This is a genomic window from Comamonas aquatilis, from assembly GCF_965139575.1.
Taxonomy (GTDB): domain Bacteria; phylum Pseudomonadota; class Gammaproteobacteria; order Burkholderiales; family Burkholderiaceae_C; genus Comamonas; species Comamonas aquatilis.
Window position 1 is genome coordinate 398,148 of record NZ_CBCSIW010000002.1, and the last position, 55,847, is coordinate 453,994.

Here is a 55,847-nt window from a genome sequence, read left to right on the forward strand (position 1 = left end):
CTCAACCCCTTGCCGGTAATACGCAATCCGCTATTAAAAAAGAGAATGCCACGCATATTGCAAGCCAGACGCTGGCCTGGCTTGGCCCTTGCATAGGCCCCACGGCATTTGAAGTGAGCGAAGACGTCAGGCAGGTGTTTATTCAGCACGACGCGCAGGCTGCTGAATATTTTGTCGCGCTGGCTGGAAGCAAGGGTAAATACCTGGCGAATCTGCCGCTGCTGGCGCGCCAGCGCCTCAACGCTCTGGGTATTCAGGCGATTTACGGTAATGACGGCGGTACGCCCTGGTGCACGGTCAGCAATGCATCACGGTTTTTCTCGCACCGGCGCGATGCGCTCCGGCTCGGCAGCAGCGGGCGGCTGGCCGCCTGCATCTGGCGTGAGGAGGGGCTCTGAGGCATTAACGGCCTGGCCTTCCTGTGCTCGCTCGCGCTCGAACTGCTCACGCAGGCGGCGCTTGCGGCCGGGAGTGCCCAGGATATAGAGCACGATGGACAGAGGCAACAGTCCATAAAGCAGCAGCGTGAAGAAGGCGCCCAACAAGCTGCCATTGGGGCTGGCAGCCTCGGCCACAGCCATCATGACGACGACATAAATCCAGGCGATGGCAACAAGATACATGCAATAAAACAGTAAGGCAACGCATTAAAGCGTCGATTGTTGAACAATAAAAAATAAGGTTTAAGTTATTTTGTCGTCATAGTTTGTCTAAAACGACAAATAGCTGGTGATAATGTGGGCAAGTGTTAGCCGAATTGCAGATTCCGCATGATTCCTGCGTGGGAGAGTGCCTTGATTAGGATGTAAGCATGAATTTTGACCCACTCTGGGGCCAGACCGGCCAGTCAGTGCAGGCATTCTGGAGCGAACAATGGACGCGCGGGCTGCAGAGCATGCAGCAAATGGGGCAGCAAGTTCCCAGCGCTTTGAATGTGATGCCGGGCGCACCGGAATCCGCCAATCCCTGGGCTGCCATTACCGAGGCACTGCAATCGGCGATGGGACAGGCGGGAGCCACCCACGGCGCTCAGCCTGCAGTTCAATTCGACGCACAAAAGCTACAAAACCTCCAGCAAGCCTATCTGCACGATGTGCAGGCATTGTCCGACAAGGATCAGACCCAGAGCTGGCTGGCCAAGGACAAGCGCTTCAATACAGCGGACTGGTCCCAAAACCCGGTGGCGGGTGCAGCAGCTGCAGCGTATTTGCTCAACAGCCGCATGCTGACCGGCCTGGCCGATGCAGTGCAAGGCGATGACAAGACCCGCAACCGCGTACGCTTTGCGGTGGAGCAGTGGGTGGCAGCCATGGCCCCCAGCAATTTTCTGGCTTTCAATGCCGATGCTCTGAAGAAAGTGGTGGAGACCAAGGGCGGCAGTCTGGCCCAGGGTATCTCCAACCTGCTGGCCGACATGCGCCAAGGCCATGTCTCCATGACGGACGAGAGCCTGTTCACCGTGGGCAAGAACGTGGCGACCACCGAAGGCGCGGTGGTGTTCGAGAACGAGCTGTTCCAGCTCATCGAATACAAGCCGCTGACAGCCAAGGTGCACGAAAAGCCGTTTCTGATGGTGCCGCCATGCATCAACAAGTTCTACATCCTGGACTTGCAGCCCGACAACTCGGTGATTCGCCATGCGGTTGCCCAAGGGCATCGCACTTTTGTCGTCAGCTGGCGCAACCCCGATGAAAGCCAGGCCCACAAGACCTGGGACAACTACATCGAAGACGGCGTCATCAAGGCCATCAGCGTAACGCAAGATATTTGCGAGGCGCCGCAAATCAATGTGCTGGGCTTTTGCGTGGGCGGCACCATGCTGTCTACCGCCATGGCCGTGCTCACGGCCCGCCATGCCAGAGAGAATGGCGATGTGACGGCAGAGCCTGTCAAGACCACGGCGCGCAGCCGCTCGGCAGCGGCCAAAACAGCCGCCAAGTCCAGCAGCAAGACGGCCGCCAAGCCTTTCCCGGTGGCCAGCATGACGCTGCTGACCACCTTGCTCAATTTCAGCGATACCGGCATTTTGGACATCTTCATCGACGAAAACATGGTGCGTTTTCGCGAGATGCAAATGGGCAAGGGCGGCTTGATGAAGGGCCAGGACATGGCCTCCACCTTCAGCTTTCTGCGCCCCAACGATCTGGTGTGGAACTATGTGGTGGGCAACTACCTCAAGGGCGAGACGCCGCCGCCGTTCGATCTGCTGTACTGGAACAGCGATTCGACCAACCTGCCCGGTCCGTTCTATGCCTGGTATCTGCGCAATCTGTACCTGGAAAACAGCCTGATCAAGCCCGGTGTGCTCACTGTCTGCGGCGAAACCATAGACATGAGCCGCGTGACCGTGCCCACATATCTCTATGGCTCGCGCGACGACCATATCGTGCCCATTGATGCGGCTTATGCCTCCACCAAGGTATTGGGCGGCGAGCTGCGCTTTGTGATGGGAGCCTCGGGTCACATCGCCGGCGTGATCAATCCCCCGGCCAAGAAAAAGCGCAGCCATTGGCTGCGTGAAGATGGCACGTTTCCTGCTAGCTTTACCGACTGGACCACAGGTGCTACCGAGTATCCCGGCAGCTGGTGGACGGACTGGAGCGAGTGGCTGGCATCACATGCGGGCAAGCAGGTGGCTGCGCCCGCCAGCTATGGCAAAGGCCAGGAATATCCCGCTATTGAAGCCGCGCCCGGACGCTATGTTCTGGCCAAGGCCTGAGTTGGATCCGGCTAAGGCCTGAGGCACAATCGCTTTGATATTGCGGTGCAGCAGTGCACCGTAATGCGCCTGTGGCCAGGCGTATGGTGAATATGCGCCGGCCTTTATTCATGCATCAATCGAGAGAGACCTAGAAAGGTTCGTCATCATGGAAGACATCGTTATCGTTTCGGCCGTTCGTACCGCTGTGGGCAAGTTTGGCGGTTCCCTGGCCAAGGTGCCTGCCCCCCAGCTGGGCGCCATTGTGATTAGTGAAGCGCTGGCACGAGCCAAGGTGGGTAAGGATCAGGTTGGTGAAGTGATCATGGGCCAGGTGCTCACGGCTGCCAGTGGCCAGAATCCCGCCCGTCAGGCCATGATGGCGGCCGGCGTTTCCAAGGAAACTCCCGCACTGACGATCAACGCGGTGTGTGGCTCGGGTCTGAAGGCCGTGATGCTGGCAGCTCAGGCAGTTGCTACCGGTGACAGCGAGATTGTGGTGGCTGGCGGCCAGGAAAACATGAGCGCCTCGCCCCATGCCGTGCCCAACTCCCGCGACGGCCAGCGCATGGGCGACTGGAAGATGGTGGACACCATGATCGTGGATGGTCTGTGGGACGTCTACAACCAGTACCACATGGGTATTACTGCCGAGAACGTGGCCAAGGAAAAAAGCGTGAGCCGCGAACAGCAGGATGCACTGGCATTGGCCAGCCAGCAAAAGGCGACGGCTGCTCAGGATGCCGGCAAGTTCAAGGACGAAATCGTTCCAGTGAGCATTCCTCAGCGCAAGGGCGAGCCCGTGGTGTTTGCCGCTGACGAATACATCAACCGCAAGACCAATGCGGAAGCGCTGGCAGGTCTGCGCCCCGCGTTTGACAAGGCGGGCTCCGTCACCGCGGGCAATGCCTCGGGTCTGAACGACGGCGCTGCCGCGGTGGTGGTGATGAGCGCCTCCAAGGCCAAGGCTCTGGGGCTGAAGCCTCTGGCCAAGATCGTCTCCTACGCCACCAGCGGCCTGGCTCCTGAAGTCATGGGTCTGGGTCCGGTGTTTGCTACACGCAAGGCACTGGAGCGTGCAGGCTGGACGGCGGCTGATGTGGATCTGTTCGAACTCAACGAGGCCTTTGCTGCACAAGCTTGCGCCGTCAACCAGGACCTGGGCATTGATACCGCCAAGGTCAATGTCAACGGTGGCGCCATTGCCATCGGCCACCCTATCGGCGCCTCCGGCTGCCGCATTCTGGTGACGCTGCTGCACGAAATGCAGCGCAGCGGTGCCAAAAAGGGCCTGGCAGGCCTGTGTATCGGCGGCGGCATGGGTGTTGCCATGGCCCTCGAAGCCTGCTGATCGCAGTTCTTTCCCCCCATTTGAATACCAGCCCATAAAGTTGGTCCCAATGCGGTCTGTACCGGTGCTCCTGAAGACCGGTGCAGTCCCGGACTCGCTCCTGGCGGCCAGTTTGCAGAGCTCGACCCTAGGGAAGACCTGTAAACAATCAAGGGCCGGTGAGAGCGTTTTCCCTTCGCAAGGCATGCATACTGGCTATGCCGTATGCAAGGCGCTTGGCGTTCTGGTCAATAAGTAAAATCTATTGAAGCTTATTGGCAATAGTGTGATCGTGAAAAACCATTGATTGACAGGAGAGATGAATGGGCCAGAAAGTAGCGTACGTCACGGGCGGCATGGGCGGTATCGGTACCGCAATTTGCCAGCGTTTACATAAGGATGGCTTCAAAGTGATCGCGGGTTGCGGACCATCGCGCGATTACAAGAAGTGGCTCGACGAGCAAAAAGCTCTGGGCTATACCTTCCATGCTTCGGTCGGTAACGTGGGGGACTGGGACTCCACCGTCGAAGCATTCAACAAAACCAAGGCAGAACACGGCGCGATTGATGTGCTGGTCAACAATGCGGGCATCACAGCTGACCGCATGTTCATCAAGATGACACCGGCGGACTGGCACTCCGTCATCGAAACCAACCTCAACTCCATGTTCAACGTCACCAAGCAGGTGGTGGGCGATATGGTGGAAAAAGGCTGGGGCCGTGTGATCAACATCAGCTCGGTCAACGGTGCCAAGGGCCAGGCCGGTCAGACCAACTACTCGGCAGCCAAGGCCGGCATGCATGGATTTACCATGGCGCTGGCCCAGGAAATGGCCACCAAGGGCGTGACGGTCAACACCGTGAGCCCTGGCTATATCGGCACCGACATGGTCAAGGCCATTCGTCCCGATGTGCTGGAAAAAATCGTAGCCGGTGTGCCGGTCAAGCGTCTGGGCGAGCCCAGCGAGATTGCTTCCATCATTTCTTGGCTGGCTTCGGAAGAAGGCGGTTACTCCACCGGTGCGGATTTCCCCGTCAACGGCGGCCTGCACATGCACTAAGCTTTAGTGCCAATCACAAAAGGAGTCTTTCGGGACTCCTTTTTTGTTTGGAATGCACACTCAGGCCTGGAGCAATCAACCGGCGTTCCTGCCAAGTGAGCCGGGCCCTGGCGTCTGCAGACCCGTGAAAAAGCCCGCTGAGCGGGCTTTTTGTTTGGGCTATTTCCGGTTGCCACCTTGTTCATCACCGGTGGCTGCTGCAAGACATCTGCTTTGAAGAGTGACTTGCAACGTTGGGCAGGTTTGTCAAAAAGCTGCCGGGCATCTGGTCTGCGCTTCATTCAAGCGCAGCGATCAGCGTTTGCGATCGCGCTCGTCGTCGGGCCAGATGTTCATGATGAGGGTGGTTTGCATGGGAAATTTCTCCTGTTTGCAGGTTCAACGCTTGAGCTTTTCAGCTCGTTGACAGCTTTTTGAAATTATTTTTGCTGTTCTTGTATCCAGTGGTTTGAGGATCAGGCCGTGCGGGTCGGTGCACGCTTGCGGTCACGCTCGTCCCAGGGCCAGGACATCTGTGACAGGGCAGCAGCCAGTTGCTGGGCGGTTGCGGTGTCGAAAACAGTGTGGGTCATTACAGATCACTCCTTTGTGCCTGTTTAACGCCTAGAAATGGTTAGGGGTTGACCCAGGGACGACAGGAAAACGCAAGAAAATGCAAGCAGGCTGTTCTGGTGGCGTAAGTTCACTGAAAGTTCAGATAAAACAATAGCGGCCAGTGCCCATGGAATATGGGTGCTGGCCGCTATTGCTGTTTGGTGCGCGGTTTACGCTTCGTTGCCTACCAAGCCGCTCAGCTGCTCGATTTGGTCGTTCAGCTCTAACCAGCGCTCTTCGAGCTGATCGATTTCGTCGTTGCAGGCCTTGAGGCGACGGCCGGCGTCGGCGATCTCGGCAGCGGCCATGGGTTCGGCCATGAGGGTTTCGAGTGCGCTGCGTTCGGCTTGCAGGGCTGGCAGTTTTTTGTCGATCTGCTCGATTTCCTTGCGGAAGGGACGCAGCGAGTCGGCCATTTGCTGGCGTGCCAAGGCGGCCAGACGGCGCTGTTCCTTTTGGTCCACGGCAGAAGCGGGAGCTGCGGTCGCCGCAGGTTTGGCTGTAAGCACTGGCGCTGCAACGGCTGGCGCAAGAGCCACGGCTGCGGGTATGGCAGCGGCTGCCTTGGCGGCGTTGAGTTCTGCGTTCTTGGCTTCTTCGCGCAGGCGCTTGGATTCTTCCAGCAGGTAGCGCTGGTAGTCGTCCAGGTCTCCGTCGAAGGGGCCGACCACGCCGCGGCCGACCATCCAGAAGTCTTCGCAAACCGAGCGCAGCAGCGAACGATCGTGGGAGACCAGCATGACGGTGCCGTCGAAGTCGTTGAGCGCCATGGCCAGCGCTTCGCGGGTGGCCAAGTCCAGGTGGTTGGTAGGCTCGTCCAGCAGCAGCAGGTTAGGGCGTTGCCACACAATCATGCACAGCACCAGGCGGGCTTTTTCGCCGCCGCTCATGGTGCCCACGGCCTGCTTGACCATGTCACCCGTGAAGTTGAACGTGCCCAGGTAGCTGCGCAGGTCTTGCTCGCGGCTCGGTTGCTTGGCATCGGCACCCATTTCGCGGGCCAGGCGGATCATGTGCTCCAGCGGATTGTCTTCGGGGCGCAGCACGTCCAGCTCTTGCTGAGCAAAGTAGCCGATGTTCAGACCCTTGCCTTCAGTGACGTCGCCGCCCAGAGCCTTCATGTCGCGGGCAATGGTCTTGACCAGCGTCGATTTACCTTGGCCGTTGGCACCCAGGATACCAATGCGCTGACCTGCCAGCACCGAGCGGTTAACACCGCTGAGGATGGTCGTAGTGTTGCCTTCCTCGTCCGTATAGCCGAACGAGGCTCCGCTGATGGACAGCATGGGGTTGGGCAGATTGGCGGGTTCTTTGAATTCGAAGGTGAAATCGGCTTCGGCCAGCACCGGCCCGATTTTTTCCATGCGCTCCAGCTGCTTGACCCGGCTTTGGGCCTGTTTGGCCTTGCTGGCCTTGGCCTTGAAGCGGTCAATGAACTTCTGCAGGTGGGCCATCTTCTCTTGTTGCTTGGAGAAGCTGGCGGCTTGCAGTTCGAGCTGCTGGGCACGCAGCTCTTCAAACTTGCTGTAGTTGCCGCCGTAGCGGTTCAACTCGCCGCTTTGAATTTGCAGCGTGACGTTGGTGATGGCATCCAAAAACTCGCGGTCGTGGCTGATGACGATCATCGTGCCTGCGTAGCGCTTGAGCCAGGCTTCCAGCCAGACCAGGGCATCCAAGTCCAAGTGGTTGGTGGGCTCGTCCAGCAGCAGCAGGTCGGAAGGGCACATCAGTGCGCGCGCCAGTTGCAGGCGCATGCGCCAGCCGCCGGAGAAGCTGTCGACAGGGTTGTTGAGCTCGCTGGCGCGAAATCCCAGACCCAGAATCAGCGCCTGGGCACGGGCTTCGGAGTCGTGCGCCCCGGCGTCGTGCAGGTCGGAATAGGCTTGGGCAATGGCCATGCCATCGTCCGCCGCTTCGGCTTCTGCCAGCTGGCGCTGCACTTCGGCCAGGCGCGTGTCGCCCTCGAGCACGAAGTCTGTCGCGCCTTGGTCGGTTTCGGGCATGTTCTGGGCCACTTCGGCCATACGCCAGCTCGAAGGGATGTGAAATTCACCACCGTCTTCAGTCAGCTTGCGACTGAGCAGGGCAAACAGACTGGACTTGCCTGCACCGTTGCGGCCGACAAGACCGACGTTTTCGCCAGGGTTGATGGTGGCGGAGACGCTGTCGAGCACGACTTTGGTGCCACGGCGCAGGGTGACGTTTTTGAGGGTAATCATTGGGGCAAGATTATCCCAGCGATTGGGTGAGCCCGTTTCTGCAGGGTTCTTGTCGTTCTGTGGCAGGCAGCGCAGGTACTTTAAAAAAGTGACTAAAAAATGCCTGAGATGCTTGCCAGAGTTTCATTGATAGCTATCAAATTTGCTTATTCAGAGTGCCTGATCGCAAGGGTGCTGCCTGGAATGCCCGGCCTGGGCGGACCTAGTGCTGCAGTCTTGGACTAAATGTCAGCCAGTGGTAATGTCGGCCTGGACTGACACGGAGCCGCGGGTCAGGTCAGCAAGATGGAAACGCCTTTTAGTTATCAAGGCGAACAATGTCTGCTCCCAGCACAGCCAAGTGAGGGAGGTGGCATTGGGCGCCTCACACCATTCCTAGATGCATTCCAAATCACCGATGTCCTCTGATCCTGCCGACTCCACCCGCCATCACTGGCGGGTGGAAGATATTGCGCTGAGCGGCATAGAGCGCAACGAAGACCTGTTTTTCATGCTGCTCAGTGCGTCTTTTGTCGAGACAGGTTCGGATACCTACGCCAGCAATCTGGCCGAGCATTACGGCGAGCACCCTGAAATCAGTGCCTGGCTCAAACGGCGCTGGGAGACCGAGGAGCTGCAACACGGCCATGCCTTGCGCGCTTACGTGGAGGCGGTGTGGCCGCTGTTTCCCTGGCAGCAGGCCTATGACGGCTTTTTTGCCGAGTATTCCCAGCTGTGCACCATGGAAGAGCTCTACCCCGATGCACGCCTGGAGCTGGTGGCGCGCTGCGTGGTGGAAACAGGCACCACAGCCTACTACCAGACGCTGGGTGGACTGACCGAGGAGCCGGTACTCAAGGCGCTGCTGGGCCATATCCGCAACGATGAAGTCATCCACTTCAAGCATTTTCTGCAATATTTCAAGCAGCTGCAGCAAACCCGGCCCGTGGGCCGGCTGCAGATTGCACGCATTCTTTATCAGCGACTCAAGGAGATGCGCGAGAGCGACTCCGATGTGGCGCTGCGTCATGTCTGGGCGCATAGGCAAGGCGTGGGCGGAGCATATGGCGGTGCGTTTTTTGCGCAGCCTAGCGCCCAGTTCGAGCTGATGGCCCAGCGCATTTATCGCTTAGTCAGCAGCCGGCTGCCTGCCGATATGGCGGTGCGCATGCTGCTCAAGCCTCTGCTGCTGCCCCGCAAGGTTGAAGGCCTGCTGCATGCGCCCATAGCCAAGTTTGCGACGCGGCTGATGTCTGCCTGAACGGTGCAGCCCGCAAGCAGTGGTGGTGACTAATATTCGCGGTGATTAATAAAACCATAGCGGCTGGCGCTGGTTATTTCTAGGTTCTGGGTATGAATAACGCCACAACCAAGAGATAGCAAACGCCAGCCGCTTTGTTTTTGATAGCCGCTGCGATGATTGCTTAAAGGCTGAGCGCTGCCGTATTGCCCTGGCTCCAGTGGCGCAGCGCTTCCTCGGTGATCAACAGCACCTGCTCGTCGCCCGAGCTGGTGTCCAGCCAGAACACTGGCAGATCGGGGAAGGCGGCTTCAAAGAACGGCTTTTCGTTGCCGATTTCCAGAATCACCACCGCGTTCTTGTTCAGGTGCGCCGGCAGATCCAGCAAGAGCTGGCGGATGAAGTCCATGCCGTCATCGCCGCCGGCCAGGGCCAGCTCAGGCTCGGCCTGGTATTCGGCCGGCAGCTTGCGCATGCTGTCGGCGTTCACATAAGGCGGGTTGCACAGCACCAGATCCCAGGGGCCGGGCACGGCAGCCAGGCCGTTGCTCTCCACCAACTGCACGCGGTCTTGCAGCGCGTGCTTGTCCACATTGATGCGGGCCACGGCCAGAGCATCGGGCGAGATATCGGCGCCGGTGACCTGCACTTCGGGCCAGGCCATGGCGGCTAGGCAGGCCAGCGAGCCGTTGCCGGTGCACAAATCCAGCACCTGGGTGGTCTTGTCCGAGAGCCAGCCGTCAATGCTGCCGTCAGCCAGCAGCTCGGCAATAAAGCTGCGCGGCACGATGGAGCGCTCGTCGATGTAAAACGGCACGCCTTGCAGCCAGGCTTCGCGCGTGAGATAGGCCGCAGGTTTGCGGCTGCGGATGCGTTCTTCGAAAAGTGCAGCAACCAGCGCTTGTTCTTCCTGGGTTACAGGCCGATCGGCCAGGGATTCTGGCGCGCCGGGCGTGAGTTCGCTGTCCAGGGGCAGGCCCAGCTTCCAGAGGGCGAGCCAGGCCGCTTCGTCTTCGGCAGTTGCCGTGCCGTGGCCAAAGGCAACGCCTGCGGCCGTCAGGGCCTGGGCGCCGCTGGCGACGAGTTCGGCGAGGGTGTCACCGTGGATGGCGGGGGAGGGGGTCGAGGTCATGCGGCATTTTAGTTTCATGCCGCATGACAGGCGGGCACGACCCGCTATTTACCGGTGCATCTGGTGCAACTGCTCCAGCGTCTTGCGATAAATGTTCTTGAGCGGCTCGATATCGGCCACGGCAATGTATTCATCGATCTTGTGGATGCTGGCGTTGGGCGGCCCCATCTCGATGACTTGCGAGCAGATCTGGGCGATGAAACGCCCGTCGCTGGTACCGCCGGTGGTCGAGAGTTCGGTCGTGAGCCCGGTCTCGTCCTGGATGGCAGCCTGTACGGCCTGCACCAGGGTGCCGGGCTCGGTCAGAAACGGTTGGCCGCCAATGGTCCAGACCAGGGAATACTCCAGGCCGTGGCGGTCCAGCACCTCGTGCACGCGCTTTTGCAGCGAGTCGGCCGTGGATTCGGTGGAGAAGCGGAAGTTGAAGTCGATCACCACATGGCCGGGGATGACGTTGCTCGCGCCCGTGCCGCCGTGGATGTTGCTGATCTGCCAACTGGTGGGCGGGAAGAAGTCGTTGCCGCGGTCCCAGACGGTGGTGGCCAGCTCGGTCAGCGCAGGCAGGGCCTCGTGAATAGGGTTGCGTGCCAGCTGCGGGTAGGCGATATGGCCTTGAATGCCGTTGACGGTGAGCTTGCCGCTCATGGTGCCGCGGCGGCCGTTCTTGATCATGTCGCCGGTGCGCTTGACGGAGGTGGGCTCGCCCACAATGCACCAGTCTAGGCGCTCGCCGCGCTTTTTCAGCATCTCGACCACGACCTTGGTGCCGTCGATCGAAGGGCCTTCTTCATCGCTGGTCAGCAAGAGAGCGATGTCGAAAGACGGCTCGGGTGTGGCTTGCAAGAACTCTTCCAGCGCCACCACGAAGGCGGCGATGGAGGTTTTCATGTCGCTGGCGCCACGGCCGTAGAGGCGGCCGTTGCGGTGCATGGGCACAAACGGCGGGCTGCTCCATTCCTTGAGCGGGCCGGGCGGCACCACGTCGGTATGTCCTGCAAACACCAGCACGGGCTTGTCAGGTGTAGCTCCTGAACTGATAGCTTCTGACGCAGATGCGGCGCTAGCTGTCGTGCGTTTTGCCCACAGATTGCAGACACGGAAATCCTGGGGGCCGCTGTCCAGCCGCTCGCAGGCAAAGCCCATGGGGTTCAGTGCGTCGGCCAGCAGCTCAAGGCAGCCGGCATCTTCAGGGGTGACGGAAGGCAGGCTGATCAGCTGCTCGGTCAGTTGCAGAGTACGGGACATGGGGGAGGGTTCTGGGCAATCCGGGGCGACACGGCAGTCGCAAGCGCTGCAGGCCGACCCCAATCAAGTTGACAAGGTGTAAGCAGCCCGTATTGTGACGTCTGTAGGCGTGGCGTGGGGCGCGCAAAGGCGCGCGCTGTGGCCAAATTACAGCGGTTTGATGTCCAAAGTGATTTCTGTAAACGATGGCATATCGTCATCGCCGGGCAGCAGCACATCGGTCTCTTCGTTGGCTTTGTCCTTCTTGGCCTGGAACAGCTCATTGTCCATGCGCCACATCAGATTGGTGGGCGAGTCTGCATAGGACAGAGCTTCTTCGCGCGTCACCAGTCCATCGACCACCAGCTTGGCCAACGCCTGCTCGAAGGTCTGTGAGCCTTCGGCCATGGACTTTTCCATGGCTTCCTTGACGCCGCCGAAGTCGCCTCTAAGAATCAGGTCGGAAATCAGCTTGGTGTTGAGCATGGCCTCCACGGCCGGCATGCGCTGGCCATCGATGGTGCGCACCAGGCGCTGGGAGATGATGGCCTTGAGCGCGGCCGACAACTCGCCCAGCATGGTGGGGCGGATCTCTTCGGGGTAGAAGGACAGAATGCGGTTGAGTGCCTGATAGCTGTTGTTGGCGTGCAGCGTGGCCAGGCACAGATGGCCGGACTGGGCATAGCTCACGGCGGCCGACATGGTCTCGCGGTCGCGGATTTCGCCGATCAGGATCACATCGGGTGCCTGACGCAAAGCGTTCTTGAGCGCCGTGTGCAGCGACTCGGTATCGGTGCCGACTTCGCGCTGATTGACGATGGATTTCTTGTTGCGAAACTGGTATTCGATGGGATCTTCCACCGTCAGAATGTGACCGGTGACTTTCTCATTGCGCTCCTCGATCATGGAGGCCAGGGTGGTGCTCTTGCCCGAACCCGTGGCTCCGACCAGCAGGACCAGACCGCGTTTTTCCATGATCAGCTCGCTGAGCACGGGCGGAAGATTCAAGGATTCGCGGGTGGGTACGCGCTGGGAGATGAAGCGGACCACCACCGCATAGGTGCCGCGCTGGCGCATGGCGCTGATACGAAAGCGCCCCACGCCGGACAGGGGCACGGCCGTATTGAGCTCGCCCGTGGCCTTGAGCTCCTCAATCGCTTCGGGCGAAGCGACTTCGGCCAGCAGCGCCAGAGGGGCTTCGGGCGGCAGCAACTGGGCGTTGATGGGAACGCATTCACCATTGATCTTGATGAGCGCCGGGGCGCGGGCAGACAAATACACGTCGGAGGCTTTTTTCTCGGCCATCAGACGCAGGATTTTTTCCATGGTGCTCATACATTCCTCATCTTGTTCTGGGTCCTGCTGTCCAGACCCTCTCGGTGCGAGCATGTTAGCGCCTTGCAGGCGGGGTGCCGGCATGCAAGGCGCAGGCAGCTGATCCTGTGCAAACAAAAAAGCCTGCACGCAAAAATGCGGGCAGGCTTTGCCGGGGTCGCGTCAGGCGCTCAAACCCCTTGGGGGCTGGCGCCTTCACGCCAGCCTATCAGTCGCGCAGCAGATCGTTGATGCTGGTCTTGGAGCGGGTCTGGGCATCCACGCGCTTGACGATGATGGCGGCATACATGCTGTAGTCCTTGCCGTCCTTGGTCTGCTTGGGGATGTTGCCGCTGACGACCACCGAGCCGCTGGGCACGCGACCGTAGCTGATTTCGCCGGTTTCGCGGTTGAACAAAGGGGTGGACTGGCCGATGTACACGCCCATGCCCAGCACGGAGTTTTCTTCCACGATCACGCCTTCGACCACTTCGGAGCGTGCGCCGATGAAGCAGTTGTCTTCAATGATGGTGGGGTTGGCTTGCAGGGGTTCGAGCACGCCGCCCAGGCCCACGCCGCCGGACAGGTGAACGTTCTTGCCCACTTGAGCGCAGGAGCCCACAGTGGCCCAGGTGTCGACCATGGTGCCTTCGTCCACATAGGCGCCGATGTTCACATAGGAAGGCATCAGGATGGCGCCCTTGGCGATGAAGGAGCCGCGGCGGGCCACGGCGGGAGGCACGACGCGCACGCCGGTGGCGGCGATCTGGGCTTCGCTCATGCCTTCGAACTTGGTGGGCACCTTGTCGAAGAAGTTCAGTGCGCCACCGTTGATCAGGGCGTTGTCCTTCAGACGGAAGGACAGCAGCACGGCCTTCTTGAGCCATTGGTGCACGGTCCACTGGCCCACGCCTTCACGGGTGGCCACGCGCATGCGACCGGCGTCCAGCTCGGCGATCACGTGTTCCACGGCATCGGCCACTTCCTTGGAGGCGGCAGCAGGCGAGATGGAAGCACGGTTGTCCCAGGCGGTGTCGATGATGGATTGCAGTTGTTGCGTCATGATGTTTTCGGTCAGAGATCGAAAGTTGAGGTGAATCGGTGAAGTGCAAAGGCCTGCGGTAGCAGACCGTGCTGGTTTTTATAGGCTACTCACATTGGTGCCGATGCCTGGGCTAGCACCTGGGCATCAACGCCTGAATATCAGCGCGTGCGGGCTTCAATGAAGGCAGCAATGCGCTGTGCGGCTTCCAGGCATTCCGCCGTTTCAGCCACCAGCGCCATGCGTATGCGCTTGGCACCGGGGTTGAAGCCCTGGGCCTCGCGTGCCAGATAGCTGCCGGGCAAAACGGTAACACCTGTGCAAGCATACAGCTGTTTGGCAAATTCGGCGTCATCCATGCCCAGGCTATCGGGAATGCCGGCCCACAGATAAAAGCTGGCATCGGGCAGCTTCACATCCATGACCTTGGACAGCACGGGCGTGACCTGCTCGAACTTTTCCTTGTACAGGCGGCGGTTTTCCACCACATGGGCTTCGTCGCCCCAGGCGGCCACCGAGGCGGTCTGCACCACGGGGCTCATGGCGCCGCCGTGGTAGGTGCGATAGAGCAGAAAGGCCTTGACCAGCTTGGCATCGCCGGCCACAAAACCGCTGCGCAAACCGGGCACGTTGCTGCGCTTGGACAGGCTGGTGAACATCACCAGATTCTTGAAATCGCTGCGGCCCAGCTTCAGCGCCGCTTCCAGACCGCCCAGCGGAGGCTGGTCGCCAAAATAGATCTCGCTGTAGCATTCGTCGCTGACGATGACGAAACCATAGCGGTCCGACAGGGCAAACAGCTTTTCCCACTCGCTCAGCGGCATTACCGCGCCCGTGGGGTTGCCGGGCGAGCAGACAAAGATCATCTGCGTGTTCTGCCACACGTCATCGGGCACGGCATCCCAGTTCACCGCAAAGTTGCGGCTGGCGTCGCTGGCGGCGTAATAGGGCGTGGCCCCGGCCAGCAGGGTTGCGCCTTCGTAGATTTGATAGAAGGGGTTGGGGCAGATGACGCGGGCGCCGGCCTGGCTGCTGTCCACCACCACCTGGGTAAAGGAGAACAAGGCTTCGCGCGAGCCGTTGACGGGCAGCACCTGGGTGGCGGCGTCCAGCGCAATGCCGTAGCGCTGATTGGCCCAGGCGGCGCAGGCCTCGCGCAAGGCCGGCGTACCTGCGGTGGCCGGGTAGACGGACAGGCCCTTGAGGTCGGCGCTCAGGGCTTTTTCAATGAAGGCCGGCGTGGCGTGGCGCGGCTCGCCAATGCCCAGGCTGATGGGTCGAATGTCTGCGGGCGGCTGAACCGAGGCGAACAGTTGGCGAAGGCGTTCGAATGGATAAGGCTGAAGGCGCGAGAGCAAGGGATTCATGGGTGTCTATTATGGGCTGATGCCATTTCAGCATGAGAGAGGGGCGCGAAATTGCGGGTAATCCGCGCTCGAAATATTTCAATTTGTTACGTAAGCTTGCGACCTGGGAAGTGACTGGGCCATGGTGGCTCAAAGGCGTATCAATGGCGGGGAAGGGGTGACGGCGACCCATCCCTGCCATGTTCGTCCTGGCGCTCGTGGCGAGAAATGTGGGCAGTAACTTGCGGCATGCCGCAGTGTGCCGCAAGCCGTGGCAGATGCAGGCCAGCTTGCAGTTTTTCAGTCAGAACTGACGAAATAACAGGTGATGCAAGGGAGATTGGCGATGGGGCAACTGCGGGATATGGGGTCAGGTGTGAAGGCTGTGGAAGCGGCTGGGGCTAACAACGCCGCAGCCGCGAGCCGCATTCCCGGTGCGGGTACCGTCAAGGCGGCGCGAATCGCAGGGGGCACAGGCGCTGCAGGCAAGCATGCAGCCCTGCTGCTGGTGGGCGGCCTGTGGCTGCTGGCCGGTCCGCTGCTGCCCGGCACGGACGTGGCTGCTCGTGTGCCAGGCATGTACTGGATATGGCTGCCGCTGTGGCTTGCTGGCATGGCCGCTTGGGGATACCTGTGGAACGGTCAGCGCAAGACGCAGTGGCTGACGGTGCAGGATGCCATGCGCAATGTGGCCCATGGGGATTTGCGGCTGGCGCAGCGAGCGTCGGCGACGAATTCAGGCTCCGAGCAGCTGATGACGGAAATGGTCAGATCGCTGTCGGGCATGGTGGCCGATGTACGCAGCAATGCCGCTCTGGTGGCACAGGCGGGGCGGCAGATGGTCAATGAACATGAGGCCCTGGAGTCCCGCACCCAGACCCAGGCCGGTAATCTGGCGCAGACTGTGGTCAGTGTGGAGCAACTGAGCAGTACCGTGCAAAACAATGTGGAGGTGGCACGCGCCGCCCATGCCCAGGCCAATGGCGTGAGCGCTGCCGCTGATGGGGGTGTGGCAGCCATGGCGCATGCCGTGCAATCGGTGGAGGCCATAGAGCAAAACGCAGGCCGCATGCGCGAGATCATTGGCGTGATCGATTCCATCGCATTTCAAACCAATATCCTGGCGCTGAATGCTGCCGTGGAGGCGGCGCGCGCCGGAGAACAAGGCCGCGGCTTTGCCGTGGTGGCCAGCGAAGTGCGTACGCTGGCTCAGCGCAGCGCCGAGGCGGCCAAGGAAATCCGCCAATTGATTGGGGAGACCGTGCAGCAGGTGACGCAAAGCACCAAGCTGTTGCGCCAGGCGGGCAGCGAGATTGAGGGCGTGACGCAAGGCATACACGAGGTGGTGGCGCATATGGGCCAGTTGTCCGAATCGGCCAGCAGTCAGAGCCAGGGCCTGGTCGAGATCAGCAATGCCGTGCGGGCCATAGACCAGATCACCCAGCACAATGCGCAAATGGTGGGCCATGCCCTTGATCAGGCCCAGGCGCTGCAGCAGCGCGCCCAGGTGTTGTCAGGGACGGTATCGCGCTTTCGCTTGCAGCAAGGTACGGCAGAAGAAGCGGTTGCCCTGGTGGACGCCGCCTTGCAACTGGCCCAAAGACTGCCCAGTACGAGGGCCTTGCTGACGGCCGTGAGTGACCCCCAGCAGGCTTACTACGACCGCGATATGTATGTGTTTGCGCTGTCTGCTCAGGGCGAATACCTGGCGTTTGGCGGCAATCCGTCCAAGGTGGGGGTACGGGTGCAGGACGTACCGGGCATCCGGGGCGAGCAGTTGATTGCCGACATCATTGCCCAGGCCGAATCCTGCCCGGGCTGGGTGGAGTACGACTACATCAACCCCAGCACCCAGCAGGTACAGACCAAGATGTCCTACGTCTGCAAGCACCGCGATCTGTATTGGGGTTGTGGCGTGTACAAAAGCCTGACAGCGGCCTGATCCGGCGTCTTGAAATCCTGATTTGATAGCTGATAGCCCTTGTGATTACTGGGCTATCGGCTTGTATCATGAAGATTTCTGCATTTCAGCTTGCGCTGGGAGGGCGCTGCGCACGGGCCTTGGCCAGGATGGCGGCAATCGTGGCTTTTTTGCTGGCGCTGGCATCGCTGTCCGGCGCTGCTGTCTCGGGTGTCGGGACATGGGCTGGCACCTTGGGCGCCGAAGCTTCTGCTGAAGGGGCAGTTGGCGCTGAGGTGGCGGATGCTTGCGCCTGCGCAGTCTGGCTGAGAGCCGTTGCCAGCTTGGCTGCCGGTTTGTCTGCTGCCAAGCGTTGCTGGCGGCGGGCATAGCGCGTGCGGGCGTGCTCGGCCTGGCTGGGGCTCCAGGCGTTCCAGCCCGTGGCCTGGCCGCTCACATTGATCAGCTCTATGCAGTCCACCGGGCACACGGGTATGCACAGCTCGCAGCCGGTGCAGTGCGTGGCAATCACGACGTGCATGCGTTTGTTGGCACCCAGAATGGCATCGGTGGGACAGGCCTTGATGCACAGCGTGCAGCCTATGCACCAGGCTTCGTCGATGACCGCCACGGTGCGTGGCGCTTCCAGGCCGTGCTCGGCGCTCAAAGGCAGGATGGGCCGACCGGTGATCGCCGCCAGGCGTGCCACGCCTTCGGCTCCGCCGGGCGGACATTGGTTGATGGGAGCTTCCTCGCGGGCAATGGCATCCGCGTATGCGGCGCAATCAGGGTAGCCGCAGCGCGTGCACTGGGTCTGGGGCAAGACTGCATCAATGTTCGCAGCCAGTGCTTGAAGCGAGGAGGCTGCGAACATGGATGGGTTCATTGTCTAGCCTCTATGCCCTGAAACGGCGCGAATTGCGTGCGTTTCTGGGCGCAGCGCCATTTTTACCTGTTTGGGCCTGGGTTTCGGGCTTGGCAAGCGAAATCTCCGAAGTATTTTCCGCTGCGGAAATTACAGCCTCCTCACCGGTGTCGACGGATGCATCCGCTTCATCGGGGCGCGGCACATCGTCGCTGACGCTGGGTGCATGGCCGGCGGCGCTGGCGCTGGTGGCGCTGGCAGGCTGATGGGCCAGAATGAACTCGCAGACCTGGGGATACACCACTTTGCGCCAGCGGCTGCCGCTGAAAATGCCGTAGTGGCCTGCGCCTTCCACCTCAATGTGTTTTTGTGCGTCGGCATCAATGCCGGTGCACAAATCATGGGCGGCACGGGTCTGGCCGGAGCCGGAGATGTCGTCCAACTGGCCTTCAATGGTCAGCAGAGCCGTGTGCTGGATGTCCTGAGGGCGCACGCGCTCAAGCTGACCTTGGGGCGAGCGAACATCCCAGGTGCCCTTGACCAGCTTGAACTCCTGGAACACCGTGGCAATGGTCTCCAGATAGTAGTCGGCATCCATGTCCAGCACGGCGTTGTACTCATCGTAGAACTTGCGATGATGCTCGGCGCTGGCGCCGTCACCCTTGATCAAGTCCTTGAAGTAGTCGTAGTGGCTGTTGGCGTGGCGATCGGGATTCATGGCCACAAAGCCCGAATACTGCAAAAAGCCCGGATACACGCGACGGCCGGCGCCCGGGTAGTTGTCGGGCACTTCGTAGATCACATTGTTTTCAAACCAGTCGTAGCTGCGGGTCTGGGCCAGATTGTTCACGGCCGTGGGCGAACGACGGGCATCGATGGGGCCGCCCATCATGGTCATGGACAGCGGCGTGGTTTCGCCACGGCTGGCCATCAGCGAGACGGCAGCCAGCACCGGCACCGTGGGCTGGCAGACGCTGACCACGTGGCACTGACCATAACGGCCTTGCAGATAGCGGATGAACTCCTGCACATAGTTCACATAGTCGTCGAGGTGGAATTCACCTTCGGACAAAGGCACGGTGCGGGCATTCTTCCAGTCGGTGATGTAGACCTTGTGATCGCTGAGCATGCTTTGCACGGTGTCGCGCAGCAAGGTCGCATAGTGGCCGGACAGGGGGGCCACAATCAGCACCACGGGCTGGCTGAGCATGGCGTCCAGTGTCTCCGGGTCATCGGAGAAGCGCTTGAAGCGACGCAGCTCGCAAAACGGCTTGTCCACTTCCACGCGCTCGCGAATGGTGACGTCCACGCCGTTCACATCCACGCTCAGCAGATTGAACTCGGGCTTCTCGTAATCTTTGCCCAGTCTGTACACCAGATTGAAACCAGCGGCCAGGCGTTGGGCCATTGGAATCTTGCTCAGTGGCGAATGAGGCGTGCTGTAGAGCTTGGAGGCAGCCTGGGCAAAGTCAGCAAAAGGCTCGACCATTGCGCGTTGCATTTCATAGAACTGATAGAGCATGGGGCAAGGGTTTCAGGGTTATGTTGCAGTGCAATATAACAGTTGTATTTGACTTGCGAAGTAGTGGAAGCCCTTTGGTATTTTCTATTGTCTTGCTTGGTATATGGGTTGTTTGCTATGGCTCAGAGCACGCCTCCAGTGGTACGGCCATGCAGCCGGCGGCAAGCACCCCAAAAACCGATTGTCAAAAATATTGACTGCCTGTGCACAAAGTCCAACAACGCATCAATAGGCCAACAGCTTGGCTGAAGGGTGTGAGGTGCTGGCGCTGATCAGGCCAGTGGCTTAAAAGCGCAGGCCTGCGGGATTGTCCGCCGTAGGTGTACCTGGCGGCGTGACGCTGGGCGCTGCTGCGGGGCGTGTGGTCTGGCCGTTTGCGGTCTCGGGTTTGCCCGCCTTGGGTTGGACGACCGGTGTTGTCAGCGGTCTGGGGGCTGGAGCTTTGTACTGCGCCGGCAACTGGGGCTGTGCCGGATAGCCGGCGGCGCTCAGGTACTGGTTCCAGCTGTCGGCGTTAAAGCCTTTCAGATGCTGGTTGCCGACGGTGGCAAACGGCAGGCCGTCCTGGCCGCTGAGCTTTTTGAGGGCATCAACATCGCTTGCGGTTTCTATGCTGCGCTCTGCAAACGGAATGCCGCGGTTTTGCAGATGGTTGCGGGCTTCGTCGCAGGGGCTGCAGTCTTTGGCTGCGTATAGCGTGACTGGGTAGCGTTTGGCGGTTTCACGCAGCTGATAAGGCAGTTGCGCATTGCTGTTGCTGCTGCTGGCGTTGCCTGAGTCAGCTTCTGCCGACTTGAGTTCGCTGCTTTTTTTTGCGCCATCCACAGGCGGGCGATCCGAGAAGCTCACGCGCCCATCGGGCCCTACGATGCGGTAAACCCCTTGGGCCTGCACAGATAGCGGAAGCGCGCTAGCCAAGGCCATGCAGGCCAGCACCATCAAGCCTGCGGTTTTCTCTGTAGTCTTTTGCCGCCACTGGCCTGCGAGTGGGCGGTGCTGGCTGCTGTCAGGGCTCTGTCGGTGCATTGTGGGCGCTATGGGTTGTGGAAATGGCTCGAGCATAACGCCGCGCCACGCGCTTGGCCCTTCGATGAAAGCCTGATGTGCCCGGGCTTGACTTGCCTGCATGAAAAAAGCGCCCTGGCGGGCGCTTTTGATAGTGACGGTGTGCGGCACGCTCAGGCGGCTTGTGCCATGCCCTGGTGGCGCAGCAAGGCGTCGAGCTGGGGCTCGCGGCCGCGGAAGGCCTTGAAGGACTCCATGGCCGGGCGGCTGCCGCCGACTTCCAGAATGGCCTGGCGGTATTTGCGGCCGGTTTCCGGATTGGGCGAGCCATCGGGCAAAGCGGTTTCTTCAAAGGCCGCGTAGGCATCGGCGCTCAGGACCTCGGCCCATTTGTAGCTGTAGTAGCCCGCCGCATAGCCGCCGGCAAAGATATGGCTGAAGGTGTGGGACATGCGGTTGTAAGCCGTGGTGGGCAGCACCGCCACTTCGGCGCGCACCTTGGCCAGCAGCGGCATGAAGTCGTCTGCGGGGTTGTGCTCTGTGTGCAGCAGCATGTCGAACAGGGCGAACTCGATCTGGCGCAGCGTCTGCATGCCAGACTGGAAGTTCTTGGCCGCAATCATCTTGTCGTACAGCGCGCGTGGCAGAGCCTCGCCGCTATCGACATGGGCCGTCATGTGCTTGAGCACATCCCATTCCCAGCAGAAGTTTTCCATGAACTGGCTGGGCAGCTCCACGGCGTCCCATTCCACGCCGGAGATGCCGGCCACATCACGCTCGCTGACCTGGGTGAGCATGTGGTGCAGGCCATGGCCGGTTTCGTGGAACAAGGTGATCACATCGTCATGCGTCAGCAGCGCGGGCTTGCCATCCACGCCGGCGGCAAAATTGCACACCAAATGGGCGACCGGGGTTTGCAACTGGTGGGTGTCGGGGCGAAGCCAGCGGGTGCGCACATCGTCCATCCAGGCGCCGCCGCGCTTGCCCTTGCGGGCCTGGGGGTCCAGATAGAACTGGCCTACCAGTTGCGGGCCTTGTGGCGTGTTGCGCTCAATGCGGTAGAACTCCACGCAGGGGTGCCACACGGGAGCTTCATCACGGCGGATGGAAACTTCAAACAGCGTCTCCACGATCTTGAACAGACCAGCCAGCACCTTGGGTGCCGGAAAGTATTGCTTGAGCTCCTGCTCGCTGAAGGAGTAGCGAGCTTCCTTGAGCTTTTCGCCGATGAAAGCCCAGTCCCAGGGCTGAGGATCGGCAATGCCCAGCTCGGCCTTGGCAAAGGCGCGCAGATCGGCCACGTCTTTTTCGGCATAGGGGCGGGCGCGCTGACCCAGATCGCGCAGAAAGTCGATCACTTCCTTGGGCGAGTCGGCCATCTTGGGCACGACGGAGACTTCACCGAAATTTTGGTAGCCCAGCAGCTGAGATTCTTCTAGGCGCAAGGCCAGGATTTCCTTCATCACGGCGGTGTTGTCAAAGCGCTTGGCATCGCCTTCGGCCTGATCGGAGGCGCGGGTCACATAGGCCTGGTAGAGCTTCTCGCGCAGGGCGCTGCTCCTGGCAAACTGCATCACGGGCAGATAGCTGGGCATCTTGAGCGTGAGCTTGTAGCCCTCTTTGCCATCGGCCTCGGCAGCCGCCTTGGCGGCGGCAATCACATCTCCGGGCACGCCTTCGAGCTCGTCGGCAGTGGCGTAGTAGGCAAAGGCATCGGTGGCGTCCAGCGCGTTTTCGCTGAACTTCTGTGTCAGCTCGGCCGAACGGGCCTGGATTTGCGCAAAGCGCTCCTTGGCCGCGCCCTGCAGCTCGGCACCCGAGAGCACAAAGCCGCGCATGGCGTGATCCCAGGCAGCGCGCTGCTCTTGGTTGAGGCTGGCGGGATCAATGGCCTTGTACTTGGCATACAGGCGCTCGTCGGCACCCAGGTTGGTCCAGAACTCTGTGACTTTTGGCAGAGCCTCGTTGTAGGCGGCGCGCAGCTCAGGGGTATCGGCCACGCTGTTGAGGTGATTGACAACACCCCAGGCGGTACCCAGTTTCTCGGTAGCCACATCGAGCACGGCCGAGATGGCTTCCCATCGGGCGGGAAAGTCGGGTGCGACGACGGTCTCCAAAGCCTCGCTGGCGCGGGTCAGCAAGATATCGATGGCAGGGCCCACATCGGCGGGCTGAATGCGATCAAACAAGGGCAGGGCAGAGGATTCGAGAAGTGGATTGCTCATGCTGTATTAGGTGCCGGCAAGGTCGTGAAAATCAAGCGCTGCTATGGCAATATTTGCTATGGCAGTCATAGCGTCAGCCGTTGGTCAGAAGCGCGCTAACGGCATTTAAGCCAGAGACAATGAGGAAGGGTCGCCCCGCACCGAATTGTCGTCCCCCTCCCGCGAAGCGAGAGAGGGAGGCGCGGCAGCGCCTCAGGGGGTTATCCCGCTGCGCGCTCGGCCGATTCCATGGTGTTGACCAGCAGCATGGTAATCGTCATGGGGCCGACACCACCGGGCACAGGGGTGATGTAGCCGGCTACTTCCTTGACGCCGTCAAACTGAACGTCGCCGCAGAGCTTACCTTCGGCATTGCGGTTCATGCCCACGTCGATCACCACGGCGCCGGGCTTGACCATGTCGGCCGTCAGCACATCGACCTTGCCCACGGCGGCTACGATCACGTCGGCCTGGCGCGTCATGGCTGCCAGATCGGCGGTGCCGCTGTGGGTGACGGTGACGGTGGCATTGGCTGCCAGCAGCATCATGGCCATGGGCTTGCCCACGATGTTGGAGCGGCCGATCACCACGGCGTGCTTGCCGCGCAAATCCTTCATGCCGATGGATTCCAGCATCTTCATGCAGCCATAGGGCGTGCAGGCCTTGAAGCCGACTTCACCCACCATCAGCGCGCCGGCACTGGCCACGTGGAAACCGTCCACATCCTTGGCGGGCGAGATGGTTTCGATGACCTTGTGGTCGTCGATGTGCTTGGGCAGGGGCAGCTGCACCAGGATGCCGTGGATGCTGGGGTCGTTGTTCAGCGCTTCCACGCGGGCCAGCAGTTCGGCCTCGGTCATGCTGGCGTCGTACTTTTCCAGCACGGAATGAAAGCCCACATCTTCGCAAGCCTTGACCTTGTTGCGCACATAGACCTGGGAGGCCTGGTTGTCGCCGACCAGGACCACGGCCAGACCGGGCGTGATGCCCCGGGTCTTGAGAGCGGCCGCGCGGGTGGCAACTTCCTTGCGCAGTTGTTCGGAGAGGGCTTTGCCGTCGATGATTTGAGCTGTCATGGCTGGATTTACCAATAAAAAATGCTGCTAGCCCTTGATTTACAAGCACTAGCAGCTATCAGAATGGGAGTGAGCAAAAGCGGTTGCTTTGCAGGTGCTCCGTCAATTATCTCGCGTAATTTTGCGATGGGGTTTGGGCCCGACCGCAAATCATCCGGTCTTAGTTGACTGCTGCGGCCTTGGCGGCGGCGCTGGTCTGGCCTTGACCCAGGGCAATCTTGAGCAGATCGGCCACGGTGTTGGCGTTGAGCTTTTCCATGATGTTGGCGCGATGGGCTTCCACGGTCTTGATGGAAATGCCCAGATCGTCGGCAATCTGCTTGTTCAGACGGCCGGCCACGATGCGTTCTAGCACCTGGGCTTCACGACCGGTGAGCTTGGCCAGCAGCGCGTCGCGGCTGGCCGCTTGCTGGTGACCGGCAAAGGCTTCGCGGGCGTGTTCAAGCATGCGCTCGACCAGACCGACCAGTTCTTCTTCGTCGAAAGGCTTCTGGATGAAATCCAGCGCGCCTTTTTTCATGGTGTTCACTGCCATGGGCACGTCGCCGTGACCGGTGATGAAAACGATGGGCAGGGGGGACTTGCGCTCGATCAGGCGATCTTGCAGCTCCAGACCCGTCATGCCGCCCATGCGGATGTCAACGATCAGGCAGGCCACTTCACGGGGGTCATAGCGGGACAGGAAGGTCTCGGCCGAGTCAAAGCAGCGTACCCGGTAGTCTTTGCCTTCTAGCAACCATTGCAACGAATCGCGAACCGCTTCATCGTCATCAACTACGTACACAGTGCCTTTTTTGGGAATCAAACTCATGCAATCGTCCTCTAGGTAGGTTCGCTTGTCTCGGTGGGTGTTGTTGTCTCCACTCCCGTTGCCAAAGGCAGCCAGAATGAAAACCGGCAACCAGTGACCTCTGAGCCATTGTAGAGGTTCTCGGCGCGCATTCGGCCATGATGCGACTCGACAATCGAGCGGCACAGATTCAGGCCAATCCCCATGCCTTCGCTCTTGGTGGAGAAGAAGGCTTCAAACAAATGCTCCAGCACTTCGGGTGGCATGCCCTTGCCCGTATCTTCCACACTGAATTCCACGCCGTTTTGGCCCTCGAATAACTGGGGTCGCACCCGCAGTTCCACGCGGCGCTGGCCTGTGGGTCGATCGGAATAGTCAATGGACTCGGCACTGTTTTTCATCAAATTGATGAGAACCTGCTCAATCAGGATAGTGTCTGCCATCACGCGGGGGAGACGCTCGGCCACATGGGCCGAGAGCTGCACATTGCGCCGGCGCAGCTCGATGCCGGCCAGCTCTATGGCTTCGTTGACCATGTCAGACACCTGGGCCAGCGTGCGATTGGGCTCGCTTTTCTTCACGAAGGAGCGGATGCGCTGAATGATCTGGCCGGCGCGCTGGGCCTGGTGGGCGGTTTTCTCCAGAGCGAACTTCATCTGCTCTGGGGTCAGCGTGCCTTTTTCCAGACGGGTGAGCATGCCCGAGCTGTAGTTGCTGATGGCGGTCAGCGGCTGATTGAGCTCATGGGCCACGCTGGAGGCCATCTCGCCCATGGTGATCAGGCGGCTGGCGGCTTGGGCTTTTTCGGCCTGTGCGGCGGCCTGATCTTCGGCCAGGCGGCGCTGGGTGATGTCAGTGGCAATCACCATCTGGGCCAGACGCCCGTCCACCCAGCTCAGGTAGCGCGAGCGCACTTCCAACCACTTGCCCAGATCGGGCAGGAAAATTTCGGCATTGTTGGCGCGTGCGGCGGTCAATGTGGCAGTGGGCAGGCCCATCAGGCCGTCTTCATCTTCCATCTCCGGCTGATGGCGTATCGGCAGTTTGCCCGCCTGGGCCACCAGTTGCAGATGGCCGTCGGTCTGCGAGCCGAACCATTGGCGGTAAAGCTTGTTGGCAAACAGCAGCTCGGCGCTGCCCAGAGGTGCTACAGAAACAGAAGCATCAAGCGCTTCCAGCACAATGGTGAAACGCTCATAAGAGGCAGAAAGCTGGGCGCGGATGCGATTGGGCTCGGTAATGTCCGTCATGGACGACATCCAGCCCGTGTGCTGGCCGTGGGCATCGATCAGCGGCGAGACATACAGGCGCGCATCGAACTGCGTGCCGTTCTTGCGCTGCACGCGCACCTGAAAGCCGCCCACGATGGTCTTGCCTGAGAGTTCTTCGCGCAGCTGTGAATGCAGATTGTCGTAGTCGTTGTCCGGCCAGTAGGGGTAGGGCGGCACCTGGCCCACCAGATCCTGCTCGCTCCAGCCCGTCATCTGGCAAAACGCGGCGTTCACATAGGTGATACGGCCTTGCAGATCGAGGGCACGCATGCCGGTGAGTACGGAGTTCTCCATGGCGCGGCGGAAATTGGTTTCGGCCACCAGGGCTTCCTGCGCCCGCTGGCGGCGGCGGGTGTGGCGCCAGGTGGCCAGCAGCATCCAGGCCGTCATGGCGCTCAGCGTGCCCACCAGCCAGAACAGGCCAGAACCCACCACGCCCAGCGAGGTACGGTAAGCCTGAGCGCGCAGCATCAGGCTGTTGCCCACGGGGGCGACGGCCAGCTTTTCCTCGTTGGCCACGCCGCGCCAGCGCAGCAGCTCGGTGGGCGTCTTGCGCGGCATCAGCGGCGTGCCGGCCAGCACCTGCCCCTGGCTGTCAAGCATGGTCACGGCGTAGCGCGCCATGATCTCGGTGGGCGTGCCGTAGCGCAGCAGACTGTCTACCGAGAACTCGCCCAGCAGCTCGCCCACATAGCGGTTGTTGCTCAAAATCGGTACATGCAGCTGCAGCAGCGGTGCCATCTCACCCTTGCTGGCGGGTTGCTGAACATAAATGGGCTGCAGCATCTCGCGGGCCTGCTGGATGGCCACACCGGTTTCGCCGCTTCCTAGGGTTTCTCCTAGCACATGCTGCTGATCCGTGCTGACCGTGGGCGCGGACTGGCTTTCCAGCACTTTTCGCTTGTCGTCCACCAGGGTGACGGACTGCAGCTCCGGGTATTGGCTGATCAGCGCTTCGGCGCGGGCCGAGAAATCGACCTTTTTCAGATCACGCGTGCCTATGTCGCGGGCCATGCGCATCAGCTGTTCCTGGCGCTCCAGCAGACGCAGGCGCACCCGCTGCTGGGCATATTCCACATCGCGGCGCAAGGCGTCTTGCTCTCTCTCTACCTCCTCCGTGCGCAGGTACCAGAAAGAGGCTGTGATGGCTGCCATGAACATCAGCACTGCGGCCAGCGGGGCCAGGGCGGCAAAGCGGTCCTGGCGAGTCGGGGAGAGGCTGCGCCACCAGCTGCGCCACCAGCGCACCGGTGCGGCGATGGTGTCGTCGCGGATCTGTGCCTGTTTTGCAGGCGCGTTAGGGCTTGATTGCATCCCCGAAGTGTAGGTGAGAGACCGTGCGATTTAGGCGACTATTTTTGTCGCCCAAATGTCGTTTGAAGCCCTTCTTCCTGTATGTGCATTTGCAGCATAATTTCATATTATAAAATCAGAATGCGCTATTTGAAATTTGAAAAAAATGTGCGAAACTCTGCCCGCATCGAAAAAGTGATAGCGATTTAGTGTGGAAGAGTTGGAGTGGTACAAAGTTTGCGCGCAGCGAACTTTCAAACCTCTCATTACGGCGCACCGCCACCGCATTCACGGATTCGGATCGAGAGCCTGCAGATGATGGCCACGCCTGGCGTGAACACTGTCGCTGGCTCTGAAAGCTACCCCCTCTCGAAGGAGACACTCAATGACAGCTCAGACTGACCCACAAGGCGCTGGCATGCCCGCTGGCCTGGACCAACAAGAATCGCGAGAGTGGATGGATGCCCTCTCGGCCGTGATCGACCGTGAAGGTGCCGACTACGCACACAAGCTGATCGAAGATCTGCTTGAGCATGCGCGCCAAAACAGCGTGGACATGCCTTTCTCCGCCAACACCGGCTATGTGAACACCATCGAGACCGACCACGAGGCCAAGTGCCCTGGCAACCTCGAAATTGAAGGCCGTCTGCGTGCCTACATGCGCTGGAACGCCATGGCCATGGTGGTCAAGGCCAACCGCGTTCACCCCCCCGAAGGTGGCGATCTGGGCGGCCACATCGGCTCCTTCGCTTCGCTGGCCAATATGTTTGCTGCCGGCTTCAACCACTTCTGGCACGCCGAGAACGAAAACCACGGTGGTGACTGCCTGTACATCCAGGGTCACGTATCGCCCGGCATCTACGCCCGCGCTTACCTGGAAGGCCGTATCTCCGAAGAGCAGCTGCTGAACTTCCGTCAGGAAGTGGACGGCAAGGGTCTGTCGAGCTACCCCCACCCCAAGCTGATGCCCGACTTCTGGCAGTTCCCCACGGTGTCGATGGGCCTGGGCCCGCTGATGGCCATCTACCAGGCACGTTTCCTGAAGTACCTGCACGCCCGTGGCATTGCCAACACCGAAAACCGCAAGGTCTGGGTGTTCTGCGGCGACGGTGAAATGGACGAAGTCGAATCCCTGGGCGCCATCGGCCTGGCCGCACGCGAAAACCTGGACAACCTGGTCTTCGTGATCAACTGCAATCTGCAGCGTCTGGACGGCCCGGTGCGCGGCAACGGCAAGATCATCCAGGAGCTGGAAGGCGAATTCCGCGGTGCTGGCTGGAACGTCATCAAGCTGCTGTGGGGCAAGGGTTGGGACGAGCTGCTGGCCAAGGACAAGGACGGCGTGCTCAAGAAGATCATGATGGAGTGCAACGACGGTGACTATCAGGCCATGAAGGCCAACGATGGTGCTTACGTTCGCAAGAACTTCTTCGGCCGCGATCCTCGCGCCCTGAAGATGGTCGAGCACATGAGCGACGACGAGATCTGGAATCTGCGCCGCGGCGGCCACGATTCGCAAAAGGTCTACGCTGCCTTTGCGGCTGCCAATACCCACAAGGGTCAACCCACCGTGCTGCTGGTCAAGACCGTCAAGGGCTTTGGCATGGGCAAGGTCGGCGAAGGCAAGAACAACGTTCACCAGACCAAGAAGCTGAGCGACGAGGACATCAAGGCCTTCCGCGACCGTTTCAACATTCCAATTCCCGACAGCCAGATCGCGGACATCCCCTTCTACAAGCCGGCCGACGACACGCCGGAAATGAAGTATCTGCACGAGCGCCGCAAGGCCCTGGGTGGTTACCTGCCTCACCGTCGCCAACAGGCCGACGAGCAGTTCACCGCGCCTACACTGGATACCTTCAAGGCCATTCTGGAGCCCACACCTGAAGGCCGTGAGATCTCCACGACCCAGGCCTATGTGCGTTTCCTGACGCAGCTGCTGCGCGACAAGAACATCGGTCCCCGCGTGGTGCCAATCCTGGTGGACGAAGCCCGTACCTTCGGTATGGAAGGCCTGTTCCGCCAGGTCGGTATCTACAACCCCCACGGTCAGCAATACACCCCGGTCGACAAGGACCAGGTGATGTACTACCGCGAGGACAAGGCCGGTCAGATCCTGCAGGAAGGCATCAACGAAGCCGGCGGCATGTCCAGCTGGATCGCTGCCGCCACCAGCTACAGCCATAGCAACCGGGTCATGATCCCGTTCTATGTGTACTACTCGATGTTCGGCTTCCAGCGCATTGGCGATCTGGCCTGGGCTGCTGGCGACTTGCAAGCACGCGGTTTCCTGCTGGGCGGCACTTCGGGCCGCACCACGCTCAACGGCGAAGGCCTGCAGCACGAAGACGGTCACAGCCACATCCTGGCCAACACCATTCCTAACTGCGTGACTTACGACCCCACCTTCGCTCACGAAGTGGCCGTGATCATGCAAGACGGTCTGCGCCGCATGGTGCAGAACCAGGAAAACATCTTCTACTACATCACGCTGCTGAACGAAAACTACCCCATGCCCGGCCTCGCCGAAGGCACGGAAGAGCAGATCCTCAAGGGCATGTACATGGTCAAGCCCGGCCAGAAGGTGCCCGAGAGCGGACTGCGCGTGCAACTGCTGGGCTCGGGCACCATCCTGCGCGAATCCTTCTTTGCACAAGAGCTGCTGGAAAAGGACTGGGGTGTTGCCGCCGACGTGTGGAGCTGCCCATCGTTCAACGAACTGACCCGCGAAGGCCAGGAAGCCGATCGCTTCAACATGCTGCATCCATTGGAAGCCGCCAAGGTTCCATTCGTGGCACAGCAACTGGCGGCTCACCCCGGTCCAGTCGTTGCTTCGACCGACTACATGAAGGCCTACGCCGAGCAGATCCGTCCTTACATGCCCAAGGGCCGCACCTACAAGGTGCTGGGTACCGACGGTTTCGGTCGTTCGGACTTCCGTGCCAAGCTGCGCGAGCACTTCGAAATCAACCGTCACTACATCGTCATCGCTGCACTGCGCGGCCTGGCCGATGAAGGCAAGATCAACGCCACCACCGTGGCCGAAGCGATCAACAAGTACGGTATCAACACCGACAAGATCAACCCGCTGCACGCCTAAAAACGGGAGACATTCAACATGGCATTGACAGAAATCAAAGTCCCCGATATCGGCGACTTCTCCGAAGTCGGCGTGATCGAAGTGCTGGTCAAGGTGGGTGACACCATCAAGGTCGAGCAGTCGCTGCTGACCGTGGAATCCGACAAGGCTTCCATGGAAATCCCTTCCAGCCACGCTGGCGTGGTCAAGGAGATCAAGGTCGCCCTGGGCGACAAGGTCAAGGAAGGCTCCGTGATCGTGGTGCTGGAAACCGCCGATGCGGCTCCCGCACCCGCCCCAGCCGCTGCCGCCCCCGTGGCTGCTGCTGCACCCGCACCCGTGGCCGCCGCTCCTGTAGCTGCTGCTCCGGTCGCTGCTGCGCCTGCTGCATCGTCCACTGTGGACCTGAAGATCCCCGATATCGGCGACTTCAAGGACGTGGCTGTGATTGAAATGCTGGTCAAGGTGGGCGACACCGTGACTGTTGAGCAATCGCTGTTCACCGTGGAGTCCGACAAGGCCTCGATGGAGATTCCTTCTCCATCGGCTGGCACCATCACCGCGCTGACCATCAAGGTGGGCGACACCGTCAACATCGGTGATGTTGTGGGCCAGATCACGGTGCAAGGCGCGGCTGCCGCTCCCGTCTCCGCTCCTGCCCAGGCAGCAGCTCCGGTTGCCGCCCCTGTGGCGGCTCCCGCTCAGGCTGCCGCTCCCGTGGCTGCACCTGTAGTGGCTGCTGCTGCAACCGCCCACAACCCCACGGTTGCGCCTTCGGGCCAACTGCCACACGCTTCGCCTTCGGTGCGCAAGTTCGCTCGCGAACTGGGCGTGCCTCTGGCCGAAGTCAAGGGTTCGGGCCAAAAGGGTCGCATCACGGCTGACGACGTGCAAGCCTTCACCAAGTCGGTGATGGCCGGTGCTGTGCAGACCCTGGCGCAACAGGCAGCGGCTCCCAAGGCTTCGTCCGGCGGCAACGTCGGCGGCCTGGAAGTGCTGGCCTGGCCCAAGATCGACTTCGCCAAGTTCGGTCCGGTGGAACGCAAGGATCTGTCGCGCATCAAGAAGATCTCGGGCGCCAACCTGCATCGCAACTGGGTGATGATCCCCCACGTCACTAACAATGACCTGGCCGACATCACTGATCTGGAAGCCTTCCGCGTCTCGACCAATGCCGAAAGCGCAAAGGCCAAGAGCGATGTCAAGGTCACCATGCTGGCCTTTGTCATCAAGGCACTGGTGGCTGCACTCAAGAAGTTCCCTGAGTTCAACGCTTCGCTGGATGGCGACACCCTGGTCTACAAGCAGTACTTCAACATCGGTTTTGCCGCTGACACGCCCAACGGTCTCGTTGTGCCCGTGCTCAAGGATGCCGACAAGAAGGGCATCATGCAGATCAGCCAGGAAATGGGCGAGCTGGCCAAGAAGGCCCGCGACGGCAAGCTGGGCGCTGCCGATATGCAAGGCGGTTGCATGTCCATCTCGTCGCTGGGCGGCATTGGTGGCACCCACTTCACTCCTATCGTGAACGCGCCTGAAGTGGCAATTCTGGGCCTGTCCAAGGGCCAGATGACCCCGGTGTGGGATGGCAAGCAATTTGTGCCCCGTCTGATGCTGCCTCTGAGCCTGTCGTACGACCACCGCGTCATCGACGGCGCGCTGGCTGCACGCTTCAACGCCTATTTGGGCGCTGTGCTGGCCGACTACCGCCGCATCCTGCTCTAAGCAGCAGCCGGGCAGGCCGGTTTCGAAAGAAATCGGCCTGTAGCGCATATCCATCAAGCGCAAGCAGCTCCTGTTTTTGAACTGCTTGCGCGCTTGCGTATCAGCCTTGTGATCGAGATAAAAGCCCGGGCAGCAGCCATTGATGCATGCGCGTGGCCTCGCTGGATGAGCGCTGGACCCAAGCCGCTTCACCCCGTCACTCTCTGCAAGCCCAAAGAGGCCGTTGCCGATGAGCGGGGCGCGAAGGAATAGGGCAATGCGCTGCTCAAGCCTGGACCGAAAAAATCGTTTGCAGCAGCCTGAATGCTTCAGGCCGCACAGAGACAAAAACCAAGATAGGAGCGCATATGAGCCTCATCGATATCAAGGTACCTAACATTGGCGACTTCGCCGAAGTTGGCGTGATCGAACTGCTGGTTCAGCCCGGTGACACCGTGGCTGTGGACCAGTCGCTGCTGACCGTGGAGAGCGACAAGGCCTCCATGGAGATCCCCTCCAGCCACGCTGGCGTGGTCAAGGCCATCCTGGTCAAGGTTGGTGACAAGGTTGCCGAAGGCTCCGTCATCATCTCGCTGGAAGCCTCTGCCGGTGCTGCCGCTCCTGCAGCTGCTGCCCCTGCACCCGCAGCGCAAGCTCCCGCTCCCGTGGCAGCCCCCGTTGCCGTCCCTGTAGCAGCGGCTCCTGCTCCCGTGGCCAGCAATTTCAGCGGCACGGTCGATTTCGACTGTGACGTGGTGGTCATCGGCGGCGGCCCTGGCGGCTATTCGGCAGCTTTCCGCGCAGCCGATCTGGGCCTGAAGGTCGTGCTGGTCGAGCGTTACAAGACGCTGGGCGGCGTGTGCCTGAACGTGGGTTGCATTCCTTCCAAGGCGCTGCTGCACGTGGCAGCCGTCATGGACGAAGTCAAGCACCTGGAAGTGGCCGGCGTGAAGTTTGCCGCTCCCGAAGTGAACATCGACCAGCTGCGCGGCCACAAGGAAAAGGTCATCGGCAAGCTGACCGGCGGTCTGGGCCAGATGGCCAAGATGCGCAAGGTCACCATCGTGCGCGGTTACGGCAACTTCGTCAGCGCCAACCACATCGAAGTGGATGAAACCACGGGCGACGGCCAGGAAAAGACCGGCAGCAAGAAGATCATTCAGTTCAAGAACGCTATCATCGCCGCCGGCTCGCAAGCCGTGCATCTGCCCTTCATGCCCAAGGACCCTCGCGTGGTCGATTCCACCGGCGCCCTGGACCTGAAGGAAGTGCCCAAGCGCATGCTGATTCTGGGTGGCGGCATCATCGGCCTGGAAATGGGCACCGTCTACTCCACACTGGGCGCACGCCTGGACGTGGTGGAAATGATGGACGGCCTGATGCAAGGCGCTGACCGCGATCTGGTCAAGATCTGGCAAAAGATGAACGCGCCGCGTTTCGACAACATCATGGTCAACACCAAGACCGTCGGTGCCGAAGCCACGCCCGAAGGCATCAAGGTCTCGTTCGCTCCAGCGAAGGACGGCATCACCGTGCCCGAACCCCAGACCTACGACCTGGTTCTGCAAGCCGTGGGCCGCACGCCCAATGGCAAGAAGATCAGCGCCGACAAGGCTGGCGTGGCTGTGACTGACCGCGGCTTTATCGACGTTGACATCCAGATGCGCACCAACGTGCCCAACATCTTCGCGATTGGCGACATCGTGGGTCAGCCCATGCTGGCACACAAGGCCGTGCACGAAGCCCATGTGGCCGCTGAAGTCATCGCCGGTGAATTGCAAGGCAACAAGGAACTGGCAGCCGCCGCTTTCAACGCCCGCGTGATTCCTTCGGTGGCCTACACCGACCCCGAAGTGGCATGGGTGGGTCTGACCGAAGACCAGGCCAAGGCACAAGGCATCAAGGTCAAGAAGGGCCTGTTCCCCTGGGCCGCCTCCGGGCGCGCAATCGCCAACGGCCGCGACGAAGGCGTGACCAAGCTGCTGTTTGACGACTCCCCCGAAGCCCACGGCCACGGCCGTATCCTGGGCGGCGGCATGGTCGGCACACACGCTGGCGACATGATCGGCGAAGTGGCTTTGGCCATCGAAATGGGCGCAGACACCGTGGACATCGGCAAGACCATCCACCCCCACCCAACCCTGGGTGAATCCATCGGCATGGCGGCGGAAGTGGCGCATGGTTCTTGCACGGACGTGCCACCAGTGCGCAAGTAAGCGCAACGATTAAGCTTGAACGTTTGTTCAGGCTTGCTTCAAACAAAGGCAGCCCTAGGGCTGCCTTTTTTATTTTGATAGCTTCTTGCGCTTGCTGCTTATAGGTTTGAAAGCATTTTGATGCATAAGAGCGTCTGGAAGTGGCTGGCTTTATGCGCCATACCCTCGATTCATAGTGGCGCGATTATTTGAAATTGCGCCACTATTGCGCCGTCGTCCAGCAACCCGAGTGCGATGCCATTGCGCTGGTGGAGCAAGCGCAAGAAGCTATCAAAATAATATCGAAGCTATCCCGCTCCCTTGCCCTTTTGCCCGCGCCTGCGACGGCGGCCTCTTGTTGCGGGCGGCTGCACCGCAGAGTGCAGACGCATCGTCATCATTGCTGCGGCAACCTGCTTGAACGGAGTGCCGCAGGCACGCAGTGAGTTTTGCCGCATAGCAACAAGAGGGTGTCGGCGCAGGTTTGCCCCGTAGCGCAGCGAAGGGGGCGCGGGCAGCAGGGTCAGGCTCTTTGGCTACTTTCTGGCCCCAGAAAGTAGCTTGCCCGCCGGGGCGAAACCCGGCTCCTGTCTATGAATCAGGCATAAGCCCAAATCAGTTCCAACGGCAAGCAAATTAAGCGTAAGCAGCTGTCAAAGTTCCTCTTGCTGTATCGCCAGTGACAGAGATCTCTGGCAGGGTATGACGTATCCGTTGATGCCTATGGGATGTGGCATTGAACTTGGCAAAAATCTTGGTAGATTGAATGATTTATCAATTAAAAACATATAGATGCTGATTGTGTAAACTTGGCAAAATGACTGCGCTATACACATCGACCCATCAGTTCGAGCCCTTGATGCCATCGGACGCTCGCATCGAGCCCTTGCTCTCCAAGGCGGGTGATCTGGCGCGTGCCGCCACAGCTCTGGCGGGCAAACGCGTGCCTCCAGAGCTGCGCACCTTGCTGCGCAGCATGAACTCCTACTACACCAACCGCATCGAAGGCCAGCACACCCGCCCGCACGAGATTGAAATGGCGCTGGCGCAAGATTTTTCCAGCAACAAGGAGCTGGCCGCCAAGCAGCGCCTGGCTGTCGCCCATATCGAAGCCGAAGCCGCGCTGGAGCAGCGCTACCAAGGCGATAAAGGCGCCCGCGCCCTTTATAGCCTGGCAGGCGTGCAAGACATGCACCGCGAACTCTTTGGTCGCCTGCCTGCGCAAGACTGGGAAGTGGCCGAAGGCCAGACCGTCAACCCCGGTGCCCTGCGTGAGCGCGAAGTTAGCGTCGGCCTGCATATCGCTCCCGCCGCAGCCAGCGTGTCCATGTTCATCGAGCGCTGGGCCAGTCGCTACGGCAATGTGCGCCGGGGCGAAGCCGCGCTGGTTGCCATGGCCTGTGCCCACCAGCGTCTGGGCTGGATTCACCCTTTCACGGATGGCAATGGCCGCGTCATGCGCCTGCATTCGCACACCGTGCTCAGCAGTCTGGGCTACACCGGCGGCCTATGGTCACCCTTGCGCGGCTTTGCGCGGGGGCAGGATCGCTATTACGCCTTGCTGGCCGACGCCGACAGCGCCCGCCGTGGCGATCTGGATGGGCGCGGCAACCTGAGTGAACAGGCGTTGATCGCCTGGGCCGACTATGTGCTTGACCTTTGCATGGACCAAGTGCAGTTCATGGCCCGAATGCTGGACTTTGACCTGATCAAAGACCGTCTCGAAGCCGCACTGGTGTTTGAATCCGCTGTGCTCAAATCCGGCGTGCGCAAGGAAGCGCTGCGTCCTTTGCACTACCTGTTCCTGAGCGGCGAAGAAATGCCGCGCGGTGAATTCAAAACCATGCTGGGCCTGGGCGATCGCCTGGCCACCGATGCGCTGGGCGCCTTGGTCAAGCGCGGCCTGCTCAAAAGCGACAGCCCACAAGGCAAGGTGCGCTTTGGCCTGCCGCAGCATGCGCTGCGTTTTTTGTTTCCGAGGTTGTGGCCTGAGGCGGAGGCGGACTCGGCGATGTGAGGCGTGGAATGAGGTGTGTGGCTTTTTGCAAACTCCGTTGATGAATGCTGTGAGTTGCTTGGCACAATTTCCAATTGCGCCATAATTGCGCCATTAAATAAGTGAATGCGCCACAATGACCCAAACACAAGCATCTTCAGGCGTGCAGCTCTCAACCGAAGCGCTTGCATTGCTGCAAGTGATTCAAAATGCAGGCCCACAAGGTGCATCCGTGGCGCAATTGTTGGCGCAATTGCCTGGTCTTTCGCGCCGTACGGCGCAGCGGTGGTTGGCGCAATTTGTGCAGGATGGGCGCATTGCCGCTACCGGTGTACGGCGCGGGCGGCGCTATTACAGCAAGCTGCCGAGCCCGTCTATTGCGCCCATGGGTGTTGCTGAACCAGCGGCAGGCGGCCCTCAAGCCGCGACGCAGTTGCAATTGGCCCCCGATGCGCTAGAGGTGCGGGACTATGTGCTTCAGCCCTTGGAGCTACGCAAGCCCGTCGGCTATCAGCGTGACCTGCTGGAGAGCTATCAACCCAACCAGACGTTCTATCTGCCTGCTACCGTGCGCCGCCAGTTGCATGCGCAAGGGCGAACGCTGGAGGCCGCTGCGCCTGCGGGCACCTATAGCCGGGCCGTGCTGAACCGCTTGTTGATTGATCTGTCCTGGGCGTCCAGCCATATGGAGGGCAATACCTATTCGCGCCTCGACACGCGGCATTTGATTGAAGAGGGTACGGCGGCGCAGGGCAAGGCGCGGTTTGAGACGCAGATGATCTTGAACCACAAGGCCGCGATTGAGTTGCTGGTGGACAGCGTGAGCAGCTTGGAGCCAGGCGAGCCGCTGTGGAGCCGCTACTTGCTGATGAATCTGCACGCTGCGCTGGCTGAAAACTTGCTGCCCAATCCGGCCGATGAAGGCCGCGTGCGCCAGCATGCGGTGGAGATTGCGCTGAGCGTTTACCGCCCCATCAGTGCGCCGCAAGTGCTGGATGAATTGCTGGACATGGTGCTGCTCAAGGTCAATGCGATACAGGACCCGTTTGAGCAGGCGTTTTTCATGATGGTGCATGTGCCGTACCTGCAGCCGTTTTCCGATATCAACAAACGCACGTCGCGCCTTGCGGCCAACGGGCCCTTGTTTCGGGCCAATCTATGCCCGCTGACCTTTGTGGACGTGCCAGTGGAGAGCTATGCCCAGGCGATGCTGGGCATCTACGAAATGGGCAGGGTGGAAATGCTGCGTGACTTGTTCATCTGGGCCTATGAGCGCAGCACGCAGGAGTACACGGCTATCCGTCAGAACCTGGCCGAGCCAGACCCGCTGCGCCTGACCTGGCGCAAGCTCATCAAAGAAACGGTGCATGCAGTCGTCTCCCAGCCCGGCGCAGATGCGGTGGCCCTGGTGGAGCAGGCCGTGAATGCGCCAGAGGCTGCAGTGCCTGAGGTGGATCGCGCCAATGTGCAGGCCTTGATCTTGGACGAACTGCGCCGTCTGCATGAAGGCGTTTTGGCCCGCTATGGCCTGCGGCCCAGTCAGTGGAGAGCGTGGCAGGCTGCACAGGGAATTTAGTTTTGATAGCTGCTCGTGCTTGCTATATATGCGCTAGAGGCCTATTTAATGCTTTATCGTCGACCTGGAGGCGGGCAAGCCCACAGTGCGGCTGGAGCATGTGTTGCGGGTGATTGATGGGGTGATCAACGCGCAGGGCGGGGAGCTGCAGCTGGGCGGCTTGCCTGCGGCTGAAGATCAGCGGCCAGCTTAGGCGTGGAGTCAAAAAAGGCAGCTCGTGCTGCCTTTTTGCTGGGCTATTGGGGTTGGCTCTTCTGTGAGAGCACTAGAAAGTTTGGCAGTAGCAGGCAGGCTCAACGAGTGCGCCACACATCACTGGCATCACGGGGTTTGAATGGCGCTTTGCAAACGTGCCCATTCTTCTTCCAAGGTGTTGGCGGGCAGCTGGCTGTTGCCACGCCCATACCAGTAGCGGGCGTTGCTCAGATCTCCCTCGACCCGGTGCAGATAGCCATGGATCTGGCAAGACAGTTCGTCACCGTGCTTTTGCACGATGGCATGTGCTTCTTCCCAGTGGCCGGCCTGGGCCAGGTCCAGCACTTTTTTGTGATCGCAGCGCATGTAATTTCCTTTTTATTGATTCTTGTGGGATGCGTGGGGCCGCTGTTTGCGTGCCGCCGCCAGTCAAGCTTGAGTGTTGTGGTGTCTCGAATGAAGAGCCTGCAGAGAACATTCCGGCCTTGCTCCACGGCGGAATGTTCTCAATGGGGTATCAACCCGCAGCAGCGGGTTTCAAACCAAGGCTCAGGCCTTCTTCAAGAACTCTGACTTCAGAATGAACGGGCCTTGGTCGGTCTTGCAATCCACGTCGTGGTCGCCGTTGTCATAGACGAGGCGAATGCCTTTGATCTTGGTGCCCTTCTTGATGACGGTGGACGAGCCTTTGACCTTCAAGTCCTTGACCAGCAGCACGCTGTCGCCATCGGCCAGCGGCGCGCCGTTGGCGTCTTTGATGACGCGCGGGCCGTTGTCTTCGTCATCGGCAGGCGCGCTGGCAGACCATTCGTGGGCGCAGTCGGGGCAGATCAGTTGGTCGCCGTCGGGGTAGGTGTTGTCCAGGCCGCATTGTGGGCAAGAGGGTAGGGTGGAATGGCTCAAGGAATCGCTTTCGTTCAAATGCTCTGAAGAGAAGGGCGCAAGGTTACCGTCTGGGCAGTAGTGGCCTGGCGAGGTGCGGATTGCATGCACCACGCGCGCATCTTCGGCGGCAGCCGCGCGGCACAGAGGCTGCGTCATGTGCCGTGTGGCTTGTCCAGACAGGTCAAAAGTCGCTCTGGCTATCTACTTGCAATTTTGATAGCTGTTCGCGCTTGATAGTCGGGCGATAGCGGCTGTTTTGGTTAAAACTATTCGTACTTGCAGTCCGCGCGGCAGTCATCGGGGCTGATGCCTCTGGCCTGCAGCGGCACGACCGCACTCAGATGAATCGCAAGTTTGATAGCGGTCAGCGATTGATGCATAAGCGCTTGAGGCCATTTTTTTATGGATTTCTGACGCAAAAAGACCAACGGCAAGCGCATTGTCTGCACCTGCCGTTGGTCTTTTTTACTTATCTGCTCTTGCTGTCAGGCGCTCTCCAGCGCTCTGAGTCTTATCAAGCGCGCTGGGCCTTAGCCTTGCGAAGGGTGGCCAGCATCAGCACGATGACGGAGAGGACCAGCATGCCAAGCACCAGATAGATGCTGTAGTGCTTGTTGCCCGTGTACTGGGTCAGCAGGCCGGCCAGCATGGGGCTGGCAGCCGAGCCGAGGTTGCCCAGGCTGCTGATGAGGGCGATGCCGCCAGCGGCTACGGCGGGCGACAGGTAGTCACTGACCAGTGCAAAGAACAGAGGGGGCAGGGCGGCCAGACCGACGAGGGTAAAGGCCAGGGAGATCAGCGAGCCTTCCAGGTGGCCGTGCATCTGCAGCGTGACGACGAGGCCGATGATGGCCAGGCCGGTGGCGATGAAGAAGTGCCAGCGACGTTCGCGGAATTTGTCCGAGCTGGCACCGAAGGCGATCATGCCGAACAGGCCTGCGATAAAGGGCAGGGCGGAATACACGCCCACGTGCAGCACGTCCTGCACGCCCAGGCCCTGAATCACGGTGGGCATCCAGAAGACAAACAGGTAGGTGGCGCCGTGCATCATGAAATATGCGAGCGACAGGAAGTAGACCTTGGGGTCGCGCAGCAGCAGGCTCAGAGGGGTTTTGTGGCCGTGGCTGCCCTTATGGGCACCGTGGTGACCGCCGCCACCGTGGCTGGTGTCGTTGTCGATGTTGTGCTGCAGGCGGGCTTTTTCCGCATCGCTCAGCCATTTGGCGTCCGCTGGCTTGTCTTGCAGGTAGAAGTAGAGGATCAGACCCAGGATACAGGCGGGAGGGCCTTGAATCAGGAACAGCCATTGCCAGCCGTGCAGGCCGTCGATGCCGTTCATGTACTTGAGGATGGCGCCGCACAGGGGGCCGGCCACCACGGCCATGCCCATGACGGCGGATAGAAAGATGGAGATCACGCGGCCGCGGCGGGCCGAGGGGTACCAGTAGGTGAAGTACAGGATGACGCCCGGGAAGAAGCCGGCCTCAAACGCACCCAGCAGAAAGCGCGCCACGTAGAACTGCATGGGCGTGGTCACCCAGGCCATGGCGGTTGCGATGATGCCCCAGATGACCATGATGCGCATCAGAGTCTTGCGGGTGCCGATTTTCTCCAGCAGCAGGTTGCTGGGTACTTCGAACAGAAAGTAGCCGATAAAGAACAGACCGGCGCCAAAGCCATAGGCCGCAGTGCCAAAGTCCAGAGTCTGCTTCATCTGGATTTGCGCATAGCCGATGTTGATGCGGTCGAGGTAGGCGACCATGTAGCAAAGCAGCAGCAGGGGCAGCAGACGCCAGCTGACCTTGGAGTACAGCGCATTGTCTGCATCGACATCCGCAGTGGCTTGCCTGGGCTTGATGCCCTGGGTGATTGTTGCGCTTGGGTTCATCGCAGTCTTAGCTCATGTTGTTGTATGTGGTTCAACTCGAGACAGTCCTGATCGTCTGTCGACGCCTGTGCTGGCGGTCCCGGTCGGCATGCCAGGGCTTGAAGGCCTGGGCTGATGGGCTGGGTAGAGCGGGGCGCTAGCGAGGGTGGATTTCTGCCCCTTGGCCCCTTGCTGCCATGGCGTCGTTCTTGACGGCTGCCCCAAGCTGCGCCAATGGGCTGGCGGTGATCTTGCCTCTACCGCGACTGCCACCGCTGGCCAGTGCGCGTTTGTCTTCCAGTTTCAAATTCATTTCGTATTTCCGCCATTCGTCGCCAGAACCTGGGCGGCGAGCCACTCATTGGCGTACAGCCATAGAGCGCTTGCCAAGCTGTGCTTGCAGGTTCGGGGCCAATGTAGGTTGCGGATACGCCACGGGCTTGACGCATCATGAACAATGATTGACATATAGCGACACCAAGGGTAAGCCCTAGCCCTGGTTTTGAGCCGTGAAAAGAGGCTGTATTTCGGCGGCTGCGGCCGGATTGCATAGGGGAACTTGTCCTCTGAGGCCCGCTTTGAAGCCGGCTGCCGGGCGGTTGATGGCAATCGAGCTTGGCACCTTATCCGCAGCGCTTCAGGCTGCAAGCATGGTGCGAGTCTTTCATTTTTGGATGTTTCACTGCTTTGATAGCAGGCAATTCAGCAGCAGTCTGATGGCTGAGCGGGCGGCAGATGTGTATTTGCAGTGGCAGCTGTGGTTAAGATGTACGCAGGCAGTCCGATAAGCGCTGGCATTTTTGCTACGCAATTCGTGTCACTGAGCCTGCTCTGGGTTTGAACTTCCAGTAGCGCCCATCAGCGCACGTCCATGTGGCGGCACTCCACAATTCACCAAGAAAGGTCGCATATGTCCCGTACTCTTACCGACACCGTTTCCTCCGCTCAAGACGATCTGGAAAAGCTGGTCAGCGATCTGCGCGGTCTGCTGTCTTCGCGAGATCTGGACAAGGTCCCTGAGATCAGCGTGCTGCGTCAGCGTCTGGACGATGGCATGTCTCATGCCCGCGAATCGGCCGTGCGCGCTGCGCAGGAAGCCGCTCGTCAGGCACGCGATGCCGCCGATGCTGCAGACCGCTACGCCCATGACGAACCTTGGCGCGTTGCAGGCGCGGCTCTGGCTGTTGGTGCTCTGGTCGGCTTTATGCTGGGTCGCCGTTAATTGACCACGCAGCAGACAAATTGCCTGTGAACTGGAATTCACTGTTAGGTCTGGATGCCTTGACGGCGCGTTGGCGCGCAGTGGCCATCGAAACGGCCATTGCCGCCGAAGACCGCGTCGATCTGGCGCGGCTGGAGTGGCGAGAGCACAAGCGCAGCCTGCAGACCTTGCTGATCCTGGTGGTGGCACTGGGCGGCTTGACGGTGGTGGCGCTGGTGATCCTGTCCCTGGCCCTGGTGGTGCAGTTTTGGGATACCCCCCATCGCGCCACTGTGGCCTGGTGCCTGGGCGGTGGCTGGACGCTGATCTGGGCCCTGGCCCTTTGGCGTTTGCTGGCTGTCGTGCGTCAGCTGTCCAAGCCTTTTGCCTTGACTCGCAATGAGCTCAAGACCGACTGGCAAGCTCTCAAAGTGAAGCTCTAGCATGACAGATGCCGTGCCAACATCCTCCACGCAGCCCGCTCCAGCCGGGCCGCCTGCGGGCGTGAATCTCGCCCTGTGGGAGCAAGCGACCGTTGATCAGCAAAAAGTGCTGCGCCGCATCGCGGTGCAGCGCGGGCGGCTGCGTGCGCGTGCATCGGCCCGGGCGCAAGCCCTGGCGCTGCGTGATTCGCAGTCGGCCGATCACGTGCGCGCCGATGCGCCGCTGACCGAGCGCTTGATGACTTTTGCCCGTTTGCATCCTGTGGCCGTGGCGGTTGCCGCTGCTGCAGCCTTGGCCGTAGGGCCGCGCAAGCTGTTTCGCCTGGGCAGCGTGATTTTGCCCTGGGTCATACGGCTGCAGCAAAAACGGCGCGAGCCATAAAGCAGCGCTGATACAGCGCTAGCCTCAACAAAACAGCCCGTGCAACTTGCGTTGCCGGGCTGTTTTTCTGTGGGCTTTGAAAGTCGATCAGCGCATATTCGCAATGGCCTGCGCAGATTCACTCACCAGTTCGGGGCCGCGATAGATCAGGCCGCTGTATATCTGCACCACATCGGCGCCGGCGCGGATTTTGCTTACGGCATCTGCGCCGCTCATGATGCCGCCCACGCCAATGATGGGGAAGCGGCTGCCCAGAGCCGAACGCAGCTGGCGGATGACCTGGTTGCTGGCTTCCAGCACGGGAGCGCCCGAGAGTCCGCCGGTTTCCTCTGCATGCTGCAAACCCTTGACGGCTTCGCGGCTGATGGTGGTGTTGGTGGCGATGACGCCGTCCATGCCATGGCGCTGCAAGGTGGCGGCGATGACGCCGACCTGTTCTTCGTCCAGATCGGGGGCAATCTTCACAAACACCGGCGTGCGCTTGCCGTGTTGGGTGGCCAACTGCTCGCGGCGCTCGGCAACGGCGCCCAGCAGTGCGTCCAGCGCTTCATCGCTTTGCAAAGCGCGCAGATTCTTGGTGTTGGGCGAGCTGATGTTCACGGTCACGTAGTCGGCGTGAGGATAGACACCGTCCAGGGCCTTCAGATAGTCGCTGGTGGCTTCTTCAATCGGGGTGGTGGCGTTCTTGCCGATATTGAGGCCCAGCAACATGGGGGCGCCGCTGGCGCGGACCTGGGAGCGACGCACATTGGCCAGGAAGGCATCCAGACCTTCGTTGTTGAAGCCCAGGCGGTTGATCAAGGCCTTTTTTTCCGGGATGCGGAACATGCGCGGCTTGGGATTGCCGGGCTGGGGGCGAGGCGTGACGGTGCCCACTTCCACAAAGCCGAAACCCATGGCGGCCAGCGCATCGATGCAGCGGGCGTTCTTGTCCAGGCCTGCGGCCATGCCCACACGGTTGGGAAACTTCAGACCCGCCAGCTCGATGGGGTCGCTGATCAGTGGGCGCTCCCAGGCTTTTTGCAGCAAGGTGTTCTGACCCTTGGCCATGAAATTCATGGTGAAGTCGTGAGCGGCTTCGGGGTCCATGCCGAAAAGAAGTGGACGGGTCAGGGAGTAAGGAATAAGAGACATGAGGATAATCGCAGGATTCTCTGGATTTTCCCTCATGACGACACCTGTTGCTTCCCTTTCTCAAGATGAACTGAAAACTTTGGTCGGACAAGCCGCGCTGAAATACGTGGTGGCCGGCTCTATTGTGGGCGTGGGCACGGGCTCCACGGTCAACAAGTTCATCGATGAACTTGCCACCATCAAGGATCAGATTCCAGGCGCTGTCTCCAGCTCCGTGGCCAGCACCGAGCGCCTGAAGGCGCTGGGCATCAAGGTGTTCGATGCCAACGAAGTGGACAGCCTGGCCGTCTACATCGACGGTGCTGACGAGATTGACGGCAAAGGCCACATGGTCAAGGGCGGCGGCGCTGCGTTGACTCGCGAGAAGATTGTGGCAGCTCTGGCTGAGCGCTTTGTCTGCATTGCCGATGAGTCCAAGCGCGTGGATGTGCTGGGCAACTTTCCTCTGCCCGTGGAAGTGATTCCCATGGCTGCAGCTCAGATTGCTCGCCGCTTCGAAGCCATGGGTGGCAATGCGCAGATCCGCATGAAGGACGGCGGGCCCCTGGTAACCGACAACGGCCAGCATATTCTGGATGTTCGCAATCTGAAGATTGCCGATCCGCTGGCGTTTGAGTCCGACGTCAACCAGTGGCCAGGCGTGGTAACGGTGGGTGTCTTTGCTCACCAGAAAGCTGCCGTGTGCCTGCTGGGCACGGCGCAAGGCGTGCAGACGCTGGAATACTAAAAACAGCGTCTCCAGGCTTGTTTCCTGGCTTGATTGAAAAAGCCCTGTCAGTGAACTTCACCGACAGGGTTTTTTATCTTATTTCTAATGAAACCAGGCTATAGCCATTGCTGAACAAGCGAAAGCAGCTATTTAACTGATAGCGACTTCCGGTAGGTCGGCGGGCTTGGTGCGCGCCAATTTCATCACCTCGTGCGGGGGCAGGGTCTTGAGGCGGTGGTCGCTCCAGGTCTGGCGCCAGCGGCGGGCACCGGGCAGACCGTTGCGCAGGCCCAGCATGTGGCGGGCAATGGAGTACCAGTGCGTGCCATGCTCGCGGGCTTCACGCTCCATATAGAGCACCATCTGCTCTTCCACGCTTTCGCGCGTGCGCTCCTTGCTGTCGTCGCCATAGAACAGCGCATCCCAGGAGGCCAGCCACCAGGGGTTGTGATAGGCCTCACGGCCCACCATCACGCCATCGACCTGCTGCAACTGCTCCAGCACGGTGTCATCGGACTTGATGCCGCCATTGACGGCAATCGTGAGCTGGGGGAAGTCTTTTTTGAGCTGACTGACCATCTCATAACGCAGCGGCGGAATCTCGCGGTTCTCCTTGGGCGACAGGCCTTTGAGCCAGGCGTTGCGGGCATGGACGATAAACACCTCGCAGCCTGCATCGGCCACCGTGCCTACGAAATCGCGCACAAAGTCATAGCTCTCGATCTTGTCGATGCCGATGCGGTGCTTGACGGTGACGGGCACGTCCACCACATCCACCATGGCCTTGACGCAATCGGCGACCAGACTGGCTTCGTTCATCAAACAGGCACCAAACGAGCCGCGCTGCACGCGTTCGCTGGGGCAGCCGCAGTTGAGGTTGATCTCGTCATAGCCCCATTGCGCACCCAGACGGGCGCTTTGCGCCAGATCGGCAGGCTCGCTGCCGCCCAGTTGCAGGGCAACAGGGTGCTCGCTAGGATCAAAACGCAGATGGCGCGGAACATCGCCATGGATCAGGGCACCGGTGGTCACCATCTCGGTGTAGAGCAAGGTGTGCTGGCTGAGCAGGCGGTGCAGATAACGGCAGTGCCTGTCGGTCCAATCCATCATAGGGGCCACCGACATACGCCACATGTTGCTATCTAGTTGTTTTTTAACGATTTGTTCGGTGCTCATACTATGAAAAGTGCCTTGTGGTGCACTAAAATTTGACCTTGTTTTACCCCGTTTTGCCGGGTTTTTTGATGCTGAATGCTACATTGGTGCACCACGAATTTCATGGAGCACTGATGGGGACCATCACCTTGAGAAAGAGTGCCAAGGGCGTTGTAGCGTTCCGGGCTCAGATCCGCCTGAAAGAAGACGGAGAGCTGACTCACTCAGAGTCCAAGACATTCACGCGGCGTGCCCTTGCGCAGGAATGGTTGCGCCGCCGCGAATCGGAAATCGAGGAGGCTCAGGCCACTGGCCAGCCTGTGCAAGGACTCGTCACTCTTAAGCAGATACTTGAGGATTATGTCAGTGATGCAAAAGGCATCGTGGCATGGGGGCGGTCCAAGACTGCCGATATCGCCCGTCTCCAGAAAGCCAAGCTGGCGCACCGTGATGCCCGGCATCTGCGTGCCATTGACTTCGTTGATTACGCAAGGTGGCGGCGTACCGAAGAGGAGGCAGGCCCGGCCACAGTACTCAATGACATCGTCTGGTTGCGCCAGGCCTGCTTGGGGGCTGTCACTCGCTATGGCATGAACAAGCTGGTACAGGAGCTTGATGCAGCCAAGCAAGAGCTGCTGCGGCTGAAGGTCATAGCCAAGCCACGCCGCCGCATACGCCGCCTGAAGCCTGAGGAAGAGACTGCTCTCAGGGAGTACTTTGGCAAGCAAGAGGTTCGGGCGAAGGTCCCCATGCTGCAGATCATGGAGTTTGCGCTGCTGACTGCGCGGCGCCAGGAGGAGATCACCACGCTCAAGGTCGCTGACGTGGACTTTGAGAGTCGCGTGGGCTGGCTAGACGATGTGAAGCACCCCAAGCTCAAGACAGGTAATCGCCGCTGTTTTCGGATGCTGGAGCCTGCGTTGGAACTAATCAAGCGACGTATCGATTCAGGGCAGGCTGACGGGTTTGTCTTTCCCTATAACCATCGCAGCATTAGCTCCAGCTTCACGCGAGCGTGCAAGCTTTTGAACATCCCGGATCTGCGTTTTCATGACTTACGACATGAGTTCTCCCAACATTGAGAGTGTTTCTTAAAATAGACCTTATTCTATACAACGCATTGGACTGAACGCATCAACGTAGAGTGTTGCGCAAAGCAGCGCCCCCTCATCGGAAGATGATGTTAGTGCCAAGCGGCGCTGTTGCATAAGAGTGGCTAACACCACTTCGTCTGAAGACCCACCCAAAGCAGTTATGTTCGCTGCCCTCATGGCACGACGACCCGTAAGCAAAGAACTGTGGCGACAGCTACAACCCCTAATCCCAGCCTTCGAGTCTTCTGCCAAAGGCGGTGCGCGCAAGGTCGCAGTGAGCGATGAGGCTGCCCTCAACGGCATCTTGTTTGTGCTGGAAACAGGCATTCCATGGGAAGATCTTCCCCAATCCCTTGGATACGTCAGCGGCATGACTTGCTGGCGGCGCTTGCGTGACTGGAATGCCAGCGGCGTCTGGCAGAAATTGCATCTGGCTATGCTGGCGCGGCTGCGTGAGCATGACCAGATTGATTGGGGCCGGGCCAGCATTGATGGCTCCTCGGTACCAAGCCCCCTGGGGGGGCGGGAAACAGGCCCCAATCCCACAGACAGAGGCAAGCTCGGCTCCAAGCGACACATCGTTGTAGATGGCAGAGGCATCCCGTTGGTGATCCTCGTCAGCGGTGCGAAAAGGCACGACTCCAAGATGTTTGAGAATTGCGTGGATGCGATTCCTGCGGTTGCAGGCCTGGCAGGGCGACCCCGTAAAAGGCCAGCAAAACTGCACGCCGACAAAGGCTATGACTGCAAGCGTTGCCGCCAGCACTTGAGGCAGCGAGGCATTGTAAGCCGGATTGGCAGGCGGGGGATTGAAAGCAGCGAGCGGCTGGGCAAGCACCGCTGGGTGGTGGAGCGGACGCACGGATGGTTGCAGGCTTTGGCAAGCTACGAATCCGCTTTGAACGACGGCTGGATATCCACGAAGCGTTGCCGAAGTTGGCGGCAGCGATCATCTGTGCGCGCTTCGTGGACCGGTGGTGTTAGCCGCTCTAAATGCTGCTAGAAGCGAACTACCCCAAAAACCTAGCCGTGGCTATGCCACGGCTGCCGTCTGAGGACGACCCAGTTCTGTAAATCGATTCAGTATAGCTGCCCGGATATGCAGCTCATTAACCTAGTGTTCAAAGGTTCGAGACATCACTCACTCACCCAATCTCTTGATGCAGTGGACTGCCTCTTCGCGGTATTCACATGTAAACAGCTCAACTGTCAGCATCAGTGCTAAGCCGAAGGTGAGCCGTCGAACTCAGCGAGTTGAACTCTTCCGTAACAAGTTCAGTGCAGCTTGGAGATGGCCGTGGAGTGAGCGATCCGTGTCCCGTCTTTGGAGACCACGAGCGGTGCTGTGATCGGCTTTCCATGGCACATAAGAAAGCCATAGCTCTTATCCCATTCCTATATGTTCAGCCGTTGAGGCTTCCAAACGACGCACAAACTCTGTCATTGGCATCTCAAGTGCTTGGCACCACAGCATGAGTTCTACGACGTCAAGGCGGCGAACTCCGCGTTCAACTTTGCTTACCAAGCTTTGATCTTCTTGGAGCCGCAAGGCAAGCTCAACCTGGGTCAAGCCGGCATCTAAGCGGCTTTGGGTGAGTAATTCAAGGAAGGCCTTATTGCCCTTTGAATAAAGCGTCTTGTACATGCAGGTCTCAAAAAAGAGACCCGACTGTGTTGTTGCGTTATGAATATGCGAAAATCGCCTATTGACATTCACAGATCGACTGCGATCAGAAGGGTGAGTGTCCAGGTAAAGCCAATGTTTCTCACTCATTCAGACAACAAACACCCTCTCTCTAACATTTACGCAGGAACCGGGATGGCGGTGTGGACTGCTATTGAGATCGAGCTGCGGCATGCCTTGTACCTCGTCGAGGTTTCGCAGGCGGCCGAGCACGACAGTGAATGCACAATGATTCGCACCGTAATGTTGTCTCGTAGCGATGATGCGCTAGGTCTCTATCAGCAGAGCGCCGTAGATGGCATAACTCCAAAGTCCATATCTCTAATGTTTCCGGTGGAGAGTGAACATGGTGGTGCCGCTTGGTGCATCGACAGGCTGACGGAAGTTTGGGAGGCGGATGAACCCGCCGATGCAGGAATCCAGGCCAAGATTTTTGCAAAAGCCAACGGCGGCTATTTTGTGGATTCCTTGTTTCGTACTTCGCTTGACCAATTAACAAATTGGCGCCCAATTTCTAAACTATCACCGCCGATGAGTGCGTAAGGCTGCGTGACAGCTTGATGGTGCTGCATCACACGGTCAGGACACTCGATAGCAATGAATTCCGTAGCTCACCCTTTGGTTGGCTGCTTAAATACGGCTCATTTTTTGAGCCGTATTTGCTATATTGCGGCTCATGATCAAAAATCCCAAATGGATTTGGCAGCGTTCTGAGTGGCCGAGATTTGCCTATAACAGTACGTTGGTTGCTCCTGCGGTGGCTGAAGCCCATTGGATGCACGGCATGCTGGAAGGAAAGTCGCAAGCCATAGGATTTGAGAGTTTCCAACAGATTGCGTTGGATGCACTCGTCGATGAGGTCATCTCTACGGCTGCCATCGAAGGGGTGCGATTTCCGCGAGAGCTTGTGCATTCCTCGGTGGTGCGCAAGCATGAATTCACCTCGCGCAGGACGGATAGCCGAAACGTCGATGGTTTAGTTGACGTTATTGACGATGCCATATCTCATGCAGATCAGCCGTTGGACGCTGACCGACTGTGTCGCTGGCAGTCTGCGTTATTCCCAGGAGAAGTTTCCTGCACCCAAAAGTGGGTGCTTGGACGCTTCAGGGATGGCCACGGGCGCATGCGGATAGTGAGCAGCAAACATGGACAAGAGGTTGTTCACTATGAAGCTCCTCCATCATCGGAAGTACCCAACGAGATCGCGCGCTTTCTGAAATGGTTTGACGATACGAAACCAGCCCAAACGCAACGCCAAGGCTTGTACGTTGACGGCTTTGTGCGAGCAGCAATTGCTCATCTCTGGTTCGAATGCATCCACCCATTTGAAGACGGAAATGGTCGAGTTGGACGGGCCATTGTGAGCATGGCTCTGGCTCAGAGTTTGCGGGAGACAACCGGGCTGTACAGTCTGTCATGCCAGTTGTTCACTGCAAGGAGCGAATATTACGGCGCCTTGAATTCAGCCCAGCGTGGAGCCATAGAAGTGAGTGACTGGGTGAAGTGGTTCATAGGCCAAAGCACCAAGGCGTGTGCCATTGCAATCAAGAACATCGACCAAGTTATTGAAAAGCGTCGCTTCTGGGAAAGAGCCCAAGAAAGCGCTCTGAACGAGCGTCAGAAGCGAGTGCTTCATCTCTTGCTAGATACAGCGAGTCGCACAGCCCCTGATGGCTTAAACGCTGAAAAATACATGGCACTAACAGGCGTATCTAAAGCTACAGCAACGCGAGATCTTTCCGCGTTGGTGAATTCAGGGCAACTCTTTACCCTCGGCGCTGGCAAAGCCCGTCGATACCACTTGACTGTGCATGAGAGGTGCAGAAAGCTGTCTCTAGGATCTGGGGCAGTTTTCTAGGGTCGAGTTGACTCATAGGATGTCGATTACCGGATAGTCCTTGCGATCCTTATTTTTGGGATCCCGTGCAGCTGCGTTGAAACGTTTTTTCTCCTCAGGAGTAACGGTCTTAGCTTTGCCACGAAACACAACTATCGGGCGATTAGCTTTGGTCGGAGCGGCGTGCATGCTCTCAACCTGGTCCAAATCCGCAGGAGTTAAGGGATCAATGTGACCCGAAGCCCCGGTTAGCTGAGCTAGCCGGTACAGAAGACTCTGGCGAATATCAGCCTGTTGGGTGGTCAATTTTTTAGAGGCCATTCCTATCCACCTAAATGCCAAGAGCACAGAAATATTCTATCAACCGACTGCAAGATGAGGGTCAACTCGCCCTTTAGCAGAACTCCGCTCAGTGTTGTCACCGAAAGGAATCAACCTTTGCTGCGCTTGGAATATTGACTGTCTAAGGCTGGTTTGCAGCGATTTCTGCAGCTCATGTCGGCTGCCCGAACTGCCTGCTCCAGCCAGATAGCAGCCATTCCAAGTACATCGTTAAGAAACCCTCACAGGCTGGTTTCTGGTGGGTAGCGGACAGCAGTCAAGATGGGGCCGAATGTCCGCTCTCACGGGATATGAAGTGGCGTTATCGACCGGTTGAATTCGCCACCCGTTGCTGTCGTTCGAGCTACTACTGCAATATCTGATGTGCAGCGGTTGCGGTCAGTCATTCGCGGCTGTCGACTTCACGGTGTTGGCCGCATCTCGGTCATTGAGGCGCCCAGCCATATATGACTTGGCTGCATTCGTCCCGTGCTGCTGACACAGCTAAGCCAGTCAATCAAACCTCGGTCACGACCGCACACTGACAAGTCCTCGCTCGGCGGGTTAACCGCCGCCGCGTCCTTGGGCAAGCGTCAGCGCTCCCTCAAGTTCCAACCTGTACTTTGTTTAGCCCCGTCGGGAGACGCGCCGGCGCTGACAGGGGCATCGCCGTCATCGCTACGGCGGGTCAGGCAAGGGGCCCTGCTGGCGCTGCACCCGAGGATCGCCCCGAGGTAACAGGTCGCAGCAAACGCAAGCATAAAAATAGGATCATTTAACTCGTTGATTTAGTTGAATTTTCTAGAAATGAAACTTCATCAATATTGTCAACAACGCTCGTAAGTCGTTGATTTAAAAAGAGAAATTCAGGTATTGCATTTTTTTATTGATCATCTAAAATAGATCTATATTCCACTCCGGGAGACACAATATGTACGAAGCATCGTTTGAAGCACTGGCAGCGGTCGCGCCGCAATCCGAATTCAGCGGGTTGTTCGACGTGGATGTGAAGACGCTGTCCAGTGCTGCGCTGGCCCGCTTGGTCGAAGAGGTTCGCCACGACGACCCGATGGTTGGCAGGGCCTATGACCGCACGCACAACCGCCACAACCGCTGATCAGTTTATGCGCATCGACACCGTGTTAGTGAAGGTGGCCAGTAGGTGCAACATCAATTGCACCTACTGCTACGTTTACAACATGGGCGACGACGGGTGGCAGGACATGCCTGCCCTCATTTCCCGCGAGACCATTACCGCGCTCGCAGATGCCATCAAGGAATTTGCTAGCCAGCAGGACCAGCTCTTCGCCACAGTGCTCCATGGTGGCGAGCCGTTGATGATGGGTGCCAGACGCCTTGAGTTCTTGCTGACCGCCTTGCGGGACAGCTTGCCCGCGCGCTACCCCATCAGCATGCAGACCAATGGCATGCTGTTGACGCCAGAGATTGCGGACCTGTGCTCGCGCTTCAAGGTATCGGTCTCTGTGAGCCTCGACGGGCCGAAGCCTGTGAACGACCGGTTTCGCTTAGGCAAAAAGGGGGAGAGCACGCACGACAGCGTCGTTGCCGGCATCAATGTCCTGCGAAGCCATTCCGACTCAGAGTTCCTCTATGCAGGGTTGCTGTCAGTCATCGACCCAGTTTGCGACCCGAAGGCAGTCTACGAGTACTTCAAGGAACTAGGCGCTCCGTCGATTGACTTCCTTTACAGGGACGGCAATCACAGCAATATGCCGTACGGCAAGGAGTCATTCGAGTCAAGCGAGTACGGGGACTGGCTGAGCTGCCTGCTGGATGTCTATCTAGCCGACCCGAATCCTCCGCGCGTTCGCTTCCTGGATGACATCATCAAGCTGTCACTCGGTGGCCACGGCATCAAAGAAGGCCTGGGCGATGCTGAGTACGGCATCGCCATCGTCGAGACCGATGGCACGATCAGCAAGAACGACACGTTGAAGAGCTCCTTCAACGGTGCCGACAAGTTCACCGAGGCCTGGTCGGTCAAGGCAAGCAAGTTGGCTGATGTTTTTGGGTCTGTTGAGTTCAAGATGTACCACGACCTGCAGCGGCCGACCTCCGCAACCTGCAAAGCCTGCCCTTACCTCCGAGTCTGTGGCGGCGGCATGCCGCTGCACCGCTGGAGGAGCGGAGCCGAGTACGACAACCCTTCTGTCTACTGCAATGACCAGAAGGCGCTGATATCCAAAGTGGCCTCACGGCTGCAGAACGAGGGATTGAAAATTGATCCTCGCATCGCAATCCAAAGCGCTTGAGCTCTCGCCTTTTCGCTACGGCCTGATTGCAGGATGCATGGAGCCGACCCTAGCGAGCTCCATGCTTGAGTGGCTGGAAGATGGCGCTCCTTGGAAGCTTCGAGTCGCAGACTTCTACGAGCAGCACGAGTTCAGCTTTGACGACGCCGTGCTTCCAGCCTCGCTGGCAGAGGCCTTCTCGTCCGACGCACTGGATGAGTTGCGCCAGCACATGGAGAGCCGCTTTGGTGTCGAGCTTTCAGCGCGGATCGACATCACCGCACACCGGCTGACGCATGGGCAGCGCATCAAAATTCACAACGACTTCATCCCTGGGGAAGAGTCGCATCGGCTCCTGATTCAGCTCAATCGTGGTTGGGAGGACGCAAACGGAGGGCTGCTCTGCTTCTTCAACAGCAATGACCCCTCGGATGTGCATCGCATCCTTCGTCCAGTGCACAACACCGGAGTCGTGTTCGAGATCTCTCAAGCCTCCCTGCACGCGGTGACGCCTATCCAAGCAGGCGACCGGTATACGCTAGTGCTCTCATTTTTCCCCCGTGCGAAGTGCTCACAGTCCGCGAACACGTCGAGCTCTGCCTAAGAGCCCCTACTGAGCCGTTGTGGTGGCCGGGTCTCGCTGAACGACTCATGCGGGAATCGGGGATGCGTTCGGAGGGGTACTCAACCTCTCAGTGGATTGCCTCGGTGCCCCCCTCGAAGGTCTGGCAAGTCACCTCCAAAGGCGCCGCTGAGCTCAACCTCTCCGTCGAGTTGCTCGCGCCGCTTGCCGCCCAAAAACTGGCATCAAAGGGCGCGTCCTTTGCTGACGAGGCCACGATTGCCACCGAAGGGCTTGCAGGCCTAGAGAGAGCGCTTAGCCTGCTTCAGCAAGTGCTTTCGTTGCAGGCGACGGTCGGCGCCCTCGCCAAGAGCGTCCACATCTTGGAGGTATCTGAGCCGGGGTATGACGTGAGCTACAGCGACCCGCTCATCCCGTTCTCGGTGTTTCTCAACGTCTCTAAAGGTCGATTTGCGGACCTTCGCACAACCGAAGCTCTAGTGCACGAAGCGATGCACCTACAGCTGTCGCTGATTGAGCGGTTTGTTCCCATCGCAAAGGTTGACCAAGGCCTTCACTACTCGCCTTGGAAGGATTCCCAGCGTCCTGTCTCGGGCCTGATGCATGCTTTGTACGTATTCCGGGTCATCGATCAATGGCTCGCTCTGCTTCCCAAGACCTCTCAAGAGGCCGCGGATTACGCAGAAAAGCGGCACAAGGAAATCGGCGAAGAAGTCGGGCAACTCGACCCTGCCTCGCTTGTCGACCACCTGACAGCAGAGGGGCAACAGTTCCTAAGCCGGCTGCTGGCCTAACGGTATTTGGCCCTGGACCTGTCGACTAAGCATGAAGCGCTCCAACCGTTCTGAGCCAGCCGGTGCCGAAGGTGGAGTTCGACCGAATCAGCCTCGTCAACTTTCGGGCCGATGATGACCTTCGAACCCGCCTCGCGAAACAGCAAAGCGCTCGTTTCCACATAGAGCTTCTCGTAGGGTTTATCACTCGGCCTGAAAGTTTTGATCTCGGGGTCGCCAAGCGTCCTTGCCTCGATCGCCCGAACCTCCTTCTCATCTGCGTATTGGGCGTCTTTGTAAAGGTACAGAAGGTCGCTCATCACAGCTATGGCGACTTCTCGGAGCCGTCTCGCGCGGTCTGGTCCGGTGTGTTTGATGATTTCCGCTAGTGGCCTGAGGGCCTTTTCAAGCTCGCCAAGCGTGCTAGCTACCTGATCGTCTTGGTATCGAACCAAATACAGGGCCAACTTTGCTGCGGCACGTCTAGTCTTCGCCCACGGCCCCCTAAGCATCCCATCTCCGGACTCTGCTTCGAACACCGCCATCGGGCTGACAATGCTGAACCCAGTTCCGTTGCGTCCGTAGAACCTCCACAGGTTCAGACTGTCGGGCTGAAGAGAAAAGCACGCAGCGCGCCAGCACGCCGTCCAGCACATCCTGCACATGGGCGGGCGTGAAGACCTGGCCCTTGAATTCGCCATAGCTGGTGTGGTTGGAGAACTGCACCGTATGCACGGCCACGGGTTCTATGCCCAGCAGCTGCAGCGGCAGCATGGCGGCGTCATTGCCCACGGCCGGATTGCCAGCATGTTGCAGAACCAGGCGAACGGCCAGCGCTGGCGCTTTGTCGTCGATCAAACGGCGGAGGGCTTGCCGCCGGTGATGGAGCTGGCCTGGTATGGACCGTTCGGCAAGGAGCTGGATGCCGGTCAGCCCCTCATTCCCACCTGGGCCAATGGTGTGGCGCTGAGTCCCGGTCAGCGCTGGCGCTTTACGGTACGCATCAAGCGCCCCCATGGGGCGCGCAACCCTCATTTTTGACTATGAGCTGCGGGCCTGGGAGCAGGGCGTGCAGGCCACGGGCTATGTGCGCGATCAGCCTGCGCCACAGCTTCTGGCCGTGACTGCGCAATACCCGCTGCAGCGCTGGCGGCAGTGGCTGCGTGACCGCATTCAGGCTCTGTCAACGCTGCTGCAACTATGGTTGAGCGGTGCCAATGCCGAGCGTGGCCAGGCGGCACTGGGTGTGGTGGCCGCTCTGGCCGTGGGCGATCAGCAGGCGATTGAGCGCAAGGACTGGACGCTGTTTCGCCAGACGGGCGTGGCGCATCTGATGATGCATTTCGCTGGTTATGGGTCGTTCATAACGGTTAGTTGAACGTGAAACACAAGCGTCCCTATAGAGTTTTCTGGTTCAGCAGATAACGACGTGCGTCTTCATGCACTCGGCTATCTAGAAAAAGCTGGTCGATTCACAGCAGGCCGACTCAGTTGAGAAATTACCTATGCCTGATTGTTGATTTCCACCCAGAAGTGACCCACTAGCCCCCGGTGGGGATGCGGACAAAAACTTGGACTACCAGGAGGTAGTTCATGTACTCATACGCAGACAGGATTCGTGCAGTTGAGCTTTATATCAAGCTTGGCTTGCGTGTCAGAGCCACGATTCGCCAG

48 protein-coding genes and 1 pseudogene (1 of these 49 only partly in view) are annotated in these 55,847 nt (G+C 59.6%); 26 read left to right on the forward strand and 23 right to left on the reverse strand.

Going from position 1 to position 55,847, the window contains the following annotated elements; genetic code table 11:
* Positions 1-398: the end of a purine nucleoside phosphorylase YfiH/LACC1 family protein gene (locus tag ACNAZA_RS04775; RefSeq protein WP_415795358.1), read on the forward strand. It extends 520 nt beyond the left edge of the window; the window shows 398 of its 918 coding nt (coding positions 521-918); its start codon lies beyond the left edge, outside the window; its stop codon occupies positions 396-398.
* Here ACNAZA_RS04775 and ACNAZA_RS04780 read toward each other — a convergent pair.
* Positions 309-623, reverse strand: a complete 315-nt coding sequence (locus ACNAZA_RS04780) for a hypothetical protein (RefSeq protein ID WP_415795301.1) — start codon at positions 621-623, stop codon at positions 309-311. The two genes, ACNAZA_RS04775 and ACNAZA_RS04780, sit on opposite strands and share 90 nt — an antisense overlap.
* Positions 624-811: 188 nt before the next feature.
* Between ACNAZA_RS04780 and ACNAZA_RS04785 the strand changes: the two genes are divergently transcribed.
* The 4 genes from ACNAZA_RS04785 to ACNAZA_RS04800 all read left to right on the forward strand — a co-directional run bounded on the left by ACNAZA_RS04785 (position 812) and on the right by ACNAZA_RS04800 (position 5,506).
* Positions 812-2,719 (forward strand): PHA/PHB synthase family protein, encoded by a 1,908-nt coding sequence (locus ACNAZA_RS04785; protein ID WP_415795302.1) that lies wholly within the window; start codon positions 812-814, stop codon positions 2,717-2,719.
* A 148-nt stretch (positions 2,720-2,867) separates the two neighbouring features.
* Positions 2,868-4,049 carry an acetyl-CoA C-acetyltransferase gene (locus ACNAZA_RS04790; RefSeq protein ID WP_120968010.1) on the forward strand — a complete coding sequence of 394 codons (1,182 nt, stop codon included), beginning with the start codon at positions 2,868-2,870 and terminating at the stop codon, positions 4,047-4,049.
* Between the two features lie 302 nt (positions 4,050-4,351).
* The gene (gene phbB, locus ACNAZA_RS04795; RefSeq protein WP_120968008.1) at positions 4,352-5,089 is read left to right on the forward strand and encodes an acetoacetyl-CoA reductase; all 738 of its coding nucleotides are present in this window, start codon (positions 4,352-4,354) and stop codon (positions 5,087-5,089) included.
* Positions 5,090-5,314: 225 nt separating this feature from the next.
* Positions 5,315-5,506, forward strand: a complete 192-nt coding sequence (locus ACNAZA_RS04800; RefSeq protein WP_415795303.1) for a hypothetical protein — start codon at positions 5,315-5,317, stop codon at positions 5,504-5,506.
* A gap of 347 nt (positions 5,507-5,853) precedes the next feature.
* On the opposite strand, the gene ACNAZA_RS04805 is transcribed toward ACNAZA_RS04800, so the two are convergent.
* A complete protein-coding gene (locus tag ACNAZA_RS04805) occupies positions 5,854-7,902 on the reverse strand; it encodes an ABC-F family ATP-binding cassette domain-containing protein (RefSeq protein ID WP_415795304.1) in 2,049 nt (682 codons plus the stop codon).
* 397 nt (positions 7,903-8,299) lie between these two features.
* On the opposite strand from ACNAZA_RS04805, the gene ACNAZA_RS04810 reads away from it, so the two are divergent.
* On the forward strand, positions 8,300-9,142 hold the full coding sequence (locus ACNAZA_RS04810; RefSeq protein WP_415795306.1) for a ferritin-like domain-containing protein: 843 nt from the start codon (positions 8,300-8,302) through the stop codon (positions 9,140-9,142).
* 163 nt (positions 9,143-9,305) lie between these two features.
* Here the strand turns inward: ACNAZA_RS04810 and prmB are convergent, their stop codons facing one another.
* The 5 genes from prmB to dapC form a co-directional block, all read right to left on the reverse strand.
* Positions 9,306-10,253 (reverse strand): 50S ribosomal protein L3 N(5)-glutamine methyltransferase, encoded by a 948-nt coding sequence (gene prmB / locus ACNAZA_RS04815; RefSeq protein ID WP_415795307.1) that lies wholly within the window; start codon positions 10,251-10,253, stop codon positions 9,306-9,308.
* Between the two features lie 48 nt (positions 10,254-10,301).
* Positions 10,302-11,498, reverse strand: a complete 1,197-nt coding sequence (gene dapE, locus ACNAZA_RS04820) for a succinyl-diaminopimelate desuccinylase (RefSeq protein WP_415795309.1) — start codon at positions 11,496-11,498, stop codon at positions 10,302-10,304.
* A 147-nt stretch (positions 11,499-11,645) separates the two neighbouring features.
* Complete coding sequence (locus ACNAZA_RS04825) at positions 11,646-12,812, reverse strand: PilT/PilU family type 4a pilus ATPase (RefSeq protein ID WP_120967998.1); 1,167 nt, start codon at positions 12,810-12,812, stop codon at positions 11,646-11,648.
* A 208-nt stretch (positions 12,813-13,020) separates the two neighbouring features.
* On the reverse strand, positions 13,021-13,854 hold the full coding sequence (gene dapD, locus ACNAZA_RS04830; protein ID WP_120971050.1) for a 2,3,4,5-tetrahydropyridine-2,6-dicarboxylate N-succinyltransferase: 834 nt from the start codon (positions 13,852-13,854) through the stop codon (positions 13,021-13,023).
* A gap of 140 nt (positions 13,855-13,994) precedes the next feature.
* Positions 13,995-15,200, reverse strand: a complete 1,206-nt coding sequence (gene dapC / locus ACNAZA_RS04835) for a succinyldiaminopimelate transaminase (RefSeq protein WP_415795310.1) — start codon at positions 15,198-15,200, stop codon at positions 13,995-13,997.
* A gap of 325 nt (positions 15,201-15,525) precedes the next feature.
* Between dapC and ACNAZA_RS04840 the strand changes: the two genes are divergently transcribed.
* Complete coding sequence (locus ACNAZA_RS04840) at positions 15,526-17,121, forward strand: methyl-accepting chemotaxis protein (protein ID WP_415795311.1); 1,596 nt, start codon at positions 15,526-15,528, stop codon at positions 17,119-17,121.
* Positions 17,122-17,206: 85 nt separating this feature from the next.
* Here ACNAZA_RS04840 and rsxB read toward each other — a convergent pair whose 3' ends face one another.
* The 7 genes from rsxB to ACNAZA_RS04875 form a co-directional block, all read right to left on the reverse strand.
* Positions 17,207-17,953 (reverse strand): electron transport complex subunit RsxB, encoded by a 747-nt coding sequence (rsxB, locus tag ACNAZA_RS04845; protein WP_415795312.1) that lies wholly within the window; start codon positions 17,951-17,953, stop codon positions 17,207-17,209.
* Between the two features lie 22 nt (positions 17,954-17,975).
* Positions 17,976-19,466, reverse strand: coding sequence for a polyhydroxyalkanoate depolymerase (locus ACNAZA_RS04850; protein ID WP_415795313.1), 1,491 nt, complete (start codon positions 19,464-19,466; stop codon positions 17,976-17,978).
* A 285-nt stretch (positions 19,467-19,751) separates the two neighbouring features.
* A complete protein-coding gene (locus tag ACNAZA_RS04855) occupies positions 19,752-20,405 on the reverse strand; it encodes a glutaredoxin domain-containing protein (protein WP_415795360.1) in 654 nt (217 codons plus the stop codon).
* A gap of 239 nt (positions 20,406-20,644) precedes the next feature.
* Entirely contained in the window at positions 20,645-22,696 is a 2,052-nt protein-coding gene (locus tag ACNAZA_RS04860) for a M3 family metallopeptidase (RefSeq protein WP_415795314.1), read from the reverse strand.
* Between the two features lie 200 nt (positions 22,697-22,896).
* On the reverse strand, positions 22,897-23,751 hold the full coding sequence (gene folD, locus ACNAZA_RS04865; protein WP_415795315.1) for a bifunctional methylenetetrahydrofolate dehydrogenase/methenyltetrahydrofolate cyclohydrolase FolD: 855 nt from the start codon (positions 23,749-23,751) through the stop codon (positions 22,897-22,899).
* 160 nt (positions 23,752-23,911) lie between these two features.
* Positions 23,912-24,562, reverse strand: a complete 651-nt coding sequence (locus ACNAZA_RS04870) for a response regulator transcription factor (RefSeq protein ID WP_120967984.1) — start codon at positions 24,560-24,562, stop codon at positions 23,912-23,914.
* A gap of 11 nt (positions 24,563-24,573) precedes the next feature.
* The gene (locus ACNAZA_RS04875; protein ID WP_415795316.1) at positions 24,574-27,126 is read right to left on the reverse strand and encodes a PAS domain-containing sensor histidine kinase; all 2,553 of its coding nucleotides are present in this window, start codon (positions 27,124-27,126) and stop codon (positions 24,574-24,576) included.
* Positions 27,127-27,490: 364 nt separating this feature from the next.
* Between ACNAZA_RS04875 and aceE the strand changes: the two genes are divergently transcribed.
* The 5 genes from aceE to ACNAZA_RS04900 all read left to right on the forward strand — a co-directional run bounded on the left by aceE (position 27,491) and on the right by ACNAZA_RS04900 (position 37,655).
* Positions 27,491-30,205, forward strand: coding sequence for a pyruvate dehydrogenase (acetyl-transferring), homodimeric type (gene aceE, locus ACNAZA_RS04880; protein WP_415795317.1), 2,715 nt, complete (start codon positions 27,491-27,493; stop codon positions 30,203-30,205).
* Positions 30,206-30,223: 18 nt separating this feature from the next.
* A complete protein-coding gene (gene aceF / locus ACNAZA_RS04885) occupies positions 30,224-31,909 on the forward strand; it encodes a dihydrolipoyllysine-residue acetyltransferase (protein WP_415795318.1) in 1,686 nt (561 codons plus the stop codon).
* Between the two features lie 347 nt (positions 31,910-32,256).
* Complete coding sequence (gene lpdA / locus ACNAZA_RS04890; protein ID WP_415795319.1) at positions 32,257-34,104, forward strand: dihydrolipoyl dehydrogenase; 1,848 nt, start codon at positions 32,257-32,259, stop codon at positions 34,102-34,104.
* 796 nt (positions 34,105-34,900) lie between these two features.
* Entirely contained in the window at positions 34,901-36,100 is a 1,200-nt protein-coding gene (locus ACNAZA_RS04895) for a Fic family protein (protein ID WP_415795320.1), read from the forward strand.
* 115 nt (positions 36,101-36,215) lie between these two features.
* Complete coding sequence (locus ACNAZA_RS04900; RefSeq protein WP_415795321.1) at positions 36,216-37,655, forward strand: Fic family protein; 1,440 nt, start codon at positions 36,216-36,218, stop codon at positions 37,653-37,655.
* A 321-nt stretch (positions 37,656-37,976) separates the two neighbouring features.
* Here ACNAZA_RS04900 and ACNAZA_RS04905 read toward each other — a convergent pair whose 3' ends face one another.
* The 3 genes from ACNAZA_RS04905 to ACNAZA_RS04915 all read right to left on the reverse strand — a co-directional run bounded on the left by ACNAZA_RS04905 (position 37,977) and on the right by ACNAZA_RS04915 (position 40,623).
* Positions 37,977-38,216, reverse strand: a complete 240-nt coding sequence (locus ACNAZA_RS04905; RefSeq protein ID WP_415795322.1) for a hypothetical protein — start codon at positions 38,214-38,216, stop codon at positions 37,977-37,979.
* A gap of 183 nt (positions 38,217-38,399) precedes the next feature.
* Entirely contained in the window at positions 38,400-38,753 is a 354-nt protein-coding gene (locus ACNAZA_RS04910; RefSeq protein ID WP_415795361.1) for a zinc ribbon domain-containing protein YjdM, read from the reverse strand.
* Positions 38,754-39,249: 496 nt separating this feature from the next.
* Positions 39,250-40,623: an MFS transporter gene (locus ACNAZA_RS04915; protein ID WP_415795323.1), complete on the reverse strand. Its 1,374-nt coding sequence runs from the start codon at positions 40,621-40,623 to the stop codon at positions 39,250-39,252.
* 889 nt (positions 40,624-41,512) lie between these two features.
* On the opposite strand from ACNAZA_RS04915, the gene ACNAZA_RS04920 reads away from it, so the two are divergent.
* Genes ACNAZA_RS04920 through ACNAZA_RS04930 form a run of 3 tightly spaced genes read left to right on the forward strand, consistent with a single transcriptional unit; the run spans position 41,513 to position 42,628 of the window.
* On the forward strand, positions 41,513-41,824 hold the full coding sequence (locus ACNAZA_RS04920) for a DUF883 domain-containing protein (RefSeq protein ID WP_415795324.1): 312 nt from the start codon (positions 41,513-41,515) through the stop codon (positions 41,822-41,824).
* A gap of 26 nt (positions 41,825-41,850) precedes the next feature.
* A complete protein-coding gene (locus tag ACNAZA_RS04925; RefSeq protein ID WP_120971044.1) occupies positions 41,851-42,246 on the forward strand; it encodes a phage holin family protein in 396 nt (131 codons plus the stop codon).
* A gap of 13 nt (positions 42,247-42,259) precedes the next feature.
* The gene (locus ACNAZA_RS04930; protein ID WP_415795325.1) at positions 42,260-42,628 is read left to right on the forward strand and encodes a hypothetical protein; all 369 of its coding nucleotides are present in this window, start codon (positions 42,260-42,262) and stop codon (positions 42,626-42,628) included.
* Positions 42,629-42,715: 87 nt separating this feature from the next.
* Here the strand turns inward: ACNAZA_RS04930 and ACNAZA_RS04935 are convergent, their stop codons facing one another.
* A complete protein-coding gene (locus tag ACNAZA_RS04935) occupies positions 42,716-43,762 on the reverse strand; it encodes a quinone-dependent dihydroorotate dehydrogenase (RefSeq protein ID WP_415795326.1) in 1,047 nt (348 codons plus the stop codon).
* Between the two features lie 34 nt (positions 43,763-43,796).
* On the opposite strand from ACNAZA_RS04935, the gene rpiA reads away from it, so the two are divergent.
* Entirely contained in the window at positions 43,797-44,489 is a 693-nt protein-coding gene (gene rpiA / locus ACNAZA_RS04940) for a ribose-5-phosphate isomerase RpiA (RefSeq protein WP_415795327.1), read from the forward strand.
* 132 nt (positions 44,490-44,621) lie between these two features.
* Here rpiA and dusA read toward each other — a convergent pair whose 3' ends face one another.
* Complete coding sequence (gene dusA, locus ACNAZA_RS04945) at positions 44,622-45,647, reverse strand: tRNA dihydrouridine(20/20a) synthase DusA (protein ID WP_415795328.1); 1,026 nt, start codon at positions 45,645-45,647, stop codon at positions 44,622-44,624.
* A 113-nt stretch (positions 45,648-45,760) separates the two neighbouring features.
* On the opposite strand from dusA, the gene ACNAZA_RS04950 reads away from it, so the two are divergent.
* Both ACNAZA_RS04950 and ACNAZA_RS04955 read left to right on the forward strand, forming a co-directional pair.
* Positions 45,761-46,708 carry a tyrosine-type recombinase/integrase gene (locus ACNAZA_RS04950; protein WP_415795329.1) on the forward strand — a complete coding sequence of 316 codons (948 nt, stop codon included), beginning with the start codon at positions 45,761-45,763 and terminating at the stop codon, positions 46,706-46,708.
* Positions 46,709-46,895: 187 nt separating this feature from the next.
* A protein-coding gene (locus ACNAZA_RS04955) for an IS5 family transposase (protein WP_415795362.1) occupies positions 46,896-47,704 on the forward strand; the annotation gives its coding sequence in 2 pieces (ribosomal slippage) (positions 46,896-47,589 and positions 47,589-47,704; 810 coding nt in all).
* A 49-nt stretch (positions 47,705-47,753) separates the two neighbouring features.
* Here ACNAZA_RS04955 and ACNAZA_RS04960 read toward each other — a convergent pair.
* Positions 47,754-47,900, reverse strand: a pseudogene (locus ACNAZA_RS04960) (IS5/IS1182 family transposase); the annotation flags it as partial.
* Positions 47,901-48,104: 204 nt separating this feature from the next.
* Complete coding sequence (locus tag ACNAZA_RS04965) at positions 48,105-48,365, reverse strand: helix-turn-helix domain-containing protein (protein WP_415795330.1); 261 nt, start codon at positions 48,363-48,365, stop codon at positions 48,105-48,107.
* Between the two features lie 114 nt (positions 48,366-48,479).
* Here ACNAZA_RS04965 and ACNAZA_RS04970 point away from each other — a divergent pair, with 114 nt between their 5' ends.
* Together ACNAZA_RS04970 and ACNAZA_RS04975 are read left to right on the forward strand one after the other, a co-directional pair.
* Positions 48,480-48,947, forward strand: coding sequence for a hypothetical protein (locus tag ACNAZA_RS04970; RefSeq protein ID WP_415795331.1), 468 nt, complete (start codon positions 48,480-48,482; stop codon positions 48,945-48,947).
* Between the two features lie 133 nt (positions 48,948-49,080).
* Complete coding sequence (locus ACNAZA_RS04975; protein ID WP_415795332.1) at positions 49,081-50,265, forward strand: Fic family protein; 1,185 nt, start codon at positions 49,081-49,083, stop codon at positions 50,263-50,265.
* A 12-nt stretch (positions 50,266-50,277) separates the two neighbouring features.
* On the opposite strand, the gene ACNAZA_RS04980 is transcribed toward ACNAZA_RS04975, so the two are convergent.
* Positions 50,278-50,565: a hypothetical protein gene (locus tag ACNAZA_RS04980; protein WP_415795333.1), complete on the reverse strand. Its 288-nt coding sequence runs from the start codon at positions 50,563-50,565 to the stop codon at positions 50,278-50,280.
* Positions 50,566-51,496: 931 nt separating this feature from the next.
* Between ACNAZA_RS04980 and yhhA the strand changes: the two genes are divergently transcribed.
* The 4 genes from yhhA to ACNAZA_RS05000 all read left to right on the forward strand — a co-directional run bounded on the left by yhhA (position 51,497) and on the right by ACNAZA_RS05000 (position 54,194).
* Complete coding sequence (yhhA, locus tag ACNAZA_RS04985) at positions 51,497-51,682, forward strand: YhhA family cyclophane-containing RiPP (RefSeq protein ID WP_415795334.1); 186 nt, start codon at positions 51,497-51,499, stop codon at positions 51,680-51,682.
* The gene (gene yhhB / locus ACNAZA_RS04990) at positions 51,651-52,838 is read left to right on the forward strand and encodes a cyclophane-forming radical SAM/SPASM peptide maturase YhhB (protein WP_415795335.1); all 1,188 of its coding nucleotides are present in this window, start codon (positions 51,651-51,653) and stop codon (positions 52,836-52,838) included. Before yhhA ends, yhhB begins: the two co-directional genes overlap by 32 nt.
* On the forward strand, positions 52,807-53,421 hold the full coding sequence (gene yhhC / locus ACNAZA_RS04995; RefSeq protein ID WP_415795336.1) for a cyclophane-containing peptide 2OG-Fe(II) oxygenase YhhC: 615 nt from the start codon (positions 52,807-52,809) through the stop codon (positions 53,419-53,421). The genes yhhB and yhhC overlap by 32 nt, the downstream gene beginning before the upstream one ends.
* 104 nt (positions 53,422-53,525) lie before the next feature.
* Positions 53,526-54,194, forward strand: coding sequence for an aKG-HExxH-type peptide beta-hydroxylase (locus ACNAZA_RS05000; RefSeq protein WP_415795337.1), 669 nt, complete (start codon positions 53,526-53,528; stop codon positions 54,192-54,194).
* Here ACNAZA_RS05000 and ACNAZA_RS05005 read toward each other — a convergent pair.
* Complete coding sequence (locus ACNAZA_RS05005; protein ID WP_415795338.1) at positions 54,191-54,874, reverse strand: DUF2971 domain-containing protein; 684 nt, start codon at positions 54,872-54,874, stop codon at positions 54,191-54,193. The genes ACNAZA_RS05000 and ACNAZA_RS05005 overlap by 4 nt on opposite strands.
* On the opposite strand from ACNAZA_RS05005, the gene ACNAZA_RS05010 reads away from it, so the two are divergent.
* Both ACNAZA_RS05010 and ACNAZA_RS05015 read left to right on the forward strand, forming a co-directional pair.
* Positions 54,837-55,214: a DUF4131 domain-containing protein gene (locus ACNAZA_RS05010; protein WP_415795339.1), complete on the forward strand. Its 378-nt coding sequence runs from the start codon at positions 54,837-54,839 to the stop codon at positions 55,212-55,214. The genes ACNAZA_RS05005 and ACNAZA_RS05010 overlap by 38 nt on opposite strands.
* A complete protein-coding gene (locus tag ACNAZA_RS05015) occupies positions 55,189-55,551 on the forward strand; it encodes a hypothetical protein (RefSeq protein ID WP_415795340.1) in 363 nt (120 codons plus the stop codon). The genes ACNAZA_RS05010 and ACNAZA_RS05015 overlap by 26 nt, the downstream gene beginning before the upstream one ends.
* The last annotated feature ends 296 nt before the right edge of the window (positions 55,552-55,847 follow it).

Bases quoted from the DNA above. Each gene is read 5' to 3' on its own strand.
- ACNAZA_RS04810 (WP_415795306.1), top strand. From the start codon at position 8,300: ATGTCCTCTGATCCTGCCGACTCCACCCGCCATCACTGGCGGGTGGAA.
- rpiA (WP_415795327.1), top strand. From the start codon at position 43,797: ATGACGACACCTGTTGCTTCCCTTTCTCAAGATGAACTGAAAACTTTG.
- ACNAZA_RS05005 (WP_415795338.1), bottom strand. From the start codon at position 54,874: ATGGCGAATTCAAGGGCCAGGTCTTCACGCCCGCCCATGTGCAGGATG.
- folD (WP_415795315.1), bottom strand. From the start codon at position 23,751: ATGACAGCTCAAATCATCGACGGCAAAGCCCTCTCCGAACAACTGCGC.
- yhhA (WP_415795334.1), top strand. From the start codon at position 51,497: ATGTACGAAGCATCGTTTGAAGCACTGGCAGCGGTCGCGCCGCAATCC.
- ACNAZA_RS04900 (WP_415795321.1), top strand. From the start codon at position 36,216: ATGACCCAAACACAAGCATCTTCAGGCGTGCAGCTCTCAACCGAAGCG.
- lpdA (WP_415795319.1), top strand. From the start codon at position 32,257: ATGAGCCTCATCGATATCAAGGTACCTAACATTGGCGACTTCGCCGAA.
- ACNAZA_RS04870 (WP_120967984.1), bottom strand. From the start codon at position 24,562: ATGAGTTTGATTCCCAAAAAAGGCACTGTGTACGTAGTTGATGACGAT.
- dapD (WP_120971050.1), bottom strand. From the start codon at position 13,854: ATGACGCAACAACTGCAATCCATCATCGACACCGCCTGGGACAACCGT.
- ACNAZA_RS04780 (WP_415795301.1), bottom strand. From the start codon at position 623: ATGTATCTTGTTGCCATCGCCTGGATTTATGTCGTCGTCATGATGGCT.
- dusA (WP_415795328.1), bottom strand. From the start codon at position 45,647: ATGAGCACCGAACAAATCGTTAAAAAACAACTAGATAGCAACATGTGG.
- prmB (WP_415795307.1), bottom strand. From the start codon at position 10,253: ATGACCTCGACCCCCTCCCCCGCCATCCACGGTGACACCCTCGCCGAA.
- ACNAZA_RS05010 (WP_415795339.1), top strand. From the start codon at position 54,837: ATGGGCGGGCGTGAAGACCTGGCCCTTGAATTCGCCATAGCTGGTGTG.
- ACNAZA_RS04875 (WP_415795316.1), bottom strand. From the start codon at position 27,126: ATGCAATCAAGCCCTAACGCGCCTGCAAAACAGGCACAGATCCGCGAC.
- aceF (WP_415795318.1), top strand. From the start codon at position 30,224: ATGGCATTGACAGAAATCAAAGTCCCCGATATCGGCGACTTCTCCGAA.
- phbB (WP_120968008.1), top strand. From the start codon at position 4,352: ATGGGCCAGAAAGTAGCGTACGTCACGGGCGGCATGGGCGGTATCGGT.
- ACNAZA_RS04785 (WP_415795302.1), top strand. From the start codon at position 812: ATGAATTTTGACCCACTCTGGGGCCAGACCGGCCAGTCAGTGCAGGCA.
- ACNAZA_RS04805 (WP_415795304.1), bottom strand. From the start codon at position 7,902: ATGATTACCCTCAAAAACGTCACCCTGCGCCGTGGCACCAAAGTCGTG.
- ACNAZA_RS04975 (WP_415795332.1), top strand. From the start codon at position 49,081: ATGATCAAAAATCCCAAATGGATTTGGCAGCGTTCTGAGTGGCCGAGA.
- ACNAZA_RS04980 (WP_415795333.1), bottom strand. From the start codon at position 50,565: ATGGCCTCTAAAAAATTGACCACCCAACAGGCTGATATTCGCCAGAGT.
- dapC (WP_415795310.1), bottom strand. From the start codon at position 15,200: ATGAATCCCTTGCTCTCGCGCCTTCAGCCTTATCCATTCGAACGCCTT.
- ACNAZA_RS04860 (WP_415795314.1), bottom strand. From the start codon at position 22,696: ATGAGCAATCCACTTCTCGAATCCTCTGCCCTGCCCTTGTTTGATCGC.
- aceE (WP_415795317.1), top strand. From the start codon at position 27,491: ATGACAGCTCAGACTGACCCACAAGGCGCTGGCATGCCCGCTGGCCTG.
- ACNAZA_RS04825 (WP_120967998.1), bottom strand. From the start codon at position 12,812: ATGAGCACCATGGAAAAAATCCTGCGTCTGATGGCCGAGAAAAAAGCC.
- yhhB (WP_415795335.1), top strand. From the start codon at position 51,651: ATGACCGCACGCACAACCGCCACAACCGCTGATCAGTTTATGCGCATC.
- ACNAZA_RS04935 (WP_415795326.1), bottom strand. From the start codon at position 43,762: ATGTCTCTTATTCCTTACTCCCTGACCCGTCCACTTCTTTTCGGCATG.
- ACNAZA_RS04855 (WP_415795360.1), bottom strand. From the start codon at position 20,405: ATGGTGCTGGCCTGCATGGCCTTGGCTAGCGCGCTTCCGCTATCTGTG.
- ACNAZA_RS04790 (WP_120968010.1), top strand. From the start codon at position 2,868: ATGGAAGACATCGTTATCGTTTCGGCCGTTCGTACCGCTGTGGGCAAG.
- ACNAZA_RS04850 (WP_415795313.1), bottom strand. From the start codon at position 19,466: ATGCTCTATCAGTTCTATGAAATGCAACGCGCAATGGTCGAGCCTTTT.
- ACNAZA_RS04970 (WP_415795331.1), top strand. From the start codon at position 48,480: ATGTTTCTCACTCATTCAGACAACAAACACCCTCTCTCTAACATTTAC.
- ACNAZA_RS04905 (WP_415795322.1), bottom strand. From the start codon at position 38,216: ATGCGCTGCGATCACAAAAAAGTGCTGGACCTGGCCCAGGCCGGCCAC.
- dapE (WP_415795309.1), bottom strand. From the start codon at position 11,498: ATGTCCCGTACTCTGCAACTGACCGAGCAGCTGATCAGCCTGCCTTCC.
- ACNAZA_RS04950 (WP_415795329.1), top strand. From the start codon at position 45,761: ATGGGGACCATCACCTTGAGAAAGAGTGCCAAGGGCGTTGTAGCGTTC.
- ACNAZA_RS04965 (WP_415795330.1), bottom strand. From the start codon at position 48,365: ATGTACAAGACGCTTTATTCAAAGGGCAATAAGGCCTTCCTTGAATTA.
- ACNAZA_RS04840 (WP_415795311.1), top strand. From the start codon at position 15,526: ATGGGGCAACTGCGGGATATGGGGTCAGGTGTGAAGGCTGTGGAAGCG.
- rsxB (WP_415795312.1), bottom strand. From the start codon at position 17,953: ATGTTCGCAGCCTCCTCGCTTCAAGCACTGGCTGCGAACATTGATGCA.
- ACNAZA_RS04920 (WP_415795324.1), top strand. From the start codon at position 41,513: ATGTCCCGTACTCTTACCGACACCGTTTCCTCCGCTCAAGACGATCTG.
- ACNAZA_RS04915 (WP_415795323.1), bottom strand. From the start codon at position 40,623: ATGAACCCAAGCGCAACAATCACCCAGGGCATCAAGCCCAGGCAAGCC.
- ACNAZA_RS05015 (WP_415795340.1), top strand. From the start codon at position 55,189: ATGGGGCGCGCAACCCTCATTTTTGACTATGAGCTGCGGGCCTGGGAG.
- ACNAZA_RS04895 (WP_415795320.1), top strand. From the start codon at position 34,901: ATGACTGCGCTATACACATCGACCCATCAGTTCGAGCCCTTGATGCCA.